This window comes from Liquorilactobacillus uvarum DSM 19971, assembly GCF_001434935.1.
Lineage (GTDB): Bacteria > Bacillota > Bacilli > Lactobacillales > Lactobacillaceae > Liquorilactobacillus > Liquorilactobacillus uvarum.
Genome location: NZ_AZEG01000018.1, coordinates 1 through 45,582, shown reverse-complemented (window position 1 = coordinate 45,582; position 45,582 = coordinate 1). Strand labels below are relative to the sequence as shown.

The 45,582-nt window shown below is 38.2% G+C and carries 36 protein-coding genes, 1 riboswitch and 1 other annotated feature; of the genes, 23 read left to right on the top strand and 13 right to left on the bottom strand.

Translation table 11 applies throughout. The features are described from left to right. Positions 1–151: 151 nt before the first annotated feature. From FD20_RS08820 to FD20_RS08810, 3 genes are read right to left on the bottom strand one after another with little or no spacing between them, the layout of a single operon-like run. The gene (locus FD20_RS08820; RefSeq protein ID WP_057737801.1) at positions 152–835 is read right to left on the bottom strand and encodes an energy-coupling factor transporter transmembrane component T family protein; all 684 of its coding nucleotides are present in this window, start codon (positions 833–835) and stop codon (positions 152–154) included. 5 nt (positions 836–840) lie between these two features. After that, the gene (locus tag FD20_RS08815; protein WP_057737799.1) at positions 841–2,241 is read right to left on the bottom strand and encodes an ATP-binding cassette domain-containing protein; all 1,401 of its coding nucleotides are present in this window, start codon (positions 2,239–2,241) and stop codon (positions 841–843) included. Between the two features lies 1 nt (position 2,242). Further along, positions 2,243–2,800, bottom strand: coding sequence for an ECF transporter S component (locus FD20_RS08810; RefSeq protein ID WP_057737797.1), 558 nt, complete (start codon positions 2,798–2,800; stop codon positions 2,243–2,245). A gap of 112 nt (positions 2,801–2,912) precedes the next feature. Then, positions 2,913–3,001: riboswitch (TPP riboswitch) on the bottom strand. Positions 3,002–3,295: 294 nt separating this feature from the next. Between FD20_RS08810 and FD20_RS08805 the strand changes: the two genes are divergently transcribed. The 5 genes from FD20_RS08805 to FD20_RS08785 all read left to right on the top strand — a co-directional run bounded on the left by FD20_RS08805 (position 3,296) and on the right by FD20_RS08785 (position 7,552). After that, positions 3,296–3,547, top strand: coding sequence for a hypothetical protein (locus FD20_RS08805; protein WP_057737795.1), 252 nt, complete (start codon positions 3,296–3,298; stop codon positions 3,545–3,547). 35 nt (positions 3,548–3,582) lie between these two features. Continuing rightward, positions 3,583–4,971, top strand: a complete 1,389-nt coding sequence (locus tag FD20_RS08800) for a TrkH family potassium uptake protein (protein WP_235807746.1) — start codon at positions 3,583–3,585, stop codon at positions 4,969–4,971. A 115-nt stretch (positions 4,972–5,086) separates the two neighbouring features. Further along, positions 5,087–5,857 carry an AzlC family ABC transporter permease gene (locus FD20_RS08795; protein ID WP_057737793.1) on the top strand — a complete coding sequence of 257 codons (771 nt, stop codon included), beginning with the start codon at positions 5,087–5,089 and terminating at the stop codon, positions 5,855–5,857. A gap of 2 nt (positions 5,858–5,859) precedes the next feature. Then, a complete protein-coding gene (locus FD20_RS08790; RefSeq protein ID WP_057737791.1) occupies positions 5,860–6,204 on the top strand; it encodes an AzlD domain-containing protein in 345 nt (114 codons plus the stop codon). A gap of 175 nt (positions 6,205–6,379) precedes the next feature. Further along, on the top strand, positions 6,380–7,552 hold the full coding sequence (locus FD20_RS08785) for an SAM-dependent methyltransferase (protein WP_057737789.1): 1,173 nt from the start codon (positions 6,380–6,382) through the stop codon (positions 7,550–7,552). 175 nt (positions 7,553–7,727) lie between these two features. On the opposite strand, the gene FD20_RS08780 is transcribed toward FD20_RS08785, so the two are convergent. Beyond that, positions 7,728–8,741, bottom strand: coding sequence for a LacI family DNA-binding transcriptional regulator (locus FD20_RS08780; RefSeq protein ID WP_057737787.1), 1,014 nt, complete (start codon positions 8,739–8,741; stop codon positions 7,728–7,730). Between the two features lie 197 nt (positions 8,742–8,938). Here FD20_RS08780 and FD20_RS08775 point away from each other — a divergent pair, with 197 nt between their 5' ends. Both FD20_RS08775 and FD20_RS08770 read left to right on the top strand, forming a co-directional pair. Further along, a complete protein-coding gene (locus FD20_RS08775) occupies positions 8,939–10,354 on the top strand; it encodes an SLC45 family MFS transporter (RefSeq protein ID WP_057737785.1) in 1,416 nt (471 codons plus the stop codon). Between the two features lie 28 nt (positions 10,355–10,382). Then, the gene (locus tag FD20_RS08770; RefSeq protein WP_057737784.1) at positions 10,383–12,053 is read left to right on the top strand and encodes a glycoside hydrolase family 13 protein; all 1,671 of its coding nucleotides are present in this window, start codon (positions 10,383–10,385) and stop codon (positions 12,051–12,053) included. Positions 12,054–12,392: 339 nt separating this feature from the next. Here the strand turns inward: FD20_RS08770 and FD20_RS08765 are convergent, their stop codons facing one another. After that, the gene (locus FD20_RS08765; RefSeq protein ID WP_057737782.1) at positions 12,393–13,010 is read right to left on the bottom strand and encodes a DedA family protein; all 618 of its coding nucleotides are present in this window, start codon (positions 13,008–13,010) and stop codon (positions 12,393–12,395) included. A gap of 150 nt (positions 13,011–13,160) precedes the next feature. Here FD20_RS08765 and FD20_RS08760 point away from each other — a divergent pair, with 150 nt between their 5' ends. After that, positions 13,161–14,012 carry a hypothetical protein gene (locus FD20_RS08760; protein WP_057737780.1) on the top strand — a complete coding sequence of 284 codons (852 nt, stop codon included), beginning with the start codon at positions 13,161–13,163 and terminating at the stop codon, positions 14,010–14,012. A 155-nt stretch (positions 14,013–14,167) separates the two neighbouring features. Here the strand turns inward: FD20_RS08760 and FD20_RS08755 are convergent, their stop codons facing one another. Then, positions 14,168–14,764 (bottom strand): histidine phosphatase family protein, encoded by a 597-nt coding sequence (locus FD20_RS08755; RefSeq protein WP_057737778.1) that lies wholly within the window; start codon positions 14,762–14,764, stop codon positions 14,168–14,170. A gap of 172 nt (positions 14,765–14,936) precedes the next feature. On the opposite strand from FD20_RS08755, the gene FD20_RS08750 reads away from it, so the two are divergent. Beyond that, on the top strand, positions 14,937–16,706 hold the full coding sequence (locus tag FD20_RS08750; RefSeq protein WP_057737776.1) for an ABC1 kinase family protein: 1,770 nt from the start codon (positions 14,937–14,939) through the stop codon (positions 16,704–16,706). A gap of 293 nt (positions 16,707–16,999) precedes the next feature. Here FD20_RS08750 and FD20_RS08745 read toward each other — a convergent pair whose 3' ends face one another. After that, a complete protein-coding gene (locus FD20_RS08745) occupies positions 17,000–18,370 on the bottom strand; it encodes an amino acid permease (protein WP_057737774.1) in 1,371 nt (456 codons plus the stop codon). A gap of 103 nt (positions 18,371–18,473) precedes the next feature. Next, positions 18,474–18,694 (bottom strand) — a binding site (T-box leader). A 132-nt stretch (positions 18,695–18,826) separates the two neighbouring features. Then, a complete protein-coding gene (locus FD20_RS08740) occupies positions 18,827–21,199 on the bottom strand; it encodes a phosphoketolase family protein (protein ID WP_057737772.1) in 2,373 nt (790 codons plus the stop codon). Positions 21,200–21,775: 576 nt separating this feature from the next. Here FD20_RS08740 and tkt point away from each other — a divergent pair. The 4 genes from tkt to aroB are packed head-to-tail and all read left to right on the top strand — an operon-like array spanning position 21,776 to position 26,784. Next, positions 21,776–23,803 carry a transketolase gene (tkt, locus tag FD20_RS08735; protein WP_057737770.1) on the top strand — a complete coding sequence of 676 codons (2,028 nt, stop codon included), beginning with the start codon at positions 21,776–21,778 and terminating at the stop codon, positions 23,801–23,803. A gap of 22 nt (positions 23,804–23,825) precedes the next feature. Next, entirely contained in the window at positions 23,826–24,683 is an 858-nt protein-coding gene (locus FD20_RS08730) for a shikimate dehydrogenase (protein ID WP_057737767.1), read from the top strand. Positions 24,684–24,701: 18 nt separating this feature from the next. Further along, positions 24,702–25,694 (top strand): 3-deoxy-7-phosphoheptulonate synthase, encoded by a 993-nt coding sequence (aroF, locus tag FD20_RS08725; RefSeq protein WP_057737766.1) that lies wholly within the window; start codon positions 24,702–24,704, stop codon positions 25,692–25,694. A gap of 10 nt (positions 25,695–25,704) precedes the next feature. Continuing rightward, positions 25,705–26,784 (top strand): 3-dehydroquinate synthase, encoded by a 1,080-nt coding sequence (aroB, locus tag FD20_RS08720; protein ID WP_057737764.1) that lies wholly within the window; start codon positions 25,705–25,707, stop codon positions 26,782–26,784. Between the two features lie 93 nt (positions 26,785–26,877). On the opposite strand, the gene FD20_RS08715 is transcribed toward aroB, so the two are convergent. Continuing rightward, complete coding sequence (locus FD20_RS08715; protein WP_057737762.1) at positions 26,878–27,603, bottom strand: GntR family transcriptional regulator; 726 nt, start codon at positions 27,601–27,603, stop codon at positions 26,878–26,880. Positions 27,604–27,893: 290 nt separating this feature from the next. Between FD20_RS08715 and galE the strand changes: the two genes are divergently transcribed. The 3 genes from galE (at position 27,894) to FD20_RS08700 (ending at position 32,380) form a co-directional block, all read left to right on the top strand. After that, positions 27,894–28,889 (top strand): UDP-glucose 4-epimerase GalE, encoded by a 996-nt coding sequence (galE, locus tag FD20_RS08710; protein WP_057737760.1) that lies wholly within the window; start codon positions 27,894–27,896, stop codon positions 28,887–28,889. A gap of 485 nt (positions 28,890–29,374) precedes the next feature. Beyond that, a complete protein-coding gene (locus FD20_RS08705; protein ID WP_057737758.1) occupies positions 29,375–30,445 on the top strand; it encodes a 2,3-butanediol dehydrogenase in 1,071 nt (356 codons plus the stop codon). Between the two features lie 183 nt (positions 30,446–30,628). Then, positions 30,629–32,380, top strand: a complete 1,752-nt coding sequence (locus FD20_RS08700; protein ID WP_057737756.1) for an oleate hydratase — start codon at positions 30,629–30,631, stop codon at positions 32,378–32,380. 185 nt (positions 32,381–32,565) lie between these two features. Here the strand turns inward: FD20_RS08700 and FD20_RS08695 are convergent, their stop codons facing one another. Continuing rightward, the gene (locus FD20_RS08695) at positions 32,566–32,874 is read right to left on the bottom strand and encodes a hypothetical protein (RefSeq protein WP_057737754.1); all 309 of its coding nucleotides are present in this window, start codon (positions 32,872–32,874) and stop codon (positions 32,566–32,568) included. Positions 32,875–33,134: 260 nt separating this feature from the next. Between FD20_RS08695 and FD20_RS08690 the strand changes: the two genes are divergently transcribed. From FD20_RS08690 to FD20_RS08670, 5 genes are all read left to right on the top strand, one after another. Beyond that, entirely contained in the window at positions 33,135–35,054 is a 1,920-nt protein-coding gene (locus FD20_RS08690; RefSeq protein ID WP_057737752.1) for a fructose-bisphosphatase class III, read from the top strand. A 374-nt stretch (positions 35,055–35,428) separates the two neighbouring features. Beyond that, the gene (locus tag FD20_RS08685; RefSeq protein WP_057737750.1) at positions 35,429–36,499 is read left to right on the top strand and encodes an AI-2E family transporter; all 1,071 of its coding nucleotides are present in this window, start codon (positions 35,429–35,431) and stop codon (positions 36,497–36,499) included. After that, positions 36,499–37,680 carry a MalY/PatB family protein gene (locus FD20_RS08680; protein WP_057737805.1) on the top strand — a complete coding sequence of 394 codons (1,182 nt, stop codon included), beginning with the start codon at positions 36,499–36,501 and terminating at the stop codon, positions 37,678–37,680. Before FD20_RS08685 ends, FD20_RS08680 begins: the two co-directional genes overlap by 1 nt. A gap of 105 nt (positions 37,681–37,785) precedes the next feature. Then, positions 37,786–38,472, top strand: coding sequence for a 2,3-diphosphoglycerate-dependent phosphoglycerate mutase (locus FD20_RS08675; protein ID WP_034988528.1), 687 nt, complete (start codon positions 37,786–37,788; stop codon positions 38,470–38,472). Between the two features lie 240 nt (positions 38,473–38,712). Beyond that, the gene (locus FD20_RS08670; protein WP_057737748.1) at positions 38,713–40,080 is read left to right on the top strand and encodes an NAD-dependent succinate-semialdehyde dehydrogenase; all 1,368 of its coding nucleotides are present in this window, start codon (positions 38,713–38,715) and stop codon (positions 40,078–40,080) included. A 265-nt stretch (positions 40,081–40,345) separates the two neighbouring features. Here the strand turns inward: FD20_RS08670 and cysE are convergent, their stop codons facing one another. Both cysE and FD20_RS08660 read right to left on the bottom strand, forming a co-directional pair. Next, the gene (gene cysE, locus FD20_RS08665; RefSeq protein WP_083489093.1) at positions 40,346–40,888 is read right to left on the bottom strand and encodes a serine O-acetyltransferase; all 543 of its coding nucleotides are present in this window, start codon (positions 40,886–40,888) and stop codon (positions 40,346–40,348) included. 15 nt (positions 40,889–40,903) lie between these two features. Further along, positions 40,904–42,226, bottom strand: coding sequence for an aspartate aminotransferase family protein (locus tag FD20_RS08660; RefSeq protein WP_057737746.1), 1,323 nt, complete (start codon positions 42,224–42,226; stop codon positions 40,904–40,906). A gap of 128 nt (positions 42,227–42,354) precedes the next feature. Between FD20_RS08660 and FD20_RS08655 the strand changes: the two genes are divergently transcribed. Beyond that, entirely contained in the window at positions 42,355–43,272 is a 918-nt protein-coding gene (locus tag FD20_RS08655; RefSeq protein ID WP_057737744.1) for a LysR family transcriptional regulator, read from the top strand. Between the two features lie 297 nt (positions 43,273–43,569). After that, the gene (locus FD20_RS08650) at positions 43,570–44,964 is read left to right on the top strand and encodes an amino acid permease (protein WP_057737742.1); all 1,395 of its coding nucleotides are present in this window, start codon (positions 43,570–43,572) and stop codon (positions 44,962–44,964) included. A 332-nt stretch (positions 44,965–45,296) separates the two neighbouring features. Here the strand turns inward: FD20_RS08650 and lepB are convergent, their stop codons facing one another. Further along, positions 45,297–45,521, bottom strand: a complete 225-nt coding sequence (gene lepB, locus FD20_RS08645; RefSeq protein WP_083489094.1) for a signal peptidase I — start codon at positions 45,519–45,521, stop codon at positions 45,297–45,299. Positions 45,522–45,582 lie beyond the last annotated feature (61 nt).

The following is a 45,582-nucleotide window of genomic DNA, read 5'->3' as shown; positions in this document are numbered from 1 at the left end:
ATCAAAGAACGATTTTCACTAATCTCTTTTGTTTTGAAGGACTTATGGCACGGCCCCTCTTTATTTATTGCTTGAGATAGGATCTTGCAGCAGGATAAGTTCTCATATCTAAAACTAATAGTGCACTTGGAAGCTGTGAGAGACAAAAAGATCACCATGGATGTACCAAAAAAGCTATTCCAAAATACAGTATTATCAAGCCGATAGCCAATCCCCATTGCCATTTAGGCAAAGGATCGATAAACGTTCTTGTTCGCGGGGCTCCTTCTGAAAAACCTTGTGAGGACATTGCCTCAGCTAAGTCTTCTGACCAATGCAATGCGACGATAATAATACGCAGATACAAGGCAGGTTGCCAAGGACGATAGTTTTTTCCCCGCATTTGAGCAGAATATTGAATTAGCTTGAATTGTTGTCGAATGCGAGAGAGCATATTGAATGAAGCTAAAAGGCCATAAACGAAAGTCTCAGAGAGTTTAGCATGTATTGAAAGGCTTATCAAAATTTCCTTGACCTGCACAGTCAACGTTAAGATGGCTCCTAGCAGCAGATAAGCATAAACTCGTGTGCCATAAATCCAAGCACTATGCCAAGTGTCGCCAGTACCAAACATGATGAAGGACCACCAACTTCCGAATGAGAGCGGAAAAGCTATCAGCAGCATAACAAGAATTTCTTTTAAGGAAACATGACAATACAGCAGGTACAATAAACAACTGAGCGTAACGATGACATTGAGACTGACACTTCGGGAAAAGGCTATTTGAAAGCCAACTCCAAGCATAATAACTGTCAAAATGGTTGCGTTCAATTGCCTTTTACGCTTGGACAGCATGCTGTTTATCCCCCTTTTAGTATTAGAGTTCGATCAGTTAAGCTTAATTCATAATCAACAAACTCAGTGACACCGATTCGCTGGTGTGAAATGATCAGACTGCTTAAGTTTAAATCAATTACGGTTTGTTTGATTAACTGCATAACATTTTTGAGTGAAACAGCATCGAGTCCAGCCAAGGGTTCATCCAACAATAACACAGGATGTGACATAATCAGCATACTTAAAACTTGAAGTTTCTTTTGCTGACCGCCAGATAGTTGGTAACAGATATGATCTAAAACATCAGAAAGGTGCAAGTGATTGATTGCGGCACTTATCCGCTGTTCTGTCCAATATTCCGGGTGCAAACTATTTTGACGGGACAAAGTGATTTCATCCTGAGCCGTTAATTTAATGAATTGATCAGTACTATTTTGGAAAACTACACCGACAATACGTGCCCATTTCTTGATACGTATTCTTTCCGAACCCTTGTTTTTGTATGAAATTTTGCCTTGATAGTTTATCTGGTGTGAGAAAGCTGCAAAAAGTGTTGATTTGCCAACACCGTTTGCACCGGACAAAAGGCCAACCTGGCTTTGAGGCAATTCGAATGAGTGGGGGGTAAGCAATATACGTGAACCAACTTTAAAACTGAGTTCATGCCAACCAAACAGAGATGTTTTACCCAAAGAACTGTGAACAGGTGACTCTTGTATCACGGAGTTTAGGCGTTCCCGATTTATCTCATTAATCTTCTTTTCGACAGTATCAACCTCGTAAAGATGATCAACTAATTGCAGATACCCAGTCAGATCATGATCCGAAATAAAAATAGTTTTACCTTGTGTGAGTTGCATTTTCTTTAAGTCGCCCAGAAGTGTTTGGCGCCCGTTTTGGTCGACATTTGCAAATGGCTCATCAAGCAGGATAATGTCACTGCCCATGGCTATAACTGTTGCAAGCGCAACTCGTTGCTGTTCTCCTCCAGAAAGTGTTAATAGTTGCCTGTTCTTAAAGGATTCTAAACCAAATTGTTTAAGAGTTGCCGTTACAAGTTCAGTGATTGTTTGGGTCTTGAACTGAAGGTTTTCAAGAGCAAAGATTAGCTGCTCTTTAACCGTACGCATGGCAAATTGCCGACTAGGATTTTGAAAAAGCATAGCAACATGCCGAGCTCGTTCGTAAGGAACAAGTGTACTGACTTCCTGCCCGTTTAATTTGACTGTTCCCGATGTAATTTCACCACCGTATTCTGGATAAAGTCCAGCCATTAATTTGAATAAGGTTGACTTACCACTTCCAGAAGGCCCGATTAATAAATTAAAAGAACCTGGTTCAGGTGCAATATTGACCTTGTTTAGGATAGTTGAACCTGTTTTCGCATAAGAAAAAGTTAAGTTAGAGATAGACAGTGTGGCCATTTTATTTATTCAATCCAGTCTTCAAAACAAGTTTTTTGATCCAATAAACAAGGACACCAGCAAAGAAACCAATCGAAATAAAACGAATAATCAGCAAAGTAATTAAAAGTCCAGCCTGATATTCACTGTAGCCGCTTTGAAACCAATCCCAAATAAAGGTAATGATAGTTGCACCAATAGTGGAGAATAAAAGACCTAATTTTGACCAATTCTTGTAGCCTGTGCATGCAAATCCAATTTCGTTACCGAGACCTTGGATAAAACCAGAAATCAGATTTGCTGCTCCCCAGCTTGAAAAAAGCAGCATTTCGACTGCAGCAGCAAGCAGCTCACCGATAATTGTGGCTCCTGCTTTTTGCAACAGAACACCTGCAAGTGGTCCAGCCATAATCCAGACACCAAGTGTTAGGTCATTAGCATAAGGCTTCAGAGGAGTTGCTGCGATTAAATAATATGCATAACTCCAAACTTGATAAATAACACCGAAAAAAATACCAATGATTGCTAGAAAAATGACATCGCGCAAAGACCAGCCGCGTTTTTGTTTCATTGTTTGCATTTTAGACACTCCTTTTATAAAAATATTGCGAGACAGAATAATCTCAGATAAAAAAATAGCCGTCATACTCAAAGAGCATGCCGGTAGACGCTTTCATTCATTAAGCATAAATAACCAATGGATTTAAGCTCCCTACGCTGGCATTGTCCAGATCAGGTATCATGGGTATTTCTCAGCCAAAAGGCACCCCAGCTCACATATTACAGTGTAAGTCTAGCAGAAAAGGCCTGAAAAGTAAATCTTGTCAACCTGAAAAAGCAATACCAATTTTGCCAGAAGAATGGTAGATGAAGGGCCTGGAAAAGAGTGGAGTTTAATGTGATGCAGAGGACGTGTTGTGAAGAGAATGTACAAGTTAGCTTTCACAGCTTATTAGCGGTATAATAATAACACACGGTAGCGGGCTGGAAGAATGATCGGCCAGCTTTTTTAAGCAACAAATTTGGGATCGGTTTTATCTAAAATAGCTGAACTTACCGTCGAGGAGGAAAAAGTATGAGCGAAAAACGAAAGCCTAGGAATAATAGGGACGAACAGGTGATTGAAGTAAGCGAGCTTGGAACACCTTTTGTTAAAAATACACATGTTGCATTTGTCTTCCATCGACACCACTTTAAGGGGAAAATCGAGAAACAGTTACGCAATTCTGCAATTATTGATTTCGATAATGATTATAAAGAATCGTCAACTGCACTTGAGTTGAAGCAGAAAGTCGTTATTAGTTATTCAAAAATGAAGCTGGCCTAACTAATTGTAATTGGAGCAGCTAGGAGGAAAGATACGTGTTAAAAAGTAAGATTAATTATTTGTTAGTTAAGGTTCGTGAAAATACGACCCCAATTCAATTGATAGTTATCGCTTACTTTCTGATGATCGTACTTGCCTTCTTTTTGCTGTGTTTGCCTTTTTTTCACAAACCGGGAGTGACAGTCCCCCCACTTGATACTTTTTTTATGGCTGTATCGACGGTTAGTGTGACGGGATTAACAACTTTCCCATTGCATGAGGTTTATAATAACTACGGCGTTATCTTGTTGGAAGTGCTTTTTCAAATAGGCGGCTTAGGAATTACTATGTTTGCAACAGTTGGGCTTGTCTTAGCAAGAAAAAGAATCACACTTCACCAAAGGCAGCTGATTCAAATTGATATGAATCAACCACGTCTAAGCGGTACTGTCCGACTAGCGTATTCTGTTTTTGGATTAATGATGCTATTGCAATTTTTCTTTGGAATTCTGTTTTCGTTGTATTTATATTTCACACAGGGATATGAGCAGTTAAGCAGTGCTTTTTTTGAAGGATTTTATATTGCAATCTCGGCTGTGACAAATGCTGGCTTTGATATCACAGGTACATCAGTTATGCCGTTTCGACACGATTATTTATTTTTAATGGCGATTATTTTTTTGATTGGTATCGGTGGAATTGGGTTTCCCGTGTTGACAGAATTGCGTGAATGGGTTGGTATCAAGTTGCGGCGGCAAGAGGATTCGCAATTTAGATTTTCATTATTTGTAAAGCTAGCTGTTTTTTTTGCAGTTCTGTTTTTTGTAATAGGAACAGTTCTTATTATGTTGTCTGAGTCTAAGGGCGTTTTTGCGCACCGCAGCTTTATTGATAAGCTGATGACTGCAATGTTTTACAGTGCCTCTACACGTAATGCTGGTTTGCAACTAGATTCGTTGAATACATTTAATGCAACTACGCTTCTGATTTTCTCTTTGTTGATGTTTATTGGTGCAAGCCCAAGCTCTGTTGGAGGAGGGGTCCGCACAACAACGATTGGAATTTTGATACTCTACATGTATTCTTTTATTCGAGGACGTCGAAATGTTAATATTTTTGGACGCCAGATTGGACAAGATGATATTCAAAAGGCGGTTGTTGTCGTGAACTTATCAATTTTGCTGTGTGGGGTTGCTGTTCTGATTTTGTCAGCAACTGAAAAACAGACGTTGACGGCTTTAATTCTTGAGGTTGCATCAGCTTTTGGTACGACAGGGCTTTCTTTAGGCATAACTGGTTCATTAAGTATTATCGGTAAATGGGTTATTATAGTCTTGATGTTTGTTGGTCGAGTTGGGATGCTGTATATGTTGATGTTGTTTGTTTCCAAGCGAAAACGTGACCTCAATTATAGATTTCCAACCGAAAAAGTTATTATTGGGTAATTTTCTATCAAATATGTGCTTAGAATCTTCTCATTGATGGAAATTTATACCCGGACGTTAATAATCATATGTTATAATCGAACCTGCGAGGACTTTTATTTTTGGAGGCTTATTCGTGAAAAAAGAGGAACCACGTTGGCTAGAGGTGTTAAAAATTGCTCTGCCATTATGTTTAAGTTACATTCCGATCGGTCTTGCTTGTGGTATTTTGTTGAATGTTGCAGGGTTCAACGTGATTTTGACAGGCTTGGTTTCGATCCTTGTGTTCTCAGGTGGTGCGCAGTTCCTGCTTGCCTCGATGTTGACGGCAAATGCACCAATGCACACAGTGTTAATTATGCTTTTCTTCTTGGAATTACGTTATGCGTTACTAGGTTCCAGCATATCACAGTATTTGCGGAACACGAGTAAGAAGTTTTTGTATATCTTCGCTGTTTCGTTAAATGATGAGAATTATGCCGTTAACTATTTGAAATTTGCGACAGATAAAAGTTGGACGCCTAAAGATGCGCTGATGGTTGAACATTATTCGCTTATTTTTTGGACATTTGCGAACATTGTTGGAAGTTTGATTGGAAATCTTTTATCGGTCGATCTTGCAATCGTTGACTATGCCTTGACAGCTCTGTTTATATATATGATTGTGATGCAAGTTGCGAATAAATTGACAATTGTGGTCAGTTTTGTTGCGGCTGTTTTTGCGATTATTTCGATGGTCGTGCTTAAAAGTACGATGGGGTTGGTCGTCTCAACGTTGTTGGCATCTTTTGTTGGCTTTGTCACTGAAGATTATTTAGTTAAACGTGGGAAAAAAAGAGGTTTTCTTTTGAAAAAAATAAAACCCAAGGCCAGTCGTAGTGTAATCAGCAAGTCGGGGGATAATTGATTATGACAGAAAAAACTATGGAGCATTTGATTTTGATCATTTTATCCATGCTGGTAGCATTTGGTCCGCGTTTTATTCCCCTGCGCATTTTCTCAACGCGTGATATTCCAAGATGGTTTAATGAGTGGATGAAGTATGTGCCCGTTTCTTTGTTTACAGCACTTGTTGTCAAGGATGTTTTTATTGATACTAGCGCAGGATACGTTTTTACAGGTATACATAATATGGCAAAAATCATTGCCTCGTTGATTGTCATAGTGGTAGCGTATCGGTCACGTTCAATGGGACTTTCAGTTGTGTTGGGTTTGGTAGCAGTTACTTTGTTAGCAATGGTTTTTACAGTTTGATAGAAAAATAAATGAACGAAGGGGTTGTTCGGCTCGTTGGCCTAGCGAATCCCTTTTTTGTATGAACGAAACTGGCATTTTTTTAAAATTTAGTATTCTGAAAAAAGAAGCAAAAAGTGCTAGAATATTATTATTTGAGTACGAAGTGAGAAAAAAGCGGAGGTTAAATTTAGTTATGATAGATAAAATTTTTTACAAGAAGATGTTGAGCAAATCTTTTAGCATTCCAGTACGGGTAAATTATTGGGATGGCGATAGCGAGCAATATGGTGAAGGAACACCTGAGGTGACAATTACTTTTAAGGAAGCTGTGCCGATAAAGGAATTGATGCGTAATGCTTCTATTGCATTAGGTGAAGCATATATGGATGGTCGTATTCAAATCGATGGTTCTATTCAAAAATTGGTCAAAGCTGCTTATGAATCTGCAGAAAGTTTTTTCTATAATAGCAAGTTAAAACGTTTTTTACCAAAGCAGTCTCATTCAGAAAAACATAGTAAGACAGATGTTCAAAGTCATTACGATCTTGGAAATGATTTTTATCGTTTATGGTTAGATCCCTCAATGACATATTCTTGTGCTTATTTTGAGAATGATAACGATACACTTGAACAGGCTCAGCTGAATAAGGTTCATCATATTATTAAGAAACTGGATCCACAGCCAGGTAAGAAGCTGCTTGATATAGGATGTGGTTGGGGAACCTTGATGCTGACAGCTGCCAAAGAATATGATTTGGATGTTTCGGGAATCACTTTAAGTGAAGAACAATATCTATTTGTTCAAAAAAGGATTAAAGAAGAAGGCCTTGAAAAGCGGGCGCATATTTATTTGGAAGATTACCGAGAACTTAAGAAAGGGCCTTTTGATTACATTACCAGTGTCGGTATGTTTGAACATGTTGGCAAAGAAAATCTGGGGGCTTATTTCCAGACAGTTTCAAATTATCTTAGTGACGATGGAGTAGCATTGATTCACGGTATTACTCGTCAGCAGGGTGGTGCCTTTAATGGCTGGATCAATCAGTACATTTTCCCTGGCGGTTATATTCCGGGTATGACAGAAAATTTGCAACACATTATTGATGCAGGAATGCAGATCTTTGATATGGAAACTTTGCGCCGCCATTATCAGCGCACACTGGAAACTTGGGATAAGAATTTTCATGATCATTTAGATGTTATTTCTGAAAAAACAGATGAAAAATTCATTCGAATGTGGGATTTGTATCTACAAGCTTGTGCAGCATCATTTGAATCTGGAAACATTGACTGCATTCAGTACTTGATTTCTAAAGGGCCAAGCGGCAGAACCTTGCCTAAGACACGCAGTTATATCTACAAATGAGTTTAACTAAACGTGTTTGATTGGGCATTTAAAAAAGCAACGGAACTTTGGTAGCTTTTGACCATTGAATATGTGGAGTCGTATAATACAAGACTAAAACAAGGGACTGAGCCAAGATAGTTTTTGACTCGGTTCCTTGTTTTTTGCTATGTCTATTTAAATCCAATCAGTGTAATTAATTTTTAGTATTATCGTCTGGTACTTTTTGCACGCTTCCGCGTTCAGAAATTTTAATATCTGTAAAAGCATTTTGTTTGTGGTTAGTAATCAGGTACTCAGCACCTAAGTATCCCATTTTGTAAAAATTCTGTGTGATGCTTGTTAGTTGCGGCTGTACGATTTTGCATAGATAGGTGCCATCAATTGTGATTAGAGACAAGTTGGAAGGAATAGAAAGATTCATTTTGGCTGCTTGGTTCAAAAGACCAATCCCGACTAAATCACTTCCTGTGATAACTGCACTTACGTTTTTTTGACTGCCATATTTTTCCATAGCTTGTAAGCCAGCTTCATAACTGTAGTTGCCTGTTTGAATCCAGTCCTTTTGTGGAATGATATTGTTCTCGGCTAAGGCATATTTGTACCCGTTTAAACGCAGTTTCCCCGTATGAGCACTGGATTCAATATCGATTCCAGCTAAACCAATTCGCTTGTGGCCTTTTTTTAGCAGATACTTTGTTGCGAGATAGCCGATCTGCCAATCATCCGAAGCTACATAGGTAAGTTCTGGATCTTGAAAAGAAATGGATATAAAACGAAAAGGGATATTCGCTGCTTTCAACAGTTGCAGGTTTTCAGCAAATAAATCAACGGAAAGCAGCAGTATTCCCATGAGTGGTCGTTCCAATGCAGTGGTAAGCGCTCGTTGCTGGGAGTTAAAATCATGATCTCCAGCATATAGAATAATTACTCTTTTGGATGTTTCATCTGCTTTTTTTTGGATTCCTGCAATGATTGAATCGGAGAAATTAGTTTTGGTGGAATTTATAATTACAGCGATTACACTGCTTTTTTGTGTAACGAGTTCTGTAGCGGCCATGTTTTTCTTATAACCCAGTTTCACTGCGGCATCGTTAACGACCGCTGCAGTTTCTTGACTGAAGAATCCGATCTTATTTGAAAGTACGCGGGAGACAGTTGCGACTGAGAACCCGGTTTCTTTGGCAATATCTTTAATCGTTACACCCATATGCTCTTCCCCTTAAGTTGCGAATATACTCTAATTTTACCGCGTATGACAAAAAAATAAAATATTAAATCATGTTTTTAAAAGTGCTTTAATATAAGTTTTTATTTTTATTAAAAGCTATTGTAAACGTTTGCTCTAAGTGATATTATACTCGTGAAAGCAGTTACATATAATGTTATGAATAGGAGTGAGTAAATATGGAGAGTAAATTGCATTCAACATCTGTTCCAAAAAAGAATGTAGCCAAAAAAAGCAGTGCACAAATTACAAATTCGTTGCCATCATTGTCTTTAAAAACTATTTTTGCAATGACTTTTGGATTTTTTGGGGTCAACATGGCTTTTTCACTGCAGTCTTCTCAAATGGGGAGAATATTTCAGACAATAGGAGCTGATCCGACTAAACTTGGTTTTTTCTTTATACTGCCTCCGTTAGCCGGGATGATAGTTCAACCATTAGTTGGAAAATACTCGGATCTGACTTGGTCAAATAAATTTGGGCGTAGGATGCCATATCTGATGATTGGTGCTCCGATTGCTGCATTAGTAATGGTTCTTCTGCCTAATTCAGGTTCATTCGGATTTGGGTACGCATCTATTGCAGCTTTAACTTTTGGTGCGATTGCAATTCTATTTATGGATCTTTCAAGTAATGTTTGTATGCAACCGTTTAAGATGATTATTGGAGATATGGTAAATGAAGACCAAAAAGATCTGGCTTGGTCGTGGCAGCAATCATTCAGCAACCTGGGCGGTGTTATTGCGACTATTTTCCCATTTCTATTGACTATATTGGGAGTTGCTAATGTTGCAAAGCAAGGCGAAGTTCCCCTTTCGGTAAGACTATCATTTTACATTGGAGCTGCTATTTTATTAGCTACATCTATTTATACGATCGTAACAGTTAAAGAATATAATCCAGATTCTTATGCAAAATATCATCATATTAACACTAAAGCCCATCAGGATAAGCCTTCATTGTGGGAATTAGTAAAAAAGGCACCACGTTCTTTTTGGGAAGTTTCATTTGTGCAGTTGTTTGACTGGTTTGCATTTCAATATCTATGGACATATGCAACTGGGGCAATTGCTAAGAACGTTTGGAATACAGCTGATACAGCATCGGCAGGTTACCAAGCTGCCGGAAACTGGTATGGAATTTTGACATGCATTCAATCATTAGCAGCTGTTGTTTGGGGATTCTTAGTTCTGTCTAAAACAAATCCGTATAAACGAAAATTTTGGTTTAGAATCGGGCTGTTCTTTGGAGCTTTAGGTTTCATTGGAGTTTTCTTTGTACATGATCAATATCTGCTGATTCTACCATTTTGTTTGATAGGTATTTCTTACTTAACAATGCAGACAGAAGCATTTTCAATTTTTACATCTTCATTAGATGGGAAAAATGAAGGAGCTTATATGGGGCTTTTCAATTGTGGAATTTGTTTACCGCAGATCATTGCTTCAGTGGCTAGCTTTGCTATTTTTCCACTTATCAATAAATCAATGCCAGGAATGATACTTGTAGCTGGAATAGTAATGTTGTTGGGGGTTTTTGCCGTTGGTGTGATTAAAGAAGATAAGCCGCAAACAGGCCTTGTAAACAAAAAGTAGAAGCTTTTGGAGGGAGAGAGAATTAAGTATGAAAAAGAAATGGTGGCAAAAAGCAGTTGTATATCAGGTATATCCGCGTAGCTTTCAGGATAGCGATAATGATGGTATTGGGGATTTAGCAGGTGTGCTGCGGCGACTACCGTATATCAAGAAATTGGGCGTAGATGTAATCTGGCTTAACCCGATTTACAAGTCTCCAGATAAGGATAATGGTTATGATATAAGCGATTATCGTGATATTCAGCCTAAATTCGGAAATATGCAAATCTTTGACAAGCTTTTAAATGAAGCACACCGCCTAGGCTTGAAAGTAGTAATGGATTTAGTTGTCAACCATACATCTGATCAGCATAAGTGGTTTAAAGAAAGCCGAAAATCGGTTTCGAATCCTTATCGCGACTTTTATATTTGGCGAGATGGAAATGATGGAAAAGCGCCGAATAATTGGGGATCTTACTTTGGGGGTTCCACTTGGAAATATGATGAGGCGACCAAGCAGTATTATTTGCACTTGTTTGCGGAAGGACAACCAGATTTAAATTGGGAAAATCCTGAAGTACGCGAACAGGTATGGGAATTGATGCGGTTTTGGCTGGACAAGGGAATTGATGGGTTTCGGATGGATGTTATTAACTTCATTTCTAAACCAGCGGGATTACCAGATGCACCTAATCCTGAAAATGCAGAATATGCGGATGTTGAGCCCATGGTAGCAGACGGAGTCAAAGTAAATGAGTATTTAAAAGAAATGAATGACAAAGTTTTATCGAAGTACGATGTAATGAGTGTGGGTGAGATGCCAAGCTCTAAGACAGAAGACGCTGTTCAATATACGGGCCTAGATGCAGGTGAATTGAATATGGTCTTCCAATTCGATCATGTTACACTAGCATTCAATGATGATCCGCGTCTTGGAAAGTGGAACGACAAACCGGTGAAATTGGTAGATTTGAAGAAAGCATTGTCACGTTGGCAAAAAGCTTTGGATGGCAAAGGCTGGAACAGCTTGTATTGGAATAATCATGACCGTGCGAGGGCTGTTTCGCGTTTTGGAAATGACAGTCCTGAATTTCGGGTGAAGTCAGCGAAAATGTTGGCGACTACATTACACATGATGCAGGGAACGCCTTACATTTATCAGGGTGAAGAATTAGGAATGACAAATGCACATTTTACTGATTTGAAACAGTATCAGGATATTGAATCGTTAGAATCCTATTATCAAATTGTTGATAAGGAAAAGTTGGTGAACCATGCTACAATGATGCGTTATTTGGCAACTGAGTCTAGAGATAATGCGAGAACTCCAATGCAGTGGGATAATTCTCAAAATGCCGGTTTTACAGATGGCAAACCATGGTTGGAACTAAATAAAAATTATCGTGAGATAAATGCTGCCCAAGAACTGCAAGACAAGGATTCCGTTTTTTATTTTTACAAGAGATTGATCGATCTTAGGCACAATAGTGATTTGATTGTATATGGGAATTATGTTGAACTGGATCCTGAAGATGATGAAGTGTTTGCGTATAAGCGGCAGTATGATGGAAAAACATTACTTGTTATCAGCAATTTTACTTCCAAAGAGATAGAACGTGAATATGACAGCAAAATAGTCAAAAAGTTATTGATCAGTAATTATGATGATGATTTGGGAACAAAGTTGCGGCCGTATGAGTCCAAAGTATATCTTTATTGATGTTGAAACTAAAATACGGTTGGCAGAAAATAGAATTTGAAGCCTAAATTCTATACTCTAAACTTGAGTCAATAAGACTACGAACAGTTTATTGTCAAATGAAAACAATCAACTTTTAGAACTAGCGAATGCTGGTATTACCGATTAAACTTAAAAGGGACTGGGGCAAAATATACTTTGCTCCAGCCCCTTTAGTTCTTTTATTATGTGAATTAATGTGTTTCAATAATCAATTCTTCGTTTGACCACGAAGCACTCACATCCAACCGCAGATTGCGTTCTTAATTCATAGTTAATACTTAACGATTAACGGTTGATGATGCACTCTTCTTTTATGTTTTAATTTTTGGCGTTTTTCTTTTTACGCCAAAACAGGAAACAACCAAGCATAACGATAATGAGTACTACGAGCGCGATTTTACCGTAAGTTTCGATAAGAGCGACAATATGTGGCCATGCTTTTCCGGACAAACGACCAACAAAAATTAAGACAGTATTCCAAATCAATGTCCCAGCGGTTGAAAAGGCAATGAAACGGCCAAATGGATAGCCTGTCATACCAGCTGGAATTGATATTAAACTGCGGATAACTGGGACAAAACGTCCGAAGAAAACGGCTGAACCCCCATGGCGATTAAAAAAGGCAGCAGCTTTCTCAATATCTGCAGGTTTTAACCGGAGCGTTTTCCCCCAACGGCCAGCAAGTATTTTTTGAAGCCGTTCAACAGATAAGAAATGTCCAACGGCATACAAGACAGTAGCACCGATGATAGCCCCAAGTGTTGCGGCAATAATACTTCCCCATACGTTTAGTTCGCTGGAAAGTGTGATGAAGCCTGTGAATGCTAGAATTACTTCAGATGGAATCGGTGGAAAAATGTTTTCGATCGCAATCAGAAAAGCAATTCCAAAATAACCATATTGATTTATAACGTCAATTAAAACGGATGTGTTCATACAACTCTCCCTAAAAACAAATTTTAATAATTGTAACTTTTTTTGATGTAGCCGGTCAAACATAACGAAAGAAAGTTGTGAACCCTTAGTGTTATTTTAAAAAAATGTTATACTGAAATAGCTAGTTATTTATACAAGGAGGTGCGAAAATTGAGAAGGTGGATGTGGCTTATTGCGGCATTTGTGATAGCGATTATTTTTGTCGGATATGGTTATACTAAGCATGTTGAGACGGAACAGTATTATCGTAATTCTTTTCAACAAGGAAAAAGTGCGCTCAAAGCAGGAAAGTATACAGCTGCAGAAAATCATTTTCGAAACGCACAGAAGAAAAAAGCAAGCAGTGATGTAGCTAGTGTTTACGTCAAACAAATTCAGAAGTATAAAGAAGGTCTTCGATCGTCGAAAGACGGTGAATATGATGCAGCAAAAAATGCGTTTAATGAGGCTGCGGGGATTGAAAATGGCTCTCCAACTCTAGTGCGGCGCGCGTCCGTGAAAAAAACTGAACTTGAAGAAGTTGCGCGTGAGCTAAAAATTTTTCAAAAGAACTATAAAAAGGCAAGTGTCTTATCAAGTAATTATGAATACACTGCATCAAATTTGAAGCTAGCTACTATTTTAGGGTATGGCAATATTGATAAAAGTTATTATGATGATATCTATAAAAAAGCCAAAAAACTAGAAGCATATAATAATCGTGTACTTGCTGGTTTAGGATATCGTACAGCATCAGCTACCAGCAGTTCAAGTACATCGAGGTCAATTCTACCGTCCGATTCGAATAATAATGGCCTTGGTCAGAACGGTGATGATAACGGGCAGACGAATGGGGATAATGACACCCTGATTACGAAAGAGCAGATTCGAAAAGCTCGACGTGATATCGCGAGTCAGGGGATTGATGTGTCTGCGTTCAAGGATCGGGATGTTAAAGAGGTAATTCAAAGAGCAAGAAGTCATCAGATGACGGTGAAAGAGGTTGCACAAGAGTTCAAATAATGTGGATTTTTGCCGTATGTACGTACAAAAAGGAAGATGCTATGTCTAAAAGAACGCTTTGACATAGTATCTTCCTTTTTAAATTGTATCGTCTAAGAGCAATATACTCTAAAAGTTGATATTCTTCTAGTTGTAGTAATGTTTGAGACAATAGATTAAGAAAATTCTTGGTTAAAATATAACAAGGTCTTAGTTTCAGGGGTCAACTCAATTTTTGTAACACCTGCATTTGAAGGTTCATTCAAATTAACTAAATTTTCGATGCCTAAAACAGCGTTGAGCATTAATTTGATCGTAAAGCCATGACTTACAATTAGAATTTTTTCATCGGCATGCTTAATAACCAGTTCCGAGAAGAATTCTTCTAGCCTTTGGGTAACTTCTTCAAATGTTTCTCCGTGAGATACTTTATCGGAATCGGGCAGAAGATTATGTTGGCTGTTGAAAAAACGTGCATATTTCTTATGAACATCTTTTACCAACAGACCATCCCATTCACCGTAATCATATTCTTTTAAACGTCGATCGTAGGTAGTGGTTGTTTCACCTGCAATAATGTGTGCAGTTTGGGCTGCTCGAAGCAGGGGGCTGGCATAGACTTTACTGAAATCTAGTTCTTTTAGTCGCTGTTGGACTGCTTCTGCTTGGTTGCGTCCCTTCCCAGTTAATGGGGTGTCAATTTTACTCCCCTGCAGAATTCCTGCTTTATTTGCCTCACTTTGACCGTGACGTACAATATACAAAGTAGTCATCATGACCTCCTCATGGTAGTTAAATACTGTTATTCAAATCATATACATTTTTGCGATAAAATGCAAAAAAAGATCGATAGTACTTTCTCTAAACGTTGAGGTCTGAAGTGCCTTTTTTACTAAAAAATGTTATCGTAAAAGAAATCGTACTTGAAAAAAAGCAGGTGTGCAAATGACAGAAAAGAAAGCTGATGTTGTTTCAAAAAAGGATCGTCACGCCCGATTATTAAAGATTATTTCGGTATTCAGAAAATACGATGTTTTATTTAATCTTGTTAGACAGCGAAATCCATATATGGTGAGAATTGCCTTTGAAGAACTTGGGGTGACCTTTATCAAAATCGGTCAAATGCTTTCAACGCGGGCTGATTTAGTTTCACCTGAGTTTGTTGAAGAATTTAAGCAATTACAGGATAATGTGACGGTTGATGATTTTTCTGTTGTAGAGAAAACAATCAAGGAACAGACTGGTCACACGGTGGATGAACTCTTTAGAACCTTCGCAGAGAAGCCTTTTGCATCAGCCTCAATTGGGCAAACGCACTTAGCAAAGCTTCAAGACGGAACTCAGGTTGCTGTCAAAGTTCAACATGAAAATGTTAAAGAAATAGTTGAAACAGATCTGGCGCTTTTGGAACAGGCACTTACTGTTTTGAAATTTGCTCCCGAGTCGAATGTAATTGATGTTCGTAAGACGTTATTTGAAATAAAAAAGGCATTACTAGCTGAAATAGATACAAAAAGTGAAGCTGAAAATGGAAACAAATTCTATCGTTTGAATAACGATCAAGGAATTATTCGATCGCCGCGATTTTATTCAGAATTATCAGTCCAAGGAGTACTGACTTCTGAGTACATGCCTGGAGAAAGTATAAAAAGAATACTTGACGAGCCACTTGTTCAGGACGGGGAACAGGTTGATCAAAAGCAAAAAAAAGAACGACATTTTTTGGCTGAAACGCTGGTTCGTAATTTTATTAAGCAAGTGTTTACAGATCATTTCTTCCATGCGGATCCGCACCCGGGAAATATTTTATTTACACGCATAAAAGAAAAAAGTGTTCAAGCGGATGAGGTTGAACACCATTTTTCAAAGCAATTTGCCAGAACTGATTTTACTGTTAGTCAAATAAAAAAACTTCCTCCATATCGTCTGACATATCTGGATTTTGGGATGATGGGACATTTACCGCCCAATTTGGCTGATGGAATTGCCAATGTCATCATTGCGCTTAATACAAAAGATATCCGCGACATAGGACAGTCATTGCTGGCAATTTGTGATCGAACTGGCAAAATAGATGAAGAAAAATTTTATTCAGAGCTGGCATTTTTCTTAGCTCCTTATTTTAAAACAGAACTCGGTGGTATTGACTTCCCAGAATTGCTTTTCCAGATAATGCAATTGTGCCATGATAATAATCTGCGTATCAAGTCTGAGGTGACGCTTTTAGTCAAAGCTTTTGGATTAATAGAAGGTTTGGTTGTACAGCTTGATCCAGAAATTTCGATGCTTGATGTGGCTCGGCCGTTTGCAAGGGAATATATGTTGAAGAAGTTTAATCTGCAAAATGAGGTTGAAGATAGCATGTTTAATTTCTGGCGTGCTTTTGTTGCCACTCCGCAAATCCCAGTCAAAGTTAATAAGTTTTTAGATATTCTGATGCAAGGCCAGGCACAAATTCGTTTCAATTATAAAGATCAGGAAACAATGCTGAAAAAAATTGAGGGTATGTTGAACAAAGTTGTGACAGCAATTATTTTGGCAGCAACCATTGTTGGCTCGTCCTTATTAGTTCAAGCAAGTTCAGCGCATCCGATTGTTTATAATTTAGGTGTTTGGGGCTATGCAGCAACATTATTTGTTGTTGCAATAATGATAATCAACAACTTGAAAAAGCGTTTTAAGGAATGGCGTAAAAAAAGAAAAGAGAAAAAATAATCCTCTTACGTTTTTGAAACATTATGAGTACAAATATCATAAGGTAAAATTGCACTGCGGCATAAGTCGATAAAAATTTGAGCATTATCACGAACATAACGCGTCTCTTTATTATGAGTAATTTAAGGCTAAAAGGAGGATTTTGACTTGTGGAACACATTTATACAGAATAAATAAGGAGTCTAGATCAAAATTTAACTTTTGACCCAGACCCCTTATTTTTTGTTCTGTATGGTATGAATTGATACGCTTCAATAATCAGCTGACAACATAAATCTTTGGTCGTAAAGACCTTAGACTTTTTTACGGTGTGTAAGCAAAAATATCAAAGAAACAACAATCAAAAAAATGGAACCAATGATGACAGAGATGCGAGTTTCAGGATTGATGAACATAAAACCTAAGGTTATTACCAAAGCGACGATTGCAAAATAATTACTCAAAGGATAGAATGGCAACTTGAAAGGATGTTCGGCCATTTCAGCGGCATGTTTTTTCCTGAATTTTATTTGACTAAAGAGAATAATGAACCATGGAACCATTCCCGGTAAGACGCTTGAACTGTAAACCAAGACAAAAGCATTAGAACTTCCTTGAATAAAATGCGGCAGAATTTCATCAGCAATCATGCCAAGAAATATACCAGTAGAAATTGCGATGACGGGTAATTTAGGAACTCCATGTTTAGAGAGTTTAACAAATTTATCTGAAATCTCTTTTTTGAGGCCTAATGTATATAGCATACGGCTAGAACTAAAGATTCCCGAATTGCATCCAGACATTGCCGCAGTAACAAGAACAAAGTTGATGATACTAGCAGCAGCGGTAATTCCGACTCGCGAAAAGGTTTCAACAAAAGGAGAACCAACTTGATCTAATTGGTTCCAAGGATAAATCGTGACAATTACAAAAATGGAACCGATATAGAAGAGAAGGATACGTGCAACGATTGATTTAATAGACTTAACAACGGTAACTTGAGGATCCTTAGCTTCCCCGGCAGTGATTCCAATGACCTCGATTCCTTGATATGATGCAATCACGATTGAAAGGGCAAAGATAAAGCCTTTAAATCCACCAGTGAAGAAACCACCATGGGCCCAAAGATTAGAAAAGCCAAGTGGATGCCAGTCATTACCAAAGCCGAGCAAGATAACTAAGGCACCCAGAATCAGCATAAAAATAATGGTGATAACTTTGATTAAAGCAAACCAAAATTCCAATTCACCGTAAGCTTTTACAGAGACCAAATTGGCGATGCAGAGCGTGATTACAATTACTGAACCAGAGATCCAGCCGGGTAGCCCTGGCCACCAGTAATTTAAGTATTGTCCGACAGCAATCACTTCACTGATGCCAACCACCAGATATTGAAAAATATTGCTCCACGCAGTCAGATACCCAGCTAGCGGATGAATATATTCGGTTGCATATTTTGCAAAAGAGCCAGTCGAAGGATCAACATAGAGCATTTCTCCTAAAGCACGCATAACGATATATAAAACTAAACCTGCTAAGCCATAAGCCAAAAGGACAGAAGGGCCTGTCCATTTTATGGTAGCAGAGGATCCCATGAAAAGACCAACTCCAATTGTGCCTCCGAGTGCGATCATTTGCATCTGCCGAGACGATAAGTCTCTTTTTAAATGTCCTTTATTTTCCATTTTGATCTCCTTTATAGTTTGCAGTTAAACAGTCAGTAATCTGCGAAAAAGTTATTCAAAGGTTTGACTACAACAGAAAAAGCGCCCCTGGATAACTTAATATCCTAGGGGCGCTTTTAGCGCGGTACCACCCATTTTTAATTAATAAAATTAATTACACTCAGACTCAGATAACGGACATGTCCGGTGATACATTCAACTGAAAAGTTTAGTCGTATCACTACTCAAGGGTAGTCTATCAAAATGCTTTTAACTGTTTTCACCAACACAGTTTCTCTGTAAAAAAGCTTGTATTCAGATATATGTCCCTCTCATTGCTTACCATGTTATTGTAAATTATTAATTTTGATAACGCAACCTGAAATGTTAATTTTTCAATTTAATTCTAAATTAGATAAACATCGGTTAAAAGGCGCTTATGGTAAGATGATCAAAGAAAATTTTTAAAATATTTTGTTATTTTAAATCTTTCCATTCCCAATTTTCAACTTCAGGCAGATCAGTTCCTTCATCACGGATGAATTGATGATGTTTCTCAATGGTACTATTCATCTCAGCAACAATTTGTGCGTATTTATCAGCATTTGGTAAGCTTAAAATAGCGGATTTAACAAGATCGAAACGATCCATCTGGTTAAGCACACGCATGTCGAATGGTGTTGTAATGTCTCCATTTTCACGATAGCCATGAATATGGAGGTTATGATTGTAGCGATCAAAGAAAATGTCTCTGATCAAGCCTTCATAACCATGGAAGGCAAAGATGACAGGCTTGTCTTTTGTAAAGTAAGCATCAAATTCGGCATCGCTCAAACCGCGAGGATCCAATTTTTGACTGCGTAATCTCAGAAGATCGACAACATTAATGAAACGGATCTTCAAATCTGGTATCTTTTCATGCAGAATTGAAATAGCAGCCAGTGATTCTAAGTTAGGTTCTGTACCCGCTGCAGCAAAGATAACATCTGGTTCCGCATTCTGATCGGTTGAAGCCCAGTCAATGACCTTAAGTCCGCGATCAACCAATTCTTTGGACTCAGCAACAGAATAAAATTGCGGACGTGGATGTTTGGAAGAAACAATTAAGTTGATTTTTTGACGATCATTCAAGACCTTGTCGAAGACAGCTAGCAGAGAATTGGCGTCCGCTGGAAGGTATTCACGGATAAATTCTGGCTTTTTATCAGCTAAATGTCCAAGAATACCCGGATCCTGATGTGTATAGCCGTTATGATCTTGCTGGAAAACAGTCGATGTTGCCACAACGTTTAAAGAAGGAACATCACTGCGCCAAGATTGATCTGTTGCTTTGCGCAGCCATTTGAAATGCTGTGTCAGCATTGAGTCAACAACACGCAAGAATGCTTCATAGCTGGCAAAGATTCCATGACGGCCGGTTAAGACGTAGCCTTCAAGCCAGCCTTCAGCCTGATGTTCAGAAAGCTGTGAATCGATCACTCGTCCCTCGGGAGCCAAGAATTCATCGTTTGGTTCTTTAATTGTTTCAAGCCATTGACGTTTAGTTGCTTCAAAAATAGGTGCAAGACGATTGGACATTGTTTCATCAGGACCAAACAAACGGAAATTACTATTTTGGGCATTTTCTTTAAAGACATCGCGTAAATACTTGCCTAAAACCGTCATGTCTTGCGCAATTACTTTGCCCCTTGTGGAATTATCAACAGCGTAGTCGCGATAATCCGGCAAAATCAGATCTTTAATTAGCTTTCCTGGGTTAGTATGCGGGTTCGCAGCCATACGCTTATCACCTTTAGGAGTAAGTGCAGCAAGTTCAGGCTTCAAGCTGCCATCTTCATTGAATAGTTCTTCAGGACGGTAACTCTTTAACCATTCGACCAATGCATCGGCATGTTCCATATCATTTTGATCAACAGGAATCGGAATTTGATGTGCTCGGAAAGAACCTTCGATTGGTTCGTTATCCCAATATTTTGGACCAGTCCAACCCTTTGGAGCACGAAAGATGATCATTGGCCATGTTGGCAGTGATGCATCATTATTTTCACGGGCATTTTTTTGAATAGTTTTAATTTCTTCAATTGCTTTATCCAGTGCTTGAGCCATTATAGGATGGACTTTAGCAGGGTCACTGCCTTCAACAATAATAGGATTCCACCCTAAACCTTCAAAATATTTTTGTAATTCTTCATTACTTTGACGTGAAAGAAGTGTCGGATTTGAAATTTTGAAGCCATTCAAATCAAGGATGGGTAAAAGTGCTCCATCGTTGATTGGATTGATAAATTTATTTGATTGCCATGAAGTTGCTAAAGGGCCAGTTTCAGCTTCGCCATCACCGACGACAGCAGCTGCGATCAAATCTGGGTTATCAAAAATCGCACCAGTTGCGTGTGAGATTGAATATCCCAATTCACCGCCTTCATGGATTGAACCGGGAGTTTCTGGCGCAGCATGAGAAGCGACTCCGCCTGGAAAAGAAAAACGTTTGAAAAGTTTTTTCATACCTTTTTCATCTTGTGTTATGTCAGAATATATTTCCGTGTAACTGCCATCAAGATAGGAATTAGAAACCATGACTTGACCACCATGACCAGGTCCTTCAACATAGAACATATTTAAATCGTATTTATTGATAACCCGGTTCAAATGGGCATAAATGAAATTTTGACCGGCGATTGTTCCCCAGTGTCCAATAGGTTTAACTTTGACATCTTTTGCTTCTAGAGGGCGTTTTAATAGCGGATTGTCCTTTAGGTACAACTGACCAACTGAAATATAATTGGCAGCCCGCCAATAAGCATCGAGTTTGTTTAAATATTGTGGGGATGAATAGTTTTCTGAAGTCATAAAAATAGCTCCTTTATTTAAAATTCAACTTGTATTTGATCAACTTATTATCCATCTATAATAATAATGGATTTGTATGTAAAGTCAACTTTTTAGAGTATTGGAACGGTCCAATTTATCGCTTTATTTATAACGGCAGAAAGTTAATGGTTAATACTTTTAAATAAAAAAACAAAAAAGGGTTGACTTTCATAAAACAAGCCTTTATTATCCTAATTAACAGTTCGTTTCTAATCAATATTTTATTTTTTTTAGGAGAATCTAATTATGCGAAAATTATTAGTTAAACAATCAAATCGATTTTATTATTACTGGTTTATTCAGTAATGTCGACATCACATCTGATGTGGACATTACGTTCCGCATTGGATGTGGCCAGTAATTTTCGTATGTTGAATATTATTGAAAGCCACATGATGCAGTTGTTAAGCACTGTGTGGCTTTTTCTAAATCATGGCTGGACTCTCTTATCTTTGTCAAAGAGGACAAGTCCAAGGTGATTCGGAATAAAAAAGCTCTCATGGTGCAAACCGTGAGAGCTTTTTTATTGTCGCCAAGGAAGCAGGAGGAATAAAAATGGAAAAGAAGTCGGATACAGGGGATAAAATTGCGATAGATAACTTACGAATGTTAAGTGTAGAAATGGTTCAAAAAGCTAATTCTGGACATCCAGGGTTACCTTTAGGTGCAGCACCAATGGCATGGACGTTGTGGAGTCGGCATTTACGGATCAATGCTCATGATCCAAAGTGGTTTGATCGTGACCGTTTTGTCTTATCTGCGGGTCATGGATCAGCATTACTGTATAGTTTACTGCATTTAAGCGGTTTTGATATTACAATGGATGATCTTAAACATTTCCGTAAATTCGGCAGCAAAACACCTGGTCATCCAGAATATGGGCTGGTTCCTGGCGTAGAAGCAACAACAGGCCCGCTGGGGCAAGGCTTAGGCATGGCTGTTGGCATGGCGTTAGCTGAGGTGCATCTCGCTGAGAAATTCAATAAAACTACCAACGTAATTGATCATCACACATATGTTTTAGCCAGTGATGGTGATTTGATGGAGGGTGTCTCGCACGAGGCCGCAAGCTTTGCTGGAAATCAAAAGCTTTCTAAATTAATTGTTTTATATGACTCAAATAATATTTCGTTGGACGGTCCAACGAGCCGCTCTTTTAAAACGAACGTCAGGCAACGGTTTGAAAGTTATGGATGGGACACGTTTGTGGTAACTGACGGCAATAACGTTGAATCGATCGATCAAGCAATCGTAGATGCCAAAAAGACGGACAAACCGACATTGATTGAAGTAAAGACAACAATCGGGTTTGGAACGCCTGATGCTGGAACTAATCGAGTGCACGGTAATCCTCTAGGAATAAAAAACATGGCTATTTTGCGAGAAAGGTTGTCTTGGACGGCTGATGAATTCACCGTTTTACCGGAAGTTGAAAACTATGCGCAAAAAATGATTGTTCAACGAGGAAGAGATGCAGAAAGGCAGTGGAATAAAAAAATTCTTGAATTGCAGGATAGGGATCCAGAGTTGCTGAAGGTCTTGAAGAAAGCAATGAATGAGAAAACAACGACAAATGCAACAGAAGGTGTTGCAAGTTATGAAAATGGTGCTGAGGCTTCACGTGATACAAGCCATAAAATTATTCAGAGCATTGCATCTAGAATGGATGAATTTGTCGGCGGCTCAGCCGATCTTGCTTCTTCAAACAAAACAACAATCGAAAATAGCCCTTTAATGACCAAGCAACACAGGAGCGGCAGAAACATTGCTTTCGGGGTAAGAGAATTTGCTCAAGGAACGATTCTGAATGGAATGGCACTTCATGGAGGCATGCGTGTTTTCGGGGGAACATTCTTAGTTTTTTCGGATTACATGCGTGGTGCTATTAGGCTTGCAGCATTGCAGAAGCTGCCGGTGACCTATGTCTTTACGCATGATTCAATTGCAGTTGGTGAGGATGGACCAACACATCAGCCAATAGAACAGTTGATGAGTCTAAGAGTTATTCCAAATGTTGTTGTTTTGCGGCCAGCAGATCCTAATGAAACGATTGCAGCTTGGCAACAAGCCATAACTTCGATAGACCATCCAACGGCTTTGATCCTGACTAGGCAGAAACTGCCTGTTTTATCTCACTCAGATAAGCTTGCTGCCGATGGTGTTGCTTGCGGTGGATATGTAATATCACCTCAAAAAGGATTGAAACCGGTAGGTATCTTACTCGCAACAGGTTCCGAAGTTTACTTGGCAATCAAAGTTCAGCAGGCACTAGCAAAGCTAGGCCAAGATGTGAGTGTTGTTTCAATGCCGTCGATGGAATTATTTGAAAAACAATCAGTAAAGTATCAAGAGCAAGTTCTTCCCTCTGAAGTTCGTAGAAGAGTTGCAATTGAAATGGGGACGACCTTAGGATGGCAGAAATTTGTTGGTTTAGACGGTTCTGTGGTTGGAATCGATCATTTTGGTGCAAGCGGGGCTGAAGATGAGGTCATTTCTGCTAACAACTTTACCGTTGAACGCATTGCGCAGATCTACCAGCAGACACATTCGCATAATGAAATTAGATTATCAGTGATTGGCTAGATGGATTGGGGGATCATCAAAAATGAAAATTAATGCGCACACAGCTTTGTATGGCTTTATTGCATATCCAGCTAAACATAGCTACTCGCCAGCAATGTATAACTGCAGTTTTAAACATTGCAGACTGAATGCACGTTACCTCGCATTTGAGGTCGCGCCATCCAATCTATCTGAAGCAGTATCAGGGATCAGAAGTTTGAATCTTAAGGGAATTAATTTATCAATGCCATTTAAAAGAGATATTATTCCGTTTCTGGATGAAATTACGCCGGAAGCACGGCAGATTCAGGCTGTGAATACAGTTAAGAATGAGAATGGCCGTCTAATAGGGGCGACGACAGATGGTGATGGTATGTTTGAAGATCTGAAATCTCGCGGATGGAACTTAAAGGGAAGAAAAATTACAGTTCTTGGTGCAGGTGGAGCAGGTCGGTCAATTATAGCGGCTGCGGCTAGATATAATGTACGTGAAGTAAACATTTTTAAGCGTAAGAATAGCACATACACTCAGTTGAAAGAGTGGGTTGAATCGATCGCAGATAAATCAGAAACTGAATTTAATGTTTATCCATATAACGATGATGAAAAAATGAAGAATACTCTTGAACAGAGTGATATTTTGATTAATACAACAAATATAGGAATGACAGAGAAACGATTGCCATTCGGCGAAGATGTTCTGGAAAGCCTTTCTCCTAATCAGCTTGTTTACGATATTATTTATCAGCCAGCAGAGACAGTACTTTTAAAAAAAGCAAAAGAACATGGTTGTCAGATATACAACGGGTTAGGAATGTTGTTATGGCAAGGAGCATTAGCTTTTAATTTTTGGACCGGTCAAAAAATGCCAGTCGAAGAAGTAAAAAAAATATTGCAATAATGCAAGGAGGAAATAAAAATGATTATTGTCTTAAATGAAAATGGTGTAAAAAAAGGTATTGCAGCATTAAAGAAAAGTTTTGCAGACAAAACACAGGTGTTCGTTAATGGCAATCGCGTTGCCGTTCAAGGGGCGGTTAAAGATGATCTTCCGACAGAAATTTTGAAGGCCACAAAAGAAATTATTACTGATGTGCCAGCTGCAGTTCAAGGGAGCAGACTATTTCACCCGCAGGATACGATTATTCATACACCACATGCAGTCATTGGAGGCAATGAGTTTATTATGATGGCTGGACCTTGCTCTGTTGAGAGTGAAGAACATGTGAGAAAGATGGCTGCGATTGCCAAAAAAGGCGGGGCTAAAATCGTTCGTGGTGGTGCATTCAAGCCGAGGACTTCACCGTACTCTTTCCAAGGCTTAGGTGAAGAAGGCCTCAAGTACTTGCGAGAGGCAGCAGACGAAAACGAGATGGACATGATTACAGAAGTTATGGATGATGAACACGTTGAGATGGTTGCAAAATACACGGATATTTTTCAAATAGGCGCGCGCAATATGCAAAATTTTTCACTCTTGAAAACGGTTGGTAAAACTAATATCCCAGTTGCTTTGAAACGCGGGATGTCAGCAACGATCGACGATTTACTGAATGCTGCCGAATACATTGCTTCGGAGGGAAATAGCCAGATTATGTTGTTGGAACGCGGGATAAGAACCTTTGATAACAAATACACCCGCAATACCTTTGACCTAGGGGCAGTTCCAGTTCTGCAAAGATTGACGCACTACCCAGTAATTGTAGATCCAAGTCACGCGGTTGGAGAATGGGATCTTGTAACACCTATGGCATTGGCTGGGGCGGCCTCTGGTGCTACGGGGATGATCGTTGAGATTCACGATGAACCTCAAAAAGCTTTGTCGGATGGTCCACAAGCATTAAAACCGGATACGTACTTGAAGATGGCTCAAAAGGTCTTCGAGGTTCATCAGGTAGTAAACGGAAAGTAGGTAAATTTGTATGCCGATAAAAAAGTCTGACGAAATAGTACTTAAAGATTATCAAGTAAAGATTCAAAAGGGCGTATTGAACAGGTTGGTCGAATTTATAGGGCCACTTTGGCAGAAAAGAAAAATTGCTTTGATTACTGATGATAATGTTGGACCACTGTATGCAAATGCTGTGAAAGGACAGCTTGTGAGGATGGGACATCAGGTCATTATTTTGACTATTCCTGCAGGGGAGGCAAGCAAATCTTGGAAACAGGTACAACTGCTAATAAATTCCTTAGCGCAAAATGATTTTGTCCGTTCCGATAGTGTTATTGCTTTGGGCGGCGGGGTTGTCGGTGATTTAGCAGGTTTTATTGCATCGATTTATATGCGCGGTATTTCAATTATTCAAATTCCTACTTCGCTGTTGGCACAAGTTGACAGTTCTGTTGGGGGAAAAACGGCAATTGATCTGAAGACAGGTAAAAACATGGTGGGCAGTTTTTATCAGCCTGATTTGGTCTTAATTGATCCAGATACTATTCAGACATTGCCTAAGAGGATGCTGGTTGAAGGTTATGGCGAAATTATTAAGTGCGCAGCTCTAGTTGGTGGCACATTCTGGAAAATAATTGAGAAAGTGAATCAAGCGGAAGATATTATTACTCATGCTGAGGAACTAATTCATGCCAGTATTACTTTCAAAGCAGAGGTTGTGATACGCGATGAAAAGGAAGAAAATTTGCGTAAACTGTTGAATTTTGGACATACGATAGGCCATGCTTTAGAGTTGATCGAAACAGGGAAGCTCATGCATGGTGAAGCAGTTGCGATTGGGATTGCACGTATAACTGCTGCATTTGAAAAAAAAGGTATGACCAAAGGAGATACGACCTTTAAGGTAAAAGGCAGATTGGCATGTGTAGGCCTGCCAGTTGATGCAAAAGAGCTTGGATCAGATGCTTTTTACAGTGCAATTTTGCACGATAAGAAAATCAAGAATGATCAGATAACACTTGTATATATAAAAGAAATTGGGCAGCCTGCATTTTATACACTTAAAATAGCTGAAATAAGGAATTGGCTTAATCCAGTGCTCGCATTTTAACAACAATGAAGACAATCAATAATAATTACAAGAAAAGCACGTTAAAAATATGTGTAAAAGCAGCGATAGAAAGCTGTTATTCAGTGTATTTTACTAATTAACAGCTACAAAAGTATTAAACTTTAAGTATTTGTAATGAAAACGCATGTGTGAAAACTCAAATGGGGTTCCGTTATCTAAAAAAAAGATTCCTTCCATGATGCCCGTTGGTTCTTTTTCCGAAAGTTTAAGCAGTTGCTGATCTCTTGCAGTTGAAGGTTCTGCAAAAACAGAAAGAAATGATTTACTGACGGCTTGCCGATGTTCCTTTTGAACATAATTAAAAATTGATCCTTGAATGATCTCATGTGACAATTCAGGAATAATTTTAATTGGGATGTAGCCAGTTTCAATCATGAAAGGATGTTCATCGAACAACCGCAAACGAACGATTTTGTAAACAAAGTCATCACTCCTCAAAAAGAGGTCGCGTTGTAATTCACGTGTGGGCTTGATGACCTCAAAGGAGAGGACTTTAATACGCGGTTTCTGACCATCCATTTTAAAATTATCAGTTACACCTAGGTTGGATCCTTCTTCATAATTAAAAACAGATTCGTTTTTTAGATATAAGGGATTAATAAATGTGCCAGCACCGCGTTTTTTAAAAATGATGCCATCACTAGCCATTCGACCTAAGGATCTTTTGATAGTGCTGCGGCTGACACCGTAAAGCAAACTTAAAGTTCGTTCATCGGGCAGTTTTAGTTCTGGATAATCTCCTGCGAAAATCTTTTGCTTCAGATCAGCGATGATTTGTTTGTAGACCAATTCAGCCATAGTTTTACCCCTTATATCAATTTCTAATCTCTAGTTAACCACAAGAAACAACAAACGACAAGTACCGGTCTTTCTGACTACCAGGTAGAGATAAGTGTAAGTTTTTATTTAATTTGACAAAAAGGTGTGAATAACTGGTAAAATGTTATCGGATAGATTTTTAGTCAATCTAAAGACTGATTATGAATGGATCCGTAAAAATTGCTTCTTATTCAAATAAAAGCAAACGTGCATAGGAGTTAAGTTACCCCAAATCGAGAAATGTGCACGCTCCAAGGAGGAAATGCCTAATGGCAGTTTTAGTTTTAGGTGGAGCCGGTTATATTGGTTCTCACACAGTTGATCGTTTAGTTGAAAAGGGTGCTGATGTTGTCGTTGTTGATAGCTTGGTCACAGGCCATCGAGCAGCTGTTAGTGATAAAGCAAAGTTTTACCAAGGTGATATCGCAGATCAACCGTTTATGCGTCAGGTTTTCGCTGAAAATCCTGCAATTGATGCAGTAATTCATTTTGCAGCTTTTTCTCTTGTCGCGGAATCCATGAAGAAACCGCTGAAATATTTTGATAATAACACGGCTGGAATGATTAATTTACTAGAAGTCATGAATGAAGTTGGAGTTAAGCGTATTGTCTTTTCGTCAACAGCCGCAACTTATGGTATTCCTGAGACGATGCCTATTAAGGAGACGGATCCGCAGAAACCGATCAATCCTTATGGTGAAAGCAAGTTAGCTATGGAGAAAATCATGCATTGGACTGATCTAGCTAATGGAATAAAATTTGTAGCTTTACGCTACTTTAATGTTGCCGGAGCAAAGCCCGATGGCACAATTGGGGAAGATCATAACCCTGAGACACATTTGTTGCCGATTGTACTGCAAGTAGCAGCAGGAACTCGAGATAAGCTGCAAATCTTCGGGGATGATTACAATACGCCCGATGGGACTAATGTGCGTGATTATGTTCATCCATTTGATTTGGCAGATGCCCATATCCTGGCAATGAACTATTTGCGTGAGGGTAACGAAAGCAATGCTTTCAATTTAGGTTCTTCGACTGGTTTTTCAAATATGGAAATTTTAAAGGCTGCGCGTGAAGTTACAGGAAAACCGATTCCTACAGTAATGGCACCAAGAAGGGGTGGAGATCCGGATACGTTAATCGCTGCTTCGGATAAAGCACGCAAAATATTAGGATGGAAACCTGAGTTTGATGATATTCATAAAATTATCAAAACTGCTTGGAAATGGCATCAAACCCATCCAAATGGTTTTGCAGATCGTTAAAAGATAAAAAATGTAATTTTTTTTAGTTTACAAAAATGTATCTAAAATAAATATATATTAGTTAATTCTTTAGAAGCATTGAATTGTCACTCAGTAGTGGCTCTTCAATGCTTCTTTATGCTGCTTACATATAAGATTAAAATCCAAAGCGCTATAATTTTCAAAATAAGTTGTTACTTTAAACAAAAAAATCAAAAGTATATTTGGTATAAAAATTTAGATTAACCTTCTTTAATCCATTAAATATAGGTTATGAATCACTAATTATATTAGAAATTTCAAATGATAGTATTTGAAAAAAGAAAAGAAAGGGTCTACAATTTGTGATGTAAAAAGAAAGCGATTCCACAAAAGGCCTATGTGTGTTTGCCTTCAAATTTTGTGACTTTAAGAACAGCTACTGAAGTCAGAACAAATGACTTCAAATCAAGCAAATTATATAGCTCACTTTAGTGCATCACTGTAATTGAGGGAGGATGATGTTGATGAAAGCAGCAAGGATATATGGTAAGAAAGATATACGGCTTGAAGATATTCCAATAGCAGATCCAAAGGAAAATCAAGTTCAAATAAAGGTTAAGTACTGCGGCATTTGCGGAAGTGATCTGCATGCATACCTAGAGGCTTGGGGATTGCCGACCGAGCCACACCCGCTCACTGAAAGGACCTTGCCGATAGTTTTAGGACATGAGTTTTCTGGAGAAGTTGTTAAAGTCGGTTCTGGAGTGACAACTTTGAAAAAAGGAGATGCTGTAGCTGTAGAACCTTTAATTGCATGTGGGAAGTGCGATAATTGCCGAAGAGGTGATTATAATTTCTGCAACAGAGTTTTTGCTCCCGATGGTGCTGGAAATTTTCTCGGTTTTTCAGATGATGGCGGTTTTGCACAGTATGCGAATGTTAAGGAAATTTTTGCGCACAAAATGCCAGCAGGAATGAGCTATGAATTGGGAGCTTTGGCAGAACCAACAGCTGTTGTTTTTGAAGCAATTAAACGAAGTGGTCTGCGTGAAGGACAGAATGTTGCGGTTCTGGGTGCTGGACCGATTGGTCTGTTAACAGCGCTGCTGTCAAAAATAGCGGGGGCTGATAATGTTTATATTATTGATGTTTCGAAGTCGCGTCTGGACAAGGCAAGAGAACTCGGAATTAAAAAAACATTGAACCCTCTAAAGGTCGATGTTGTTGAAGAGGTTAGGAAAAATTGTCCTAATGGTGTTGATGTTACATTTGAAGCTGCCGGTGTGCAGGCCACATTTGACTCTGGTTTGAAATTAACCAGAAGAAATGGAACTTTCCAAATTGTTGCGCTTTTTGGCAGACCTGTCACAATCGATTTGACGAATGATCTGATCATGAACGGGATAAGAATTGTGACAACACTGGCTTACAATAATTCCTTTACATCTGTTTTGGGAATGTTGAAGAATCATCAGGAGTTATTTGAAAAAATAATTACAAAAAAAATCAGTTTGGATAATGTCGTTCAGGCGGGGATTAAGACATTAGCGGTAGACAAAGAACAAGTTAAGATCCTAGTTTCACCAGAAATGTAGAGCGCAAGCAACCGAAAATACAGAAAGTGGATAGTTTTTAAAAGGTTCATTGATGTCAGACAAGCGGTGACATCAATGAACCTTTTTTTCGTTATAAACAATTAATATCTTAAACATAGAATATTTATGTCTATGAGCTTATAATGATCTGTGGAAGCGATAACAAACTACGGGAGGGATAATATGATTAAAAACAAAGCCATTATGATTGGAGCAGGTTTGGCAAACATGGCAGCTGCAGTTTATTTGATCCAAGAGGGGCATTGGAAGGGATCACAAATTACCTTTTATTCGCTAGATGATCATGGATCTAATGATGGTGCTGAAACGGCAGATATGACGGATGAGTATTGGAATAGAAATCACCCACTAGAGAATCAAGAAGGCTACGTTGCACGGGGCGGACGGATGCTCAATTATCGCACATACGTTGATTTAATGGATCTTTTAGGAAGGATACCTTCTATAACAGAACCAGGAATGACTGCCGCAGAGGATACTCGAGATTTTGATGCACGACATCGAACTTTTGATAAGGCTCGTCTGCTTGAAGGCGAAAAACGAATTTTGAATGCGGGAAAGCTCGGTTTGAACAATAAGGATCGTTACTTGCTGACTAAGCTTATCATGTTACCTGATTCTAAAGAAGAAGAGCTCGATAATGTTTCTATTGCAGATTATTTTAGGAATGACCCACATATCTTTACGACTAACTTCTGGTTTATGTGGGAAACAACTTTTGCATTTAGAACACAGAGTTCTGCACAAGAGCTGCGGCGTTATATGCATCAAATGATTTACGAATTTACGCAGATTGAACATTTGGTGGGTGTCAATCGTACGCGGTATAACCAGTATGAGAGTATCATGTTGCCTTTGATAAATTATCTTAAAGAGCAGGGATGTAAAATTATTTTGAATCGGCGGGTTACCGATTGGAAATTTAAAGAAACAGTGATGCAAGATGAAATAACTGTAACCGGATTAAAGATGGAGAATACTCTAACAGGGGAAGAGGAAACTGTTACAGTTGATGATCAAACAGCCGTTATTTTTACCAATGGGTCGATCACGGATTCTGCAACATTGGGCGATTATACGAAACCAGCTGTTGAGAATTTAGATTATGGCGCGGCAGCGGGGCTTTGGAAGAAAGCGACAGAACATTTCTATAATTTGGGTAATCCAGATAAGTTCTTTGCTGATCGGAATGCAAGTGAATGGGTGAGTTTTACGCTGACAACTAAAAATCATCTGCTACTTAATGAAATAACACGAATTACGATGCAACTGCCGGGAAATGCATTGAATTCATTTATTTCAACTGTACCGATTACTCCATTAGGTCACAAAGATGTTAATATGTCGATTGTGGTTCATCATCAGTCGCATTTTACAACACAGAAGCCAAATGAAACTGTTATTTGGGGTTATTTCTTGTACCCTCGTCGCAAAGGAGAATTTGTTGATAAGCAGTACATTAAAATGAATGGAAAAGAAATGGTTTTGGAATTGCTGGGGCAGCTTGCAAAAGTTGATCCGGGGCCACTTAATATTGTGGACAAAAAAGAAGAAATTTTAAACAGTGTTATTAACTGTATTCCAGTCTATATGCCGTATGCGTCGGCTTTATTCAATAATCGAGCAAAGACAGATCGACCTGAGATCATTCCAGCACATTCGACGAATTTAGCATTTACAGGAGAGTTTGTTGAACAGCCGTATCAGATGATTTTTACTGAGCAAAGTGCAGTTCGTTCGGGTGAAATCGCAGCCTTTCATTTTGCTGGAGTCTCAATGGATAAATTAATTAAAACTCCACGTTATGATAAAGATCCTGTTACGTTAGCCAAAGCAACTAAAAAATGTTCTCTTGATAAAAATAAAATTGTAATTAAGTGTGAGGTAATGGAAAGGAGTTCGCCCAGAATCTGACTTATGGGGATGCACTTATACGAAAACCAAAAAGGGAGCTAGGCCAAAAGTTAAATTTTGGCCTAGCTCCCTTTTCAACTTAACCTGCATTAACGTGTTGCATCATATGCTAATGCTCTCTGTTAAACACTTAATATTGTGTTATTTTTCCCATTATATCCATGATAATAAGTGACGTTGTAGAATCAAGCACTAATTTTTTTAAGCAAGTGATCGGCATCTTCAGAGGAAAGCGGCAAAAAATCAGAACCGATAACTTTTTTATCAAGAATCAATTGGTAGTTGCTGTCCAATGTTTCAACGAGGGGACGTAGATAATTGAGCTGTTCGGATTCAAAACGGCTAAAGGAAAAGTTGCGACTATTTTTCATGTCATTCTCAAGTTCTTTTGAAAAGACAACATCTAAGAAATGACCACTTTCCTCATTTGACAAACGCCATTCCGTATTTTTTGTCGCACGTGCCTCTGTTCGTTCAATTTTTGTGTTTACCATTAAAAATTCCTCCTTATGAATCCCCTTACATTAGATGGCTATACCTTATCATTAAAAACGATTTTTTGCAACTTAATTGCTGTTAAAACTATAATTGGTATTGCTAATTATTTGTACGTTTATTTAAGCTTTAGTAAGCCTTTTTAGGGATTTTAAATGCTATTGGTATTTGTTGCAATATGGTGTATATTATTGAATATACTAACCGCATGTTATCGTTAACAATAATACGTGAGATAAAGGGCTAAGGAGAATACAAAATGTCGTATACACAAGAACTGTTACGTGAGAAATTCCCTGCAAAACAGGATGTTGTCACCGAAATCACTAACTTAGAGGCAATTTTAAATCTTCCAAAAGCCACAGAACATTTCGTGAGCGATGTTCATGGCGAATATAATGCATTTGATCACACTTTAAGAAATGGTTCTGGAAACGTGAAACAAAAGATCAATGAAAACTTTGGAGGGCGCTTAACACCACGGAATATTCAAGAATTTGCGACCTTAATTTACTATCCTGAAGACAAACTTGCTTACCGCAAGAAGCATGTTGCGACTCAAGATGAACTGGATCAGTGGTATCTGAACACTATTGCACGATTGATTGAAGTCTTAAAAATTACAGCTACTAAATATACACGTTCTAAAGTTAGAAAAGCGATGGATCCAAATTATGTTTATATAACAGAGGAATTGCTGTATAACGATCAGCAAGAATTAGACAAGCGCAATTATTATAACCAGATTTTACATAATTTGGTGGCACTCCATCAGGCTGATGAATTCATCACGGTAACTTGTTATACGATACAGCGGCTTGTCGTTGATCATTTACATGTTATAGGCGATATCTATGATCGCGGGCCGGCACCAGATAAGATCATGGATACACTGATGAAGTACCATTCAGTCGATATTCAATGGGGAAATCATGATATTATTTGGTTAGGTGCTGTCTCAGGGTCGGCCTTGTGTATTATGAATCTTCTTCGAATTTGTGCCCGGTATAACAATCTTTCAATTATTGAAGATGCATATGGGATCAATTTGCGGCATTTGTCGATGTTTGCAGAACAGAATTACACAGATGTAAAAGCTTTTAGGCCTAAAACGGTTGAAGATACCGAAGTCATTAGACCGGATGAAAGAAAACAGATTACGCAAATTCATCAGGCTGTTGCGATGATTCAGTTCAAGCTGGAAGGACAGATTTGTCAACGGCGTCCGGAATTTAGAATGAATAATGTTACTTTATTGGATAAAATTGATTATGAGAATAGTAAAATCAAAATTGGTAATGAAACATATCCGCTAGCATGCAAATGCTTTTCGACAATTGATCCTCAAGATCCGTATAAGTTAACAGAAGAAGAGGAAAAGGTTACGCGCTCACTACTTGAATCATTTGGAAATGCCACCAAATTGCGCAGACATTTAAACTTTATGATGGAAAAAGGAAGCATGTATAAGTGTTATAATGGCAACCTTCTTTTTCACGGTTGTATCCCAGTTCAAAAAGATGGTTCATTTCAGCTTTTCGAATTTGGAAGCCAAAAGTACCAAGGAAAAGGGTTGCTTGATTTCTTTGAAAAACAGCTACGCAAAGCCTACAGTGAGCCTGATAAAAACGATGATCTGGCAACGGATATGGTGTGGTATTTGTGGCAAGGACCATTATCACCATTGTTTGGTAAGCATGCGATGACAACTTTTTCACGATATTTTATTGAAGATAAAGACACACATGTTGAAAGGAAAAACGCATATTACAATTTACGCAAAGAGGAATGGTTCTGTCGCAAATTGCTGAATGAGTTTGGGCTAAATGCAGATGAAGGTCACATTATCAATGGACATACCCCTGTAAAAAAAGGTAGTCAGCCGATTATGGCTAATAAAAAGATGATTGTTATTGATGGGGGCTATTCAAAAGCTTATCAACCGACCACTGGCATTGGTGGTTATACACTTTTATATAATTCATACGGGCTACAGCTGGTAACGCATCATCCCTTCACATCTAAGGAAGATGCGATTAAAAATGGACGTGATATTCTTTCTACGAGAAGGGTTGTAAACCAAGAACTAAAACGTCAGACTGTGGCGGATACTGACACAGGCCGTGAAATAAAGGAAAAATTGCAGATTTTGAGAAATATGCTTTCTGATTATAAGTAAGATTAAAGCCTTTTTTTAGAAATATAACACCTAATAGTATGGTAAAAGCTAACTAATAGTGACTGAAACTAAGGGACTGAGTCAAAGGTATATTTTGGCTTAGTTCTTTTTTGACTTATTGTAATTGATGTAATCCAACAGTCATGTTTTACGTGCAGCCACGGATTACTGTTCATAGTCAAAACTAGAGTATGTGCTCAATTCTTAATTACTGCGCGAAAGTGTTTGGTCCCTGCTATATTCATGTTAATCGTGAGTGCTAAAAATAAGCGAATTTGTAAAAATTATTTTTTGTTCTGCTAAAAGCAGATTTTTGACGCTAGTTTATGTACAATTAAAAGTAGAAGCAACAATGATTATGAGGAGTGATGTTATTGGGTGTATGGGAAAAATTTTTGGCGAATGTCAAATTGCGTAGGACAGTTGTCCTGCTTATCATTATTTTGGTGTTGTATTTGATGAAAAGCATGTTAAGTCTAATATTATTAACGTTTATTTTTACGTTCTTGGTACTTAGTCTCAACAAGAGTATACGAAAGCATGTTAAAATCCCATCGCGCCTGATTATAATTGGAGTCTATTTGATAATTGTAAGCTTACTTTATTTTGCAGTGACGATCTATCTGCCTAAGTTGTTCACGCAGACTGAAGCAATGGCAAAATATGTGATTAATTTTTATCAGAATCCAACGAGTGATACGAATACGGTGATGAAGTATCTCAACGATTATATCAGCAATTCTGAGATTACCGCCCAAATGAAAAATGGAGTTACATTACTCTTTAAGTATTTGACGAGTATTGGCTCAATGGGTTTCACTTTTGTAGTGTCGTTAATGTTGAGCTTTTTCTTCACACTTGAGAAAAAAGAGATGTACCATTTTTCAAAAGGCTTTTTAAAAGGACCTTTCGCGTGGTTCTTTCAGGATATTTATTTTTTTGCTGAAAAATTTGTTAATACTTTTGGTATCGTGCTTGAAACACAATTTATTATCGCAATTGTTAACACAACGCTGACAACGATCTGTCTAGCTGTGATGAACATGCCGCAATTGTTTAGTCTCTCATTACTCATTTTCTTAATGAGTTTGATTCCAGTTGCAGGTGTGATTATTTCGGCAATTCCGATGAGCTTTATTGGATATTCAGTCGGCGGGATAAATTATGTTGTCTATATTCTTATTATGCTGCTCGTTATTCATTCGATTGAATCTTATGTACTGAATCCTAAATTAATGTCGAATAAGACGGAGCTGCCGATCTTCTATACTTTTGCAGTCTTATTTGTTTCAGAACATTTCTTTGGGATGTGGGGGTTGATTGTGGGAATTCCAATCTTTACCTTTTTACTGGATATAATAGGGGTAAAACCAATCAGAAATAATAAAAAACGCACATTGAACTTGAAAAGGAAACGTAATTTAAGAGAGGATGGAAAGAATTGATAAGTGTTGAGGATTTTGTAAAACGCTATGCTGTGGATCGTCACAATACAGATTCTGTTAAGTGGGATGGAATGGACGAATTATTTGGAACGAATGATTTACTGCCTTTATGGGTCGCAGATACAGAATTTAAAGTTCCAGAAGAAGTGACGGATGCATTGAAAAGGAGAATCGAGCATGGCGTGTACGGCTATTCGAAGACACCGGACAGTTACTATAAAATTTATTGTAAATGGCAGAGTGAACGCTATGGGACGGAAATACAGCATGAGTGGATCAGATTCAGTACGGGGGTTGTTCAGTCTCTAAGTACGTTGGTAAATATTTTGACACAACCGGATGATGCAGTCATGATTTTACAACCTGTATATTATCCATTTATGAAAGTGATCAAGCAGAATGATCGACGGCTGATAACCTCGGATCTCAAACAAAATGGAACCAGCTATGAAATGGATTTAGAAGATATTAAAAACAAAATCGAAAAAAACCATGTAAAGCTTTTCATCAACTGTTCTCCGCACAATCCAGTTGGACGCGTTTGGAACAGGGATGAACTGGAGGCGCTGCTTGAATTATGCCGCCAAGAGAAAGTCCTTTTTATTTCTGACGAGATTCATCATGATTTGATTGTCGGTAAAAAAACTTTTGTTTCAGCATTGTCGATCAAAGATGGTTTTTATCGTGATAATACGGTGATGGTCGATTCTGCCTCAAAGACGTTTAATCTAGCTGCTTTGCAGAATAGTCATGTTGTAATGCCTAATCCACAAGTCCGCGAACGTTACGATCATTATATGGAACGGCTTGCAGCTCCTGCTGGTAGTATCATTGGAAAAATTGCAGCTGAAGCGGCTTACGCAAGTGGAGCCGAATGGTTGGATGGTTTGCTGAATGTTGTTAGAAGCAACTATGAATATTTGAAAGAGAATTTGCACAAGTATTGCCCTGAAGCAATCGTGTACGATCTTGAGGGCACATATCTTGCTTGGGTTGATCTTTCAGCAGTCATTGAGCCGGAACACCTAGAGTATGTTATTGAGAAAAAGGCACATTTAGCTGTTGATTTTGGGGCAATGTTTGGAAAAGCCGGAAAGGGTTTTATCCGAGTCAATCTGGCAACAACACCGGCTAATATTAAAGCTGCGACAACAGCTTTAATAGAACAAATACAGTACTAATGATTATTTTCACGATTGAATAGCGTTTGCACTATGAATTTTCAGCTTTTCAGTGTAAAATGTGAGTTGTAATCAAATCAAAAATGAAAGAGGTTTTCGCTAGTTATGACAAAATTAGTATTTATTCGTCACGGACAAAGTGAATGGAACTTAAAGAACCTTTTCACTGGTTGGGTAGACGTTAACTTAAGTGAACAAGGTGAAAAAGAAGCTAAAGAAGCAGGCCGCAAACTTAAAGAAGCAGGAATTGAATTTGATCAAGCTTATACTTCAGTTTTGACTCGTGCTATTAAGACTTTGCACTTTGCTTTAGAAGAATCTGGTCAGTTATGGGTTCCAGAAGAAAAAACATGGCGCTTGAATGAACGTCATTATGGTGCATTGCAAGGTAAGAACAAGGCAAAAGCAGCTGAAAAATATGGTGAAGAACAAGTTCATATCTGGCGTCGTTCATATGATGTCCTTCCTCCATTATTGAGTGCTGATGATGAAGGTTCTGCAGCACAAGATCGTCGTTATGCAGATTTAGACCCACGTGCTATTCCTGGTGGCGAAAACTTGAAAGTTACTTTGGAACGTGTTATTCCATTCTGGGAAGACAAGATCGCTCCTACATTATTAGATGGCAAGAACGTTATCATCGCAGCACATGGTAACTCACTTCGTGCCCTCACAAAATACATCGAAGGTATCTCAGATGAAGATATCATGGGTGTTGAAATGGCAACAGGTCAACCAGTTGTTTATGATTTGGATGACAAGTTGAACGTTGTTAAAAAAGAAAAACTTTAAGCTTAAATAGAGTGAGAATAGATAAGGCCCAGCCCCCTTTAGAGGGAGCTGGACCTTATTTTGTATGTCATCTTTTTGTTGCTTTTTATGCCATAAGCTAACTTGAGAATGTCAGTTTATGACAAATAATAGGACTGAGGTGATATTTTTTGATAATTAACAAGAGTGATTGCTTTTATTAGCAATTTTTTACTATAATGACAGTGTATTATCGTTAGAGAAGAAAGGGGAAAATTTTTAATGTCATATCGTGTAGTTAATCCATATAATGGAGAATTGATCAAAGAATTTCCTGCAGCAACGGATGAAGAGGTTGAACAAGCTTTAACAAATGCAAATAATTTTTATCAACAGGCTAAGGAACAGCCAATTGAACAGCGAGCAGAGCAGTTGTCTGCCTTAGCTGATGAATTTACTAAAAGGGCTGATTACTATGCTAACTTTTTGACTGCTAATATGGGCAAATTGATTAGTGAAGCCCGAGGGGAAGTCAAAAAAACAGTTGCATTTGCTCGTTATTATGTTGAGAATGGAGCAGCTGCTTTGGTAGACCAAGATTATACTGCCATGGCTGATCGTAAAGCACATCTTGAATTCAGTTCGATTGGCGCGGTTGTTGCTGTTGAGCCTTGGAATTTTCCATATACCCAAGTTATGCGTGTTTTTGCACCCAATTTTATTCTTGGTAATCCAGTAATCCTTAAACATGCCAGCATTGTTCCAGAATGTGCTCAGGCATTTGATGATGCTTGCCAAGCTGCAGGTCTGCCAAAAGGTGCATTTAAAAATTTATTTGCGACTTATGATCAGGTCAATCAGATGATCGGTGATCCGCGGGTTCAAGGTGTGGCTTTGACTGGTTCAGAAAAAGCAGGCGAGTTGATAGCAGCTGAAGCTGGTCATAATCTGAAAAAATCGACAATGGAGCTCGGTGGCACTGATGTTTGCATTGTCCTAAATGATGCTGATTTGAAAAAAGCTGTGGCTGGTGCTGTCAGTGGGCGTTTACGTAATGCCGGACAGGCTTGCACTTCTGCTAAACGTTATTTGGTTCAAAGTGGAATCTATGATGAATTTTTAACAGCTATCAAGAAAGAATTTGCCAAGTATCAACCCGGTGATCCTTTGAATGAAAAAACAACGTTAGCTCCGCTATCCTCAAAAAGTGCTCAGCAGAATCTGCAAAAACAAGTCAAGGCTGTTTTAGATGGTGGTGCAAAAGTTTTGTGGGGTGATCCAACAGCAGTTGAAGGTCCTGGGGCATTCTTTAAGCCTTTGATTATTAGTGGAATGACATATGATAATCCAATGTACGATCACGAATTATTTGGACCAGTTGCGCAGCTTTATAAAATTGATGATGAAAAAGGAATCGTTGAACTGGCAAACCATTCGAATTATGGCCTGGGTGGCGCGATTTATTCTGAGGATCTAGATAAAGCTCGCAAATTAGCTTCAAAAATCGAAACTGGGCAAATTGCTGTTAATCAACCATTGTCTTCATTACCGGAATTACCGTTTGGTGGTATTAAAAAGTCTGGTTATGGCCGCGAATTAAGCAACTTGGGAATCAGAGAATTTGCCAATATCAAAACAGTTTTGGGGTAATGATTCAATATTCAATATGGTAGGCTTTCAGACTATTTTTGGATGTATTCTGGAAAGACGAAATCGCCCCGGGATTACTTGAAGACAGAAATGTAATTACCACAGCACATGACAACAGGTCAACCAGTTGTTTATGATTTGGATGACAAGTTGAATGTTGTTAAAAAAGAAAAACTTTAAAGTCAACAAATAGACTATATGAGACCCAGCTTTCACTATGTGAAGGCTGGGCCTTTTTTATGTTGTCTTATAATGCGGAATTAATTTAAAGAATCCTTCCAGGGTTGCCAACAACTGTTTTTCCCGCAGGAACATCATGTAAAACGACTGCTGCTGCACCAATTTTAACGTTATCTGCAATTTCTATTGTTCCTAAAACAGTCGCTCCAGCTCCGATAAAAACATGATTACCGATTTTGGGATGTCTTCGTGTACCATGATTATTAACACTACCTAAAGTTACATTATGGTAAATAACAACATCATCGCCAATCTCTGCTGTTTCACCAATAACGACTCCAGTTCCGTGGTCAATTAACAACTGTTTACCTATTTTTGCACCGGGGTGGATTTCGACGCCTGTAAATATTCGTGAAAATTGTGTTACTAATTGCGCACTTAAATGATGGTCACGGCACCATAAATGATGAGATAGACGGTATAACCACACTGCGTGCAGACCAGAATATGTCAGAATGATTTCTGCATTAGATGTCACAGAAGGATCGTATTCTCTAATCATTTTTATTTCTTTTTCAATACTATGCAATGTTTTTAAAGAGTATTTACGTTTAATTTTAATTTCCATATAAAAAGCCTCCTTTTAAATTTCAGCTTCGATCTCTGAAATGGCTTGTTCCAATATTTGGAGCCCTTCCTCTAATTCTTGATAGCTGACTGTGAGTGGTGGAGCAATCCTGAAAACACCACCCATTCCTGGCAGACAAACAATATTCATGTGCAAACCTAGTTTGAAACAGCGTGCTGTAATCAGATTTCCCAGCCGTTCTGAACGTTCTTTTGTAGCGGAATTTTTAATAATTTCAATTCCTTGTAACAAGCCGCGTCCACGGGCATCTCCAACTATTTCATGTGTATCTACAAGATGTTGCAATCCTTTTCTTAAAAATGTACCTTTTTTCAAGGCTTGCTGATCCAGCTGGTCACGTTCGATAATATCCATTACTGTACAACCAACCGCTGCTACTAAAGGATCATTGACATGAGAAGTATAAAAGATGAAACCCTTATCGTGTGCTTTTTGTTCAATTTCCGCAGTGGTTGCTAAAGCTGCTAATGGCAATCCTGCCCCTAAGGTTTTAGAAAGCGTCAAGATATCAGGAACGACTTTTTCATGTTGAAACGCATACCAATTGCCGGTTCGTGCGAAACCAGTTTGAGCTTCATCGAAGATCAATAACATATCGCGCTCATGACATTTTTGCTTCAAAGCTGCAAGGTATCCCTTAGGGGGGACTAATATTCCGCCACCGGAAATAATAGGTTCAATAATACAAGCTGCTAAACTGCCGACAGATTGAGCATCAACCATGGCAAAACCATAGTCTAACTGTTTTTGCCAGTCTAGCTTACCATCTGCATTTATAAAATCTGGGCGATAAGAGTACGGAGTGGGGATTGACAATTGTCCTGGGGAACCTGGAACACCTAATTTTCTTGCTGAAGCGTACGTTGCTCCAGCACTGGCTTCAGTGACACCATGCCATGATCGGTTAAATGAAACGATCTCGAACTTGCCGGTAACGACTTTTGCCAGGCGAATAGCAGCTTCATTAACTTCTGATCCTGTAGTCAGTGGAATTACTTTGGGTAATAGATCACCAGTGCTTTTAGAAATTTTTGTACATAAATTGATGCTTGGTCTAGAAAGCATCCCGCTAAATAAATGGTCCAATCTGCCAATTGACTGCTGAACAATTTGGACAATTTCTGGATTGGAGTGTCCAAGTGTTGAACTCATCTGACCAGAGGTGAAGTCCAGTATTTTGCGCCCATCTTCTGTATAGAGGTAACTTCCACTAGCATGATCAATTATTTCAGGAATAAAATATGGTGCACCATAACGTCCAACATGCTGTTCAATATCTTTCCAAGGAGCGGTACGCTTTTCAAATGCAGAATTCATTATTATCACCTCATTAGATTTGTGGATTGATCTCTTGGAACTTAACGTTTATTATGATTAATTAATTAAATGAAAACAATCAATAAATTATAAACGATCAGTTCAAAAAAATTAAAGGGTGGTAGCATATGTTAAATATATGGCGTTTGCAATTGTTGGTTCAGCTTGAAAAATTAGGGACGATGCGGCTTGTAGCAGAAGTTATGCTGGTTAGTCCAGCAACAGTTTCCACGCAGCTAAGAGTGCTTGAAAATGAAACTAATACTGTTTTATTAGAAAAAGTAGGGCGCAATGTCGAATTAACTATAGCGGGGCAAAAACTTGTTAAACAAGTAACTCCAATTTTAAATCAACTTGAAAGTGTGACAAATGAAATTGAGGACTCATCACAAAGGATCCAAGGTACCGTGCGAATTGTAGCTTTTTCAAGTGCTTTGCAGACAATTGTGATACCAGCTGCATCCCAGATTAAAAAACAGCATCCCCAGATAAATATGACTTTAACAGAAATGGAACCAGATCAGAGTATGCCTGCTTTAGATTCACATCAATTTGACATAGCTGTTATAGCATATTTTGGTGCGGAAAATCTGGGGGTGAATAATGATTATAAATTAATTAAGCTGGGAACTGACCATTTGCAGGTATTAGTCGGTAAAGATAGCCCTTTATCTGATAATGAAGATATTTCAATCAATGAACTCAAAAATCAACATTGGATTCTAGAACCTCAAAACGCATATTTGGCTGGTGCTGTTCACAAACTGTGTAATAATGCGGGTTTTAAACCTAATGTTCTAGGGATCTGTCAGAGTTATACTACTCTGCAAAAAGCTGTCAGCTGTAACTTGGCTGTCGGAATATTGCCAACTTTAGCAATAACAGAGCCGTTAACCCAGATTAAACTTCTCAATTTTAAACCAACCACTGTTCGTCATATCTATTTAGTTATTCGTAAACCGCAAATGTCGGTTCGTGCAATTCAAGTGATGGTACAGGCGATTCAAGAACAAGCGGCACGTGTCTTTTTACCTGCAGAGCGATAACTAAAATTGTTCATAGTATTTTTCAAGTCTGGACATTTTCGAATAAGCAATGTAAATAAAATAGTTTGGACATAGACAAGTAATCGAATATAGAAGAAGTTATTGTTGATTCCTGAAATTGTAATAGAGATAATATTTCAAAACAAAAAAATGATATAACTTTATTATGCAAACTATGTTTTGCCAAATCAATGTAATAAAAAGTAACATGAAAACGAAAAGGTGGTATACTTAGTTAAAGCTATTATAGAATGATTAGCTATAGCTTTGAGCAGTCTCATTTAAGGAGGAACTTTTATGAAAGAAAAGAACGCAACCAATCAAGATGGTACAATACGAGCTTTAAGTAATCGTCACGTTCAAATGATTGCTATTGGAGGTACTATTGGAACTGGTCTATTCTTAGGTGCAGGAAGTACTATTTCAAAAACAGGTCCCTCGGTTATGCTAGTTTATTTGGCTTTAGGATTATTTTTTTTCTTTATGATGAGAGCAATTGGCGAGATGTTCTATTCTGATCCTTCTCAACATACTTTTGTTTCCTTTATCTCACGTTATCTAGGACCAGCAGTTGGGCATTTTACGGGGTGGACTTATTGGATAGGGTTAGTCTTTGTCTGTATGGCTGAACTAACTGCAACTGCAACTTATGTAAAATTTTGGTTTCCAAACATACCTTCGTGGATAGTTGAACTTGTATTTTTAGGAATATTGGCCGGTGTTAACTTAATTGCAGCTCGATTGTTTGGAGAAGCTGAGTTTTGGTTTGCTATGATTAAAATCATTGCTATTATTGCTTTAATCGCTACAGGTGTTTTTATGATGTTTAGTCACTCGGTAACCCCGTTAGGTCACGCTTCAATTGGGAATATTTTTCATAATTATACTTTGTTTCCGCACGGTGTTTTTAATTTTATTTCGGCTTTCCCGATGGTCTTTTTTGCCTTTCAAGGAATCGAATTTGTAAGTATCACAATTGGTGAAGCGAAAGAGCCGCATACCATTATTAGAAAAGCTGTTAATGAGACTTTATTGCGAATTTTATTGTTCTATATAGGTGCTTTAATCGTTATTATGGGTATTATTCCATGGACATCATTGTCCGCAGACAGCAGTCCTTTTGTTCAAGTGTTTAAATTGGCTGGTTTTCCTGCAGCAGCAGCTCTTATCAATTTTGTTGTACTGACCTCAGCTGCTTCGGCACTTAATAGCTGTATATTTTCTGCGGGACGACATTTTTATCAGCTTGCAACGGAAGTTCCTAAAGATAGTTTTATGGCTAAAAAGTTTGCTAAAATTTCTAAAAGCGGAGTCCCATCGCCTGCAATTCTTCTCTCTGCTGCACTGGTTTTAATTACTCCAATTATGAGTTTGACTAGTGCAACCACATCTGTCTTTACGATTGTAACGGGTGTTTCAAGTGATATGTACATTATTGTTTATACATTGGCGATGCTGGCACATCGTAAATACAGAGAATCAAATGATTTTCTACCCAATGGTTTCAAGATGCCTGGATATAAATTCACCAGCCCATTGACTATTGCGTTCTTCTTGATTATTTTTGTAAGTTTATTCTTTATTCCAGAAGATATTTTTGGTGCGATTGGTGCGATTATTTGGACTCTTATTTTTGGTGGGGTAACATACTTCCATGAAAAGACAGTCGTTTCAAATGAACAGCCTCAATAAGGTATCTCAAAATTATGTTATGTATTTGCGAAAAATGAAGATTTTAATTTAATAGACTTTTGTAATTTTTAGTCAAACGGGTGGTTTATTATTACTCATTTGTTGGTGCGGAATTAACAATGATTTTAAATACAAGTATTGGTTTTGTGTTTGATCATGTCTCATTGTTAAGCGGATATTAGAATCAACCTGTACATGTGAAAAACATTTTAAAAAGAAGTATTAAACCCAGAGTCCACACGGTGGATTCTGGGTTTTTGTGAGCTTTAACAAAACAATTTTTTAAGGTGTCAGCATTTGACGTATGTACAATTTATTTTTAAATTTTTTTATTAATAGCTACAAACGGAATTTATAAGTTTATGATTTGCTACCCAAAATGGGACTTTTACAACACCAATTATCTTTTTTTGTGGAATAAAACCGTAATAGCGACTGTCATTTGAAATATTGCGATTATCTCCGAGTACAAAATACTTTGTTTTTGGAACAGTAAAAGTGATATTTTCAAATATTTTGACACCTGTAGACTCTCTATAGCTCGCATATGGATCCAGTGTGCCTTTGCTCCTATCCTAGTATTTGGTACATAAATTTCTGAACAGTTGTGCCATAATT

Bases quoted from the DNA above. Each gene is read 5' to 3' on its own strand.
- FD20_RS08820 (WP_057737801.1), bottom strand. From the start codon at position 835: ATGCTGTCCAAGCGTAAAAGGCAATTGAACGCAACCATTTTGACAGTT.
- FD20_RS08815 (WP_057737799.1), bottom strand. From the start codon at position 2,241: ATGGCCACACTGTCTATCTCTAACTTAACTTTTTCTTATGCGAAAACA.
- FD20_RS08810 (WP_057737797.1), bottom strand. From the start codon at position 2,800: ATGCAAACAATGAAACAAAAACGCGGCTGGTCTTTGCGCGATGTCATT.
- FD20_RS08805 (WP_057737795.1), top strand. From the start codon at position 3,296: ATGAGCGAAAAACGAAAGCCTAGGAATAATAGGGACGAACAGGTGATT.
- FD20_RS08790 (WP_057737791.1), top strand. From the start codon at position 5,860: ATGACAGAAAAAACTATGGAGCATTTGATTTTGATCATTTTATCCATG.
- FD20_RS08785 (WP_057737789.1), top strand. From the start codon at position 6,380: ATGATAGATAAAATTTTTTACAAGAAGATGTTGAGCAAATCTTTTAGC.
- FD20_RS08780 (WP_057737787.1), bottom strand. From the start codon at position 8,741: ATGGGTGTAACGATTAAAGATATTGCCAAAGAAACCGGGTTCTCAGTC.
- FD20_RS08775 (WP_057737785.1), top strand. From the start codon at position 8,939: ATGGAGAGTAAATTGCATTCAACATCTGTTCCAAAAAAGAATGTAGCC.
- FD20_RS08770 (WP_057737784.1), top strand. From the start codon at position 10,383: ATGAAAAAGAAATGGTGGCAAAAAGCAGTTGTATATCAGGTATATCCG.
- FD20_RS08765 (WP_057737782.1), bottom strand. From the start codon at position 13,010: ATGAACACATCCGTTTTAATTGACGTTATAAATCAATATGGTTATTTT.
- FD20_RS08755 (WP_057737778.1), bottom strand. From the start codon at position 14,764: ATGACTACTTTGTATATTGTACGTCACGGTCAAAGTGAGGCAAATAAA.
- FD20_RS08750 (WP_057737776.1), top strand. From the start codon at position 14,937: ATGACAGAAAAGAAAGCTGATGTTGTTTCAAAAAAGGATCGTCACGCC.
- FD20_RS08745 (WP_057737774.1), bottom strand. From the start codon at position 18,370: ATGGAAAATAAAGGACATTTAAAAAGAGACTTATCGTCTCGGCAGATG.
- FD20_RS08740 (WP_057737772.1), bottom strand. From the start codon at position 21,199: ATGACTTCAGAAAACTATTCATCCCCACAATATTTAAACAAACTCGAT.
- tkt (WP_057737770.1), top strand. From the start codon at position 21,776: ATGGAAAAGAAGTCGGATACAGGGGATAAAATTGCGATAGATAACTTA.
- FD20_RS08730 (WP_057737767.1), top strand. From the start codon at position 23,826: ATGAAAATTAATGCGCACACAGCTTTGTATGGCTTTATTGCATATCCA.
- aroF (WP_057737766.1), top strand. From the start codon at position 24,702: ATGATTATTGTCTTAAATGAAAATGGTGTAAAAAAAGGTATTGCAGCA.
- aroB (WP_057737764.1), top strand. From the start codon at position 25,705: ATGCCGATAAAAAAGTCTGACGAAATAGTACTTAAAGATTATCAAGTA.
- FD20_RS08715 (WP_057737762.1), bottom strand. From the start codon at position 27,603: ATGGCTGAATTGGTCTACAAACAAATCATCGCTGATCTGAAGCAAAAG.
- galE (WP_057737760.1), top strand. From the start codon at position 27,894: ATGGCAGTTTTAGTTTTAGGTGGAGCCGGTTATATTGGTTCTCACACA.
- FD20_RS08705 (WP_057737758.1), top strand. From the start codon at position 29,375: ATGAAAGCAGCAAGGATATATGGTAAGAAAGATATACGGCTTGAAGAT.
- FD20_RS08700 (WP_057737756.1), top strand. From the start codon at position 30,629: ATGATTAAAAACAAAGCCATTATGATTGGAGCAGGTTTGGCAAACATG.
- FD20_RS08695 (WP_057737754.1), bottom strand. From the start codon at position 32,874: ATGGTAAACACAAAAATTGAACGAACAGAGGCACGTGCGACAAAAAAT.
- FD20_RS08690 (WP_057737752.1), top strand. From the start codon at position 33,135: ATGTCGTATACACAAGAACTGTTACGTGAGAAATTCCCTGCAAAACAG.
- FD20_RS08675 (WP_034988528.1), top strand. From the start codon at position 37,786: ATGACAAAATTAGTATTTATTCGTCACGGACAAAGTGAATGGAACTTA.
- FD20_RS08670 (WP_057737748.1), top strand. From the start codon at position 38,713: ATGTCATATCGTGTAGTTAATCCATATAATGGAGAATTGATCAAAGAA.
- cysE (WP_083489093.1), bottom strand. From the start codon at position 40,888: ATGGAAATTAAAATTAAACGTAAATACTCTTTAAAAACATTGCATAGT.
- FD20_RS08660 (WP_057737746.1), bottom strand. From the start codon at position 42,226: ATGAATTCTGCATTTGAAAAGCGTACCGCTCCTTGGAAAGATATTGAA.
- FD20_RS08655 (WP_057737744.1), top strand. From the start codon at position 42,355: ATGTTAAATATATGGCGTTTGCAATTGTTGGTTCAGCTTGAAAAATTA.
- FD20_RS08650 (WP_057737742.1), top strand. From the start codon at position 43,570: ATGAAAGAAAAGAACGCAACCAATCAAGATGGTACAATACGAGCTTTA.